Source organism: Chloroflexota bacterium (assembly GCA_016235055.1).
Classification (GTDB): Bacteria; Chloroflexota; Anaerolineae; order JACRMK01; family JACRMK01; genus JACRMK01.
In genome coordinates this window covers 1-49,472 of sequence record JACRMK010000044.1, presented here as the reverse complement: position 1 = coordinate 49,472, position 49,472 = coordinate 1, and the positions used below count along the sequence as shown (strand labels likewise).

General features: G+C 63.3%; 40 protein-coding genes. 14 read left to right on the top strand and 26 right to left on the bottom strand.

Annotated features, from left to right (window positions below; genetic code table 11):
* Positions 1–370: 370 nt before the first annotated feature.
* From HZB53_10375 to HZB53_10360, 4 genes are all read left to right on the top strand, one after another.
* The gene (locus tag HZB53_10375) at positions 371–1,927 is read left to right on the top strand and encodes a hypothetical protein (protein ID MBI5878049.1); all 1,557 of its coding nucleotides are present in this window, start codon (positions 371–373) and stop codon (positions 1,925–1,927) included.
* Positions 1,928–2,164: 237 nt separating this feature from the next.
* Positions 2,165–4,768, top strand: a complete 2,604-nt coding sequence (locus tag HZB53_10370) for a lamin tail domain-containing protein (protein MBI5878048.1) — start codon at positions 2,165–2,167, stop codon at positions 4,766–4,768.
* Between the two features lie 117 nt (positions 4,769–4,885).
* Positions 4,886–6,625, top strand: a complete 1,740-nt coding sequence (locus HZB53_10365; GenBank protein ID MBI5878047.1) for an N-6 DNA methylase — start codon at positions 4,886–4,888, stop codon at positions 6,623–6,625.
* Between the two features lie 31 nt (positions 6,626–6,656).
* On the top strand, positions 6,657–7,307 hold the full coding sequence (locus tag HZB53_10360; GenBank protein ID MBI5878046.1) for a restriction endonuclease subunit S: 651 nt from the start codon (positions 6,657–6,659) through the stop codon (positions 7,305–7,307).
* Positions 7,308–7,320: 13 nt separating this feature from the next.
* Here HZB53_10360 and HZB53_10355 read toward each other — a convergent pair whose 3' ends face one another.
* The 5 genes from HZB53_10355 to HZB53_10335 all read right to left on the bottom strand — a co-directional run bounded on the left by HZB53_10355 (position 7,321) and on the right by HZB53_10335 (position 12,508).
* Complete coding sequence (locus HZB53_10355; GenBank protein MBI5878045.1) at positions 7,321–8,256, bottom strand: hypothetical protein; 936 nt, start codon at positions 8,254–8,256, stop codon at positions 7,321–7,323.
* 244 nt (positions 8,257–8,500) lie between these two features.
* The gene (locus HZB53_10350; protein ID MBI5878044.1) at positions 8,501–8,710 is read right to left on the bottom strand and encodes a hypothetical protein; all 210 of its coding nucleotides are present in this window, start codon (positions 8,708–8,710) and stop codon (positions 8,501–8,503) included.
* An 83-nt stretch (positions 8,711–8,793) separates the two neighbouring features.
* On the bottom strand, positions 8,794–10,419 hold the full coding sequence (locus tag HZB53_10345) for a long-chain fatty acid--CoA ligase (GenBank protein MBI5878043.1): 1,626 nt from the start codon (positions 10,417–10,419) through the stop codon (positions 8,794–8,796).
* 98 nt (positions 10,420–10,517) lie between these two features.
* Positions 10,518–11,363, bottom strand: coding sequence for a mechanosensitive ion channel (locus HZB53_10340; protein ID MBI5878042.1), 846 nt, complete (start codon positions 11,361–11,363; stop codon positions 10,518–10,520).
* Positions 11,360–12,508, bottom strand: a complete 1,149-nt coding sequence (locus HZB53_10335) for an amidohydrolase/deacetylase family metallohydrolase (protein MBI5878041.1) — start codon at positions 12,506–12,508, stop codon at positions 11,360–11,362. The genes HZB53_10340 and HZB53_10335 overlap by 4 nt, the downstream gene beginning before the upstream one ends.
* A gap of 203 nt (positions 12,509–12,711) precedes the next feature.
* Between HZB53_10335 and HZB53_10330 the strand changes: the two genes are divergently transcribed.
* The 4 genes from HZB53_10330 to HZB53_10315 all read left to right on the top strand — a co-directional run bounded on the left by HZB53_10330 (position 12,712) and on the right by HZB53_10315 (position 18,437).
* Positions 12,712–14,106 (top strand): M20/M25/M40 family metallo-hydrolase, encoded by a 1,395-nt coding sequence (locus HZB53_10330; GenBank protein ID MBI5878040.1) that lies wholly within the window; start codon positions 12,712–12,714, stop codon positions 14,104–14,106.
* Between the two features lie 274 nt (positions 14,107–14,380).
* Positions 14,381–15,592 carry an HDOD domain-containing protein gene (locus HZB53_10325; protein MBI5878039.1) on the top strand — a complete coding sequence of 404 codons (1,212 nt, stop codon included), beginning with the start codon at positions 14,381–14,383 and terminating at the stop codon, positions 15,590–15,592.
* Between the two features lie 166 nt (positions 15,593–15,758).
* Positions 15,759–17,819: a hypothetical protein gene (locus HZB53_10320; protein ID MBI5878038.1), complete on the top strand. Its 2,061-nt coding sequence runs from the start codon at positions 15,759–15,761 to the stop codon at positions 17,817–17,819.
* Positions 17,820–17,876: 57 nt separating this feature from the next.
* A complete protein-coding gene (locus tag HZB53_10315) occupies positions 17,877–18,437 on the top strand; it encodes a VOC family protein (GenBank protein ID MBI5878037.1) in 561 nt (186 codons plus the stop codon).
* A gap of 65 nt (positions 18,438–18,502) precedes the next feature.
* Here the strand turns inward: HZB53_10315 and HZB53_10310 are convergent, their stop codons facing one another.
* The 10 genes from HZB53_10310 to HZB53_10265 form a co-directional block, all read right to left on the bottom strand.
* Positions 18,503–19,852, bottom strand: coding sequence for an alpha-L-arabinofuranosidase (locus HZB53_10310; protein MBI5878036.1), 1,350 nt, complete (start codon positions 19,850–19,852; stop codon positions 18,503–18,505).
* Positions 19,853–19,876: 24 nt separating this feature from the next.
* Positions 19,877–20,626, bottom strand: coding sequence for a hypothetical protein (locus HZB53_10305; protein ID MBI5878035.1), 750 nt, complete (start codon positions 20,624–20,626; stop codon positions 19,877–19,879).
* Positions 20,627–20,677: 51 nt separating this feature from the next.
* A complete protein-coding gene (locus HZB53_10300) occupies positions 20,678–21,301 on the bottom strand; it encodes a hypothetical protein (GenBank protein ID MBI5878034.1) in 624 nt (207 codons plus the stop codon).
* Positions 21,302–21,343: 42 nt separating this feature from the next.
* Positions 21,344–23,032, bottom strand: a complete 1,689-nt coding sequence (locus HZB53_10295) for an AMP-binding protein (GenBank protein MBI5878033.1) — start codon at positions 23,030–23,032, stop codon at positions 21,344–21,346.
* A 22-nt stretch (positions 23,033–23,054) separates the two neighbouring features.
* Entirely contained in the window at positions 23,055–23,468 is a 414-nt protein-coding gene (locus tag HZB53_10290) for an ATP-binding protein (GenBank protein ID MBI5878032.1), read from the bottom strand.
* 329 nt (positions 23,469–23,797) lie between these two features.
* The gene (locus HZB53_10285) at positions 23,798–26,632 is read right to left on the bottom strand and encodes an SEC-C domain-containing protein (GenBank protein MBI5878031.1); all 2,835 of its coding nucleotides are present in this window, start codon (positions 26,630–26,632) and stop codon (positions 23,798–23,800) included.
* A 493-nt stretch (positions 26,633–27,125) separates the two neighbouring features.
* Complete coding sequence (locus tag HZB53_10280; protein MBI5878030.1) at positions 27,126–28,643, bottom strand: YifB family Mg chelatase-like AAA ATPase; 1,518 nt, start codon at positions 28,641–28,643, stop codon at positions 27,126–27,128.
* Between the two features lie 5 nt (positions 28,644–28,648).
* On the bottom strand, positions 28,649–29,116 hold the full coding sequence (locus tag HZB53_10275) for a hypothetical protein (GenBank protein MBI5878029.1): 468 nt from the start codon (positions 29,114–29,116) through the stop codon (positions 28,649–28,651).
* Between the two features lie 74 nt (positions 29,117–29,190).
* Positions 29,191–29,700: a hypothetical protein gene (locus HZB53_10270; GenBank protein MBI5878028.1), complete on the bottom strand. Its 510-nt coding sequence runs from the start codon at positions 29,698–29,700 to the stop codon at positions 29,191–29,193.
* Between the two features lie 130 nt (positions 29,701–29,830).
* Complete coding sequence (locus HZB53_10265; GenBank protein ID MBI5878027.1) at positions 29,831–30,607, bottom strand: RDD family protein; 777 nt, start codon at positions 30,605–30,607, stop codon at positions 29,831–29,833.
* Positions 30,608–30,651: 44 nt separating this feature from the next.
* Between HZB53_10265 and HZB53_10260 the strand changes: the two genes are divergently transcribed.
* Entirely contained in the window at positions 30,652–31,647 is a 996-nt protein-coding gene (locus HZB53_10260) for a stage II sporulation protein M (GenBank protein ID MBI5878026.1), read from the top strand.
* 63 nt (positions 31,648–31,710) lie between these two features.
* Here the strand turns inward: HZB53_10260 and HZB53_10255 are convergent, their stop codons facing one another.
* From HZB53_10255 to HZB53_10205, 11 genes are all read right to left on the bottom strand, one after another.
* Positions 31,711–33,102 carry a DUF58 domain-containing protein gene (locus tag HZB53_10255; GenBank protein MBI5878025.1) on the bottom strand — a complete coding sequence of 464 codons (1,392 nt, stop codon included), beginning with the start codon at positions 33,100–33,102 and terminating at the stop codon, positions 31,711–31,713.
* 10 nt (positions 33,103–33,112) lie between these two features.
* A complete protein-coding gene (locus HZB53_10250; protein ID MBI5878024.1) occupies positions 33,113–34,369 on the bottom strand; it encodes a hypothetical protein in 1,257 nt (418 codons plus the stop codon).
* A gap of 176 nt (positions 34,370–34,545) precedes the next feature.
* Complete coding sequence (locus HZB53_10245) at positions 34,546–35,670, bottom strand: MoxR family ATPase (GenBank protein ID MBI5878023.1); 1,125 nt, start codon at positions 35,668–35,670, stop codon at positions 34,546–34,548.
* Positions 35,671–35,863: 193 nt separating this feature from the next.
* Positions 35,864–37,024: a DUF4350 domain-containing protein gene (locus tag HZB53_10240; GenBank protein ID MBI5878022.1), complete on the bottom strand. Its 1,161-nt coding sequence runs from the start codon at positions 37,022–37,024 to the stop codon at positions 35,864–35,866.
* 2 nt (positions 37,025–37,026) lie between these two features.
* Positions 37,027–38,010: a DUF4129 domain-containing protein gene (locus HZB53_10235; GenBank protein MBI5878021.1), complete on the bottom strand. Its 984-nt coding sequence runs from the start codon at positions 38,008–38,010 to the stop codon at positions 37,027–37,029.
* Complete coding sequence (locus HZB53_10230) at positions 37,980–38,792, bottom strand: hypothetical protein (protein MBI5878020.1); 813 nt, start codon at positions 38,790–38,792, stop codon at positions 37,980–37,982. The genes HZB53_10235 and HZB53_10230 overlap by 31 nt, the downstream gene beginning before the upstream one ends.
* Complete coding sequence (locus tag HZB53_10225; GenBank protein MBI5878019.1) at positions 38,789–39,640, bottom strand: hypothetical protein; 852 nt, start codon at positions 39,638–39,640, stop codon at positions 38,789–38,791. Before HZB53_10225 ends, HZB53_10230 begins: the two co-directional genes overlap by 4 nt.
* Positions 39,641–39,656: 16 nt before the next feature.
* Positions 39,657–40,604 carry an aldo/keto reductase gene (locus HZB53_10220; protein ID MBI5878018.1) on the bottom strand — a complete coding sequence of 316 codons (948 nt, stop codon included), beginning with the start codon at positions 40,602–40,604 and terminating at the stop codon, positions 39,657–39,659.
* Between the two features lie 36 nt (positions 40,605–40,640).
* On the bottom strand, positions 40,641–40,982 hold the full coding sequence (locus tag HZB53_10215; GenBank protein MBI5878017.1) for a hypothetical protein: 342 nt from the start codon (positions 40,980–40,982) through the stop codon (positions 40,641–40,643).
* A 160-nt stretch (positions 40,983–41,142) separates the two neighbouring features.
* On the bottom strand, positions 41,143–42,117 hold the full coding sequence (locus HZB53_10210; GenBank protein MBI5878016.1) for a glycosyltransferase family 9 protein: 975 nt from the start codon (positions 42,115–42,117) through the stop codon (positions 41,143–41,145).
* A complete protein-coding gene (locus HZB53_10205) occupies positions 42,114–43,619 on the bottom strand; it encodes an MFS transporter (GenBank protein ID MBI5878015.1) in 1,506 nt (501 codons plus the stop codon). The genes HZB53_10210 and HZB53_10205 overlap by 4 nt, the downstream gene beginning before the upstream one ends.
* A gap of 609 nt (positions 43,620–44,228) precedes the next feature.
* Here HZB53_10205 and HZB53_10200 point away from each other — a divergent pair.
* The 5 genes from HZB53_10200 to HZB53_10180 form a co-directional block, all read left to right on the top strand.
* Positions 44,229–44,663, top strand: coding sequence for a response regulator (locus tag HZB53_10200; GenBank protein ID MBI5878014.1), 435 nt, complete (start codon positions 44,229–44,231; stop codon positions 44,661–44,663).
* A 28-nt stretch (positions 44,664–44,691) separates the two neighbouring features.
* Positions 44,692–45,207 carry a chemotaxis protein CheX gene (locus HZB53_10195; GenBank protein ID MBI5878013.1) on the top strand — a complete coding sequence of 172 codons (516 nt, stop codon included), beginning with the start codon at positions 44,692–44,694 and terminating at the stop codon, positions 45,205–45,207.
* A 13-nt stretch (positions 45,208–45,220) separates the two neighbouring features.
* Entirely contained in the window at positions 45,221–47,911 is a 2,691-nt protein-coding gene (locus HZB53_10190) for a chemotaxis protein CheA (protein MBI5878012.1), read from the top strand.
* 113 nt (positions 47,912–48,024) lie between these two features.
* Complete coding sequence (locus HZB53_10185; protein MBI5878011.1) at positions 48,025–48,537, top strand: chemotaxis protein CheW; 513 nt, start codon at positions 48,025–48,027, stop codon at positions 48,535–48,537.
* 58 nt (positions 48,538–48,595) lie between these two features.
* The coding region (locus HZB53_10180; protein ID MBI5878010.1) for an MCP four helix bundle domain-containing protein at positions 48,596–49,472 on the top strand (877 nt) is incomplete at its 3' end.

The following is a 49,472-nucleotide window of genomic DNA, read 5'->3' as shown; positions in this document are numbered from 1 at the left end:
CTGCGCCCGCTGAGCACTTCAAGCACGACACGGCTCTTGAACTCTGCGGCAAACTTGCGTTTCGGTTGTCCTTGCATGTGAGCACCTCGTTGATAGGTATTTTACCCTCAGCGCGGTGTCCAACTTCAGGGGCGCATTACAACAGGCTCACCCACCGGGCGTCGCAGGTGAGGGGATTGACTCCTTCCCCTGTTCGCCGCAGTTGCGAACGGGGGAAGGTAGGGATGGGGGCGGCGCACGCTTGGACTTTGGAGAAGCCCTGGCCGTATACCGCGCGAGGCATATCGTCTCCGTGTTTGTGCTATAATATGGCCACCTGTAGATCCTCAACGTCGAGGCATGTCAGCAGGCGCGAAAGAGCCGGTGATGTATGGCTAAACGAAAAACCAGCACGGTTCGTTCCACTCGCGCGGGCAGCGATCCACGCCCGCCGCCAGCGGTTGCGCCTCCAACGGTCACGGTCGCACCGGTCACTCCGGGCGTGGCCGGTGTTCCTGCCGACATGCCCTCGCCCGCACGCCCGCCCGATATCACAGAGTCGCACCCGATGTCTGATTCCGCGCCTGTTGATCCATTCGCCAGTCAAAGCCCGGCACCTTTCGAGGACAACCAGCAGGGCGATTATCGCAATGCCGCGAAAACGCCGCCCGTGATTGTGCCGCCGCAGCCGCCTGCCGGTGCGCCGTCGGCCATCGTCGTTGATGCCGGCCATCCCGCGCCGCCCGCGCCGATCGTGCCGCAGGGCACGCTGATCATTCCGCCTGCGAGCACGCCGCGCGCCGGTACCCCGGTCACGCCGCTTTCGTCCAGCCAGCCCGCGCCATTTCAAGGAGGAAATGTGACTACCGCATCCGGAACACCGCCCACCCGCGGCACGCTGATCGTGCAGCCAACCACACCCGGCCCGGTGGCCATGCCGACCGCCTCGCCTGCCTCGTCCAGTCCCGCCTCGGCGCCGTCGGCCGGATCGGGATCGGCGGCGCAGCCGGTTCCGACACCGCCCGCGCGCCCGGCGTCGAACCTGCCGGCAACGACGCCAACCACGGCGGTTGGCAATTCGATGTCGCCGCAAGCAACCCTGCTGGCGGATGTCCTGCGCGCGGCGGCGCAGATCGTCGCCGACCGTGATGCCGCCGATGCGGCGGCCGAGAAAGCACGCGACAAGTTCGTCATCGACGAGTCGAAGATCAAGGCGCTGCGCGACCAGTTGTATGACGACATGGAGGGCCTGTTCAAAGCGGCGACGCAGGTCAGCAGTCCGGCAATTTCGGCGTACGCGCTCGACACGCTCAAAAAGGCGCGCATGCTGATCGTCGCCGGCGCGTCGCCCGACGACCTGGCGCAAGCCGAACTGCTGATCGAGCGCGTGCGCACGAAGCTGAACCGCAGCGACACGTTGCTGCCGCCCGGCGAGCTGTGGCACATCGTCGGCATCCTCGCATGGAACCTCATCGTTTTTCTGTGCAGCCTTCCATTGGCCGTTACGTTCCTGTACACGGGCGACAAGCTGCAGATCGTCAACCTGACGTTCGGGCGCGAGTCGATTCCGTTCCTCGCCTCATTTGGGTGGGGCGCCATCGGCGGCGTGATCGGCGTTCTCTATAACATGACGTGGTTTGTGCAGCAGCGCGACTACGACCCGGCATACAACCTGGACTACATCGTGCGGCCGATCAAGGGCTTCATCGTCGGCGGCATCCTGATGCTGGCATTCGCGTTCGTGGGCGGCAATCTTGGCCTGGCCAGCCTGAGCAGTGGGCAAAGCAATCCGCTGTCTTTCGGCGCCGTCTATTTGATTTCGGCCTTGGGCGGCTTCAAGCAGGAAGTGATCTTCGACTGGTTCGACGCCGTATTGAAGGCGGCGCTCCGCACCGCCAGCGCCAAGGCCGAGTCCGACGCGAATGTTCAGAGTGCGACGCCAAAGTAGGCTCGCGCATAGGATGACGTGAATGTGGGGCGGCCTGTGTGCCGCCCTTTTTTGTCGTGCGATGGGGAGACCCGAAGGGTTTCGCCACCCCGCCTCCCATGACGGGTGACTTGCCCGAAACCCTTCGGGTCTTGACGCGCAGATCGGCGCTGCGAAAATCAGACGGTACATCCACTGTCTACCGTTCACTGTTGACTGAGCTCTGACGACTGACATCTGGCTACTGGCTACTGCACAATGCTCCGCTTCGCCCGAACGACCCTCGTCTGTGTGACCGCGCTGGTGCTGGCCGCCTGGCTGGCGCAGGTTCTGGCGCTGGCGTCGCCGCCGCGCGCATCTGCAAGCGCAACGCTGGTCATCAGCCAACTCTACGGCGGGGGCGGCAACTCCGGCGCGGCGTATCTGAACGACTTCATCGAGCTGTTCAATCGTGGCGCGACGACGGTCAGCGTCGGCGGCTGGTCGGTGCAGTACGCCTCGCCGTCCGGCTCAAGCTGGCAGGCAACGGCGCTGCCGGCGTTCGCCATCCCGCCGGGTGGCTATCTGCTTGTGCGCGAGGCGTCGGGCGGCGCAACCGGCGTTGCGCTGCCTGCGCCCGACGTGACCGGCACGATCAACCTCGGCGCGACGTCTGGGAAGGTCGTGCTCGCCAGCATAACGGCGACGCTCGCGGTGAGCGATCCGCTCGGTGTGCCGGGCGTCGTTGACTTCGTGGGCTACGGGTCCGCAACGGCCTGGTCGGGGAGCGGCCCCGCGCCCGCGCCATCGGCGGCGGGGTCGCTGGTGCGGCTGGCGGCCGGCTGTACTAACAGCGGCGACAATGCGAGCGACTTCTTCGTCACGTCGCCGCCCGTGCCGCGCAATAGCGCGTCGGCGTGGGTCGATTGCGGCGCCGTACCGCCGGCCCCGCTGACGAGTCCGGTGCTAATCGTCGCCGCGTATCCGGGCGGGTATATGCCGGACGCCGCCACGCAGGGCGACGAGGCGATCGAGTTGATGAACGTGAGCGGGCTGACGGTGGAGATCGGCGGCTGGTCGCTGGGCAATTCAACTGCGATGGCGCGCTTCCCGCCGGGCGCAACGCTGGCGGCCGGTCAGCGCGCCTGGGTGGCGCGGCGTGCCGCCGACTTCCGCGCCGTCTTCGGCTTCGCGGCGCAGTTCGAGACGCTCGACAGCGACCCGGCGGTACCTGATCTGCTCGGCGGCCCGCTGTCGTTCGGCGACGCGGGTGATGCGGTTCTGCTGCGCGACGCCGATGGCGCCGTACGTGATGCGCTGGTGTACGGCGCGGGGCCGACGGTCATCACCGGCTGGATCGGTTCGGCGGTCATGCCGTATGCGGTGGCGGGCGCGAGCGTGCCGAACCCGGTCATGGCGCGAAAGCTCGACGAACTGACCGGCCACCCGCTGAGCGACACGCACCGCGAGCGCGACTGGTCGGCCAGCGCAACCTGCGCTGTCACGCTATACGGTCCAGTGCGCGACTGCGATCTGGCGGGCAAGCGGCCGGTGCTGCCTGGCTGGCGCACCGGTATCCTCGTGCCGGGCAATGCGCCGCTCGACGACTGGGTGACGTTCAAGCTGACCGAGAGCGCGCAGTTGTCGGTGCTCGTCGGCCCCGACCACCTGTACGAGCAGTACGCCGCCGCGCTGGCGGCCGCGCAGCACGAGATCCTGATCGAAGGTTACACCTTGCAAAGCCCATCGCTCGTTGGGGCGCTGGCGGCGCGCGCGTCGGCCGGTGTCTCAGTGACGATCGTGCTGGAGAGCGATCCGTGCTGCGATCCGACCGAGCGACAGAAGAACCTTTGGGCGGCAGCGCAGTTGAGCGTGACGGCCGGCGTGCGCGTCTGGTTCATCGGCGGCGCGCACGGCCGCTACGCCAACCAGCACGCCAAGTTCACGCTGATCGACCCCGGCTACCCGGAGCGGCGTGTGCTGATCGGCACCGAGAACCTCAACTGCTCGTCGATGCCGCCCGACCCGAAAGGCGACGGCACGGCGGGCAACCGTGGCTACTACTTCAGCACCGACGCGCCATCGGTCGTCGCCTATTTCGAGCGACTCTTTCGCATCGACCTCAACCCGCCGCTGCCCGATCTGGCGCAGTATGGCACGCCGCCGTACGTCTGGGACGGTCTGACCGCGCCCGGCGCGTGCGGCAACGGCACGGACTACACGACGATCACCACGCAGCCGCTATCGCTGTCGGGTATATTCCCGTTCGAGGTCGTGCAATGCCCCGACAACTGCCTGCGTTACGAGGATTCGTTGATCGGCATGGTGCGGCGGGCGGGAACGGGCGACGTGCTGCTGGTCGAGCAGGCGTACGAGCGCACGCACTGGGGCAGCCTGAGCGGCGATCCGAACCCGCGTCTTGAGGCGTATATCGAGGCGGCGCGGCGCGGCGCGACGGTGCGCATCCTGCTCGATGCGCTGTACGACACGCCGTCGAGCAGCACAAGCAACTCGGCGACGGTCGCGTACATTGGCACGTTCAGCCCTGCACTGAACATCGCGGCGCGGCTGGTGGACGTGAGCGGCGGCAGCGGGCCGGCCGGCGACGGCATCCACGCAAAGATCGTGCTGCTGAACGCGCCCGCGCGAGGCACCGCCTGGTCACACGTCGGCTCAATCAACGGCAGCGCGGGCGCGTCGAAGCTGAACCGGGAGACGGCGCTGCAGGTGCAGTCCGCGCCGGTCTTCTGCTATCTCTACGAGGTCTTCCGCGCCGACTGGCTATTCAGCGGCGGCGGCGATCTGGACGTGGCGGGTTTGCGCGGGAACTGCTTGCCGCGCGGACTAACGCCAAGGCTTTACTTGCCGGTAGTGGGGAGGTGAGAGGAGAAGCGCCCATAACGAGCGGCTAAGAGAAATGTGAGACGCATCGTCTTATTAAATTTGACAATGTGTCAATATTCTGTATAATAACTTTACCTCGTTTGATGTGGAGCTCGTATGCCAAAAAAGAACAACGGCACATACCGAAAACTTGGCGATCAGCCAACTCCATACGCATCGGAAAATCTCGATACTCGCGTGTGGCGCAATAGTAATTCGCGGGAAGTAAACCGAATGTGGATTCTTAATGAGATATTCGAGCGGTACGCCTATCCAAAAACTTGGCTCGATGCGAGAATTTTCTTCTCCGAAAAAACGCAGAATCAGGAAAGTGAGGCGGCATCATTCTTTGGATTCTGTCTCCTCACCCTGGACTCGAATCCTTTTATGTACGTTAGTGTCGGCGAGAGAGGGGAAGTTGAGCTTGCAGATCATGCGCTTCGCAACATGATGCTGCAAAACCGAACCGCGGGTCTCGGTATTGCCACAGATGGAAGTGCAAATGGCACACGCTTTCTTCGTCGTCGGTTTGACAGCGATAAGTGTGACTACATTCCTCAACTCGAATCATATTCCAAACTTTCAGTAAACTCGAGGCGGGGCCGTCGACTTGGGCTCCTTTCAGAGCGAGTCGAAAATATCCTTTTTGAGGCTCATAGTCACATTCGCGACATCGATGGATTACATCCTGACGAAAGCCTCGATGAACTCTGCAAAGTACTCATTGCAAAACTCTATGATGAGAATCCAGGGGGCGAGCGAAGCCCCTTTCGAATTGACAGGATGCTATATGGTTCTACAGAGGAATTTGCTGCGACAATTCGTGGTATTTACGATGAAGCAAACGCCCATGAGTCAGAAGTACACGGAACGATTGTTCCGAAGCCTCGCCGTACTCATGGGGTATTTAGTTTGCCAATTCGTCTCTCAAGTCCGGCAACAGCGAAGGTTGCAGAAGTATTACAGGACTACAATCTTACAAAATCCGACTTGGATATTAAGGGAAGGGCATTCCAAAAAGTCCTGAATGCTGCTACCCGATCGGGTATGGGGCAGTACTTTACCCCCGATGAGGTCGTGAGATTCATCGTCAGAATTCTGAGCCCCAGTAGCAACGAGCTCGTTCTGGATCCATTTTGCGGCTCTGGGCGTTTCTTGTCTTCGTGCCTCAAGTATGTGCAACGAAGAGTGGGATCGACAAATAAAAAGATTGTTCGCGAGTTCTCCGATGAGAAACTCCACGGTATTGAAAAGAGCGACCGTATGGTACGCATCGCAATGGCCGGCATGCAACTCCAGGGCGATGGGCATACAGGTATTCGGTGCGCCGACTCCCTATTGGATTTTTCGAACTACTCCGATCTTCAACCTGAATCGTTTGATGTAATTATGACAAACCCACCCTTTGGCTCTGTACTTGGTCCAGAAGCTGTTGCGCGCCTTGGCAGTTTTGCTCTAGCTATGGATCGAAAGAGACTGCCCCTTGAAGTACTTGGCCTAGAGAGGTGCGTCGAATTCCTCAGGCCAGGTGGGCGCATAGGTATAGTTTTGCCTGATGGTTTACTGGCAAACCCGGGTTCAAAATACGTTAGGGAGTGGCTGGCAACCAAAGTACGAATCCGGTCGATCGTCAGCCTTCCTATAGAGACGTTTGCGCCGTTTGGCGCTAATGTTAAGACTAGTATCTTGTTTGCGCGCAAATGGAGGCATGGTGAGCAACGAGAATTCGACTATGGAGTCAACTTGGTGCATGTTGATAACGTTGGTTATGACGCTTCTGGTAGGCCAATAACTGGCACAGAGCTCGAAGCAACGGCGATTGAAGTGAGTCGGTTTCTCAATGAAGAAGGCTGGTAATTATATGTGGAGCGATAGGGTCCAATTTAGCATGCTTGCATCCAAAGATCGCTGGAAGGTGGATTTCTTTCGGGTTAGTGAATTGTCGCCAATCACGCCAACTTTTGACTCGATTCGCTTGGGCAACATTGTGGTTGAAGGGCGCGATTCGATTAATCCCCAGTCGCACCCGAACGACGCCTTTCACTACATTGGTTTGGAGAACATTCAGACACTTACAGGTGATGTTATTGGCGAGACACGAGTGTTAGGAAAGCAAGTGCGTTCAAGGTCTAAGGTTTTCAGAGCGAACAACATTCTTTACGGAAGATTACGGCCGTATCTAAACAAGGTTTATTTGGCACAAGAGCCAATAGCAGAAGGGATCTGTTCTGGAGAATTTTACGTTCTGAAGCCCGATTACGGAAAGGTAATGCCGAACTATTTGCGAGCGATTCTGGCTTCGAATTACATTCAAAGCCATGTTGGAAAATGGCAGACGGGGTCGGCCTTGCCACGTCTGCAACTCGATGATCTGCTTGGTATAGAAATACCTCTACCACCACTTTCGTTTCAGCAACAACTCGATGATCTAATTGTTGGCGAAGACAAAAGGCGGCGTACTTTGCAAGCAGAGCTTGAAAAGTTGCCAATGGAAATGGCTCATCAACTGACCTCGGCCCTTGAAAGCGGGCATATGTGAGAAATTGGATTGACTAGGCTATATTACGGAGAGCTTCGCGATATTCGGGGTACTGGGTGCGAATCGCTTCGATTATCTCGGGCTTGGTCAGGAAGGCCGTGTCGATGCCGAGCATGATCGCGAGCTTCTTCCACTCGGCAGAGACATACTGGTTATGTTCCTCTTGGGCGAAATTCCGATGTATGAACGTTATATACTCATGTGCGTCTCCGTCTGAGGCCCTCAGTTTACGAAAGGCCGAACGCGCCTCGTCCGATTCAGTCTTGAGCATTCTCACGAGGCCACCGAAGTTTGAGGCATACGACACTTTTTCGGATGGCCGAGTCGCCTTAGGGCCGCTAACCCGCTCTCGCTTACCGTTGGCATTAAGAGGCTCTCCGTGATGCTTGCAGGTTCTTGGCTGACATCTGTCGGGGCAATTTCGGCGATCAACGAAAGTGCCTCCCCGTGCGACGTGTAAAGTGTCACGAAGAGTTGCAACCGAAAGCGCCGAACCAATAAAATGATCCGCTATTTTCGGGTATACACGGTAATCGTCAACTTTTTCCCAAGACCAAATCAGGACTAGCAGCAAATCGCTGTTCCCAATATTATCCTTTATCTCATCGAAGTGGCCCTTGGATTCGTCTGCCATTTGATTCATTGATTTTGCTTCGATGCGAAACACTTCACCAGTACGTGATTCGGAGGTCCACTCTTTTCCTTCCTCAACACATGCAAAATCGTTGTAGTCATTTCCAACTATCCAAGCAAGCTCAAACCTTGACCCATTGGAGCTTAGTACTCTATTAACGTTATATCCCCACAGCGCTTCAAGAAGCGTACCCATGCCGCTTCCGAGTCTTCCACCGCGTGTGCGAAGAACATCAAATGAAAACCCATTTATAGCTTCGATCGCTTGGCTTGATGCCGAGAGAATTTCCTCCGTGGCCCTATTCTGTAGGCTCAATCGCTACTCCTATCCGTGCAAGAAGATACATTGAAGATGGTGGCTTGAATTTAGCACTCAGCCAAGGCTTATTAGATTCGCCTGTTCTGTGAAAGATGGTTTTCGCCAGCCCCCTCGGCATTTGTGCAACCGAGGGGGCCGAACTCACCTCTCAACTCTACTCCGGCAGTTTGAAGTCCTTGAACTGGTCGCCCATTACCTTCTTGTCGAAATTGCCGTGCTTGCCTTCGCAACAGCTCCTCGCCTATGCCTCCACCACCGGAACGAGCCGAAAAACGCGACCGTATGACGCTGCGGCCTGCGCATCACCGCGCTGCAACGCTTCCCGAACATCGTCGAGCTTGTAGGCGTCCTCAAGTCGCAAATAGGGCGACCATTCGTCGTCGGTTACGATCAATTCAACATTTACTTCAGCGATATAGTCCCCGACACGCACCAGTCGTGTTCTATCCATTTTCGGTGGCGAAAAGCACAAATGCTGCGTGCCAGCCCCCTCGGCATTTGTGCCGCCGAAGGGGCTGAACACGTTTCTCGTCGCTACTCCGGCAGCTTGAAGTCCTTGAACTGGTCGCGCAGCACCTTCTTGTCGAACTTGCCGACGCTCGTCTTCGGCACCGCGTCGATGAAGACGATGTCGTCCGGCAGCCAGAGCTTGTTGAACTTAGTGCCGATCAGGTCGTAGATCTCCTGCTTGGTGATCTGTCCCTTGAAGTCCGGCTTGGCGACGACCAGCGCCAGTGGGCGCTCCTGCCACTTGGCGTGCGGCAGGGCGATGACCGCGGCTTCCAGCACCTTCGGGTGTCCCATGATCGCGTTCTCGAGGTCGATGCTGCTGATCCACTCGCCGCCGCTCTTGACCAGGTCTTTCGTGCGGTCGGTGATGCTGATGAAGCCCTCGTCGTCGATCGTCACCACGTCGCCGGTGCGGAACCAGCCGTTGTGGAAGCGATCCGAGCTGCCTTCCATCTTGTAGTATTCCTTGACGACCCACGGGCCGCGCACTTCGAGCTCGCCCATCGTCTTGCCGTCCCACGGCACCGCGTTGCCTTCCTCATCCACACCGCGCAGTTCAATACCGGTGACTGCGGTGCCCTGCTTCGATCGGTACTCGAAGCGCTTATCTTCCGGCAAGTCCTGCATGTACGACTTGAGCTGCGAGATGGTGCCAACCGGCGTCAGTTCCGTCATGCCCCAGGCGTGCAGGATCGGCACATGGTACTTCTTCTCGTACGCCTCGATCATCGCGCGCGGCGCGGCGGCGCCGCCGACCGGCATCGCGCGCAGGCTGGAGATGTCGTACTTGCCGGGATTCTTATCCAGTTCGGCCAGGATGCCGAGCCAGATCGTTGGCACGCCGGCCGTCACGGTCACTTTCTCGCTCTGGATCAGGCCGAGCAGGTCGGGGCCGGTCAGATGCGGGCCGGGGAAGACCTGCTTCGCGCCGACCATGGTGGCCGTGTATGCCAGGCCCCACGCGTTGGCATGGAACATCGGCACCACCGGCATCACCACATCGCGCTCGGCCAGGCCGAGGCCGTCGGACATCGCCTCCATGAACGAGTGCAGGACGAGCGCGCGATGCGAGTACAGCGCGCCCTTGGGGTTGCCGGTTGTGCCTGAGGTGTAGCAGAGTGCGCCCGCTTCGTTCTCGTCCAGCTTTGGCCACGCGTGGTTGTCCGATTCGGCTTTCAGCAGGTCCTCGTAGGCCAGCGCGGGGGAGAGCGTCGTCTGCGCACCGCTCGTGATGATGAAGTGCTTGACCGTCGTCAGCTTGTCCTTGATCTTCTCCAGCAGCGTCACGCAGTTGATCGGCGCGGCCGTGCCGTCCACGATGATGACCTTGTCCTCGGCGTGGTTGATGATGTACGCCAGTTGGTCGAGCGGCAGGCGCAAGTTCAGCGTGTGCAGCACCGCGCCCATGCTCGGCACGGCGAGGTACGCTTCGAGGTGCCGCGTATTGTTCCAGGCCAGCGTGCCGACGCGGTCGCCGCGCCCCACGCCCAGCCGTTTGAGCGCGTTCGCCAGTTGATTGACACGCCGGCCCCATTCGCCGTATGTCAGGCGTTCCGTGTTCGGGCCGACCTTCGTGACGATCTCCTTGCGGGCAAACAGCGTGGTGGCGCGGTCTATGAAGTGCTGTGTGGTCAGCGGGTAGTCCATCATCAAGCCCTTAAGCATAGTCCTGTCCTCCTGAGGGGAAAATGGCGGCCGGTCGGCCGGAGTGGATGGTGACTGTATTATAGGACGGCGCGCGCGGCGTCTCAAATGCCCCCGTCGCGCGTGGCGCGTCCGAACATAGGCAGGCCGATCTGCTCGGCGGCGAAGCGCTCGACGATGCGCTGGCGCACGGCGCGGTTGACGGCGTCCTGCTCGCCCGTCTTGGTCTTGCCCATGATGCGCAGGCGCATGGTGTCCACGTCGAGCGCTTCGAGGCCGTTCAGCACGAGCGGTTCCAGCATGTGCTGCTGCAGTTCCGGGTCGGCATTCGTCTCCGCGACCACCTGCGCCAGCGCGTGCATCACGCGCCCGGTGTCCTGGTCGTAGCCGACGCGCACATCGATGATCGCGCGCGACCAGCCGACCGTGCTGTTCGAGACGACGCGGATCTCGCCGTTCGGCACCAGGTGGCGCGTGCCGTCGGCGTCGCGCAGGTAGGTGGCGCGCAGGGTGATCCGCTCGACCGCGCCGGACACACCGCCCACCCGCACGCCGTCGCCGACGTTGAACTGGTCTTCGAGCAGAATGAACAGCCCGCCGAGCAGATCTTTGACGAGCGTCTGCGCCCCGAAGCCAATTGCCAGTCCGAGCAGGCCGGCGCCGGCAATCAGCGGCGCGATGTCGATCGCCAGCTCGGAGAGGATCATGAGCGCGGCAACGGCGAACACGGCGACTGCGGCGAGCGAGTGGAACACGCCGGCCATGGTTACGACGCGCTCGCGCTGGTCGCGCTCCAGCCGGGTGGCGCGCGACTCGATTGTGCGCGAGGCGCGGTCGACGGAGCGGTCAATCAGTTGCAGCAGCAGCCATGCGCCCGCGACGATCAGCACGATGCGCAGGCCGTGCGTGGCCAGCCAGTCGCCGGCGGCGGTCAGGGTCGCTTCGTTCATGTGTGCGTGTGCCCGGCGGCGTGATACTCGCGGCCGGCGCGGATCGTGCGCTGCACGGCCAGCCGCTGCGACGCGGTGCGCGCCTCGCCGCGCGAGTCGCGGAACTGGAACGCGCCTTCCTCAAGCGTGAACAGCGTCGCGTCGCCCCACGCGCCCGGCCGCAGCGTGCCGATGTCGTTCTGCCGAATCACGCGGGCCGGGGTGGACGTGATGCGCGCGATCACCTCGTCGAGCGGCAGACCGAGGTGAAGGAACTTGGATGCCGTGGTCGCCAGGTCGTGCACCGGGCCGTCGATGTTGTGGCGGTGCAGGTCGCTGGAGATCGTCTTCGGCTGGAAGCCCTGCGCCAGCGCGCGTTCGACCACGCGCCAGTCGAAGCTGCCGCGCCCGTGCCCGACGTCGAAGACCACGCCGCGCTCGGCGGCCTTCAGCACCGACTCGCGCACGTGCCCGCCGGCGTCCAGGATGCCGCAGATCGGCTTGCCGTGGAAGCAGTGCGTCACGATGTCGCGATCCTTCATCACCGCCAGTACCTCGTCGATCGACTCGGCCCAGGCGCTCTGCGCGTGCACCATAATCGGCAGCCCGGCGGCGTCGGCGGCCTCGCGCGCCAGATGCAGCGGCTTGAGCCCGCTGGCCTCGCTGCAGGCCAGCCAGCGCTCCAGACGCACTTTGACGCCAAGAATTGCGTCGCGATTCGCCTCGATCGTGGCGAGCGCCTTTTCGATGTCGGCCCAGCGTAAGTCGTGCAGTTCGCCGATCTCCTGCGAGATCATGCCCATCGAGGAGATGTTAAGCTGGGCGAAGATGCGCGTGGCGCTGACGTCGATGACGTACTTGCGGAAACCGGGGAAGGTATCGGCGCCCGCCGAGCCGGCGTCGACGACGGTCGTCACGCCCTTGGCGACGCAGTTCGGATCGACCGGCACGCCGTAGTGCGAGACGCCGTCGAAGATGTGCACGTGCAGGTCAACCCAGCCGGGCGAGAGAACCTGCCCCGCGCCGTCGATGTCCTCCGCGCCGCGCTCGCCGATGGCGTCGGCGACGGCTGCCACGCGGCCGCCCGCAAAGGCGACGTCTTTGCGCGCGTGCAGCCTCTGCGCCGGATCGACCAGAGTGGCATTGCGAATCACGAGATCGTACATGGCCGCCTCCTGTTGTGGGCGCATTTTACCCGATGCCGGGGGAGATTGGAAACGGGGATCAGGGATCAGGGGGCGGGGATCAGGGAACAGTATGAGATGATCCCCGGAACCCATCGTCATGTTCAGGGGATCGTGCATTGACGCATCATCCGGTGGAAATGGTACTATAATCGAGCGCGAACACTTCCTGACTGGAGGCTCCGATGCCCGTTTCAAGCTTGTCGCGTGTGTTCGCGCACGTGGACGCACAGCGCGACGCGTTCCTCGCTCGCCTGATCGACTACCTGCGCCGCCCGAGCATCAGTGCGCACGGCCTCGGCATCGCCGAGGTCGCCGACTATATCGCCGCGATCCTGCGCGGGATCGGCCTCGACACGCAGATCATCCCGACGGCCGGCTGGCCGGTCGTGTTTGCGGAGCGCCGGATTGTGCCGGGCGCGCCGACCGTCTTGCTCTACGGCCACTATGACGTGCAGCCGCCCGACCCGCTCGACCAGTGGGTCTCGCCGCCGTTCGAGCCCACGGTGCGCGATGGCCGTTTGTACGCGCGCGGCGCGGGCGACAACAAGGGGCAGCACTTCGCGCAGGTACTCGCACTGGAATCGCTGCTGGCGGTGGACGGCGCGCTGCCGTGCAATGTCAAGGTCGTGCTGGAAGGCGAAGAGGAGATCGGCAGCCCGCGCATGGCCGACTTCGTGCGCGCGCATCGCGAGATGCTCGCCGCCGATCTGGTCATTACAAGCGACGGCCCGGTGCACGAGAGCGGCCGCGCGCAGATCGTCTGCGGGGTGCGCGGCATCATCTCATTTGAGTTGCGCTCCCGGGGCGCCAACCGCGACCTGCACTCCGGCAACTTCGGCGGCGTCGCGCCGAACCCGCTCTGGACGCTGGTGCACCTGCTGGCGACGATGAAGAACGAGCGCGGCGAGGTCACGATCGACGGCTTCTACGACGCGGTCTTGCCGCAGACCGCGCTGGAGCGCGAGGCGCTGGCGCGCATGCCATTGGACGAGGCGGGCCTCAAGCAGTCATTGGGCTTGGCCGCGTTCGATGCGCCGACGGAGCGCGGGTACTTCGAGCGCCTGTCAGCCTGGCCGACGTTCACTATCAACGGCCTGCATGGCGGCTACGGCGGCCCCGGCTCGAAGACGGTCCTGCCGCACGAGGCGTTTGCCAAGTGCGACATCCGGCTCGTCGAGGCGATGACGGCGGAGGACACGTTCGCGAAGGTGGAGGCGCACGTGCGCAAGCACGCGCCGGGCGTCGCGGTCGTGCGGCAAGGCTCGATGGAGCCATCGAAGGTGGCGCTCGATGCGCCGTTCATCGCGCCGGTGCGTCAGGCGATCACCGCAGCGCAGGGCGAGGAGCCGTTGCTGGTGCCCGCACTGGGCGGCAGCCTGCCGGACTATGTGTGGACCAAGATTCTCGGCGTCCCGGCGATCACGGTGCCGTACGCCAACGCCGACGAGTCGAACCACGCGCCCAACGAGAACATCGAGGTCGAGCGCTTCTTCAAGGGCATCAAGACCGGCGCGGCGATGCTGGCGTATCTGGGGGCAGCCACGCAGTTGATTGGTCCAGGGCGCGACGCGCGCTAACGAATGACCCCCGCAGGGCCCGGTCGCCTGCGGGGCTTTGACTCGGCTGAGTTCTTGCGCCGCGTTATCGTTAAGACGGAGTTCCGACTCGCCGGAGTCCGCACGCCGGTCCCTACACTCTGAACCATGGTCTGCGGGGGTGTGCGAAACCCTGACGGACACCCGCGCGAAACCTTCTGCCTGCGACCTTCCGCTGTTCAGGGAGTATAATTCATCGGGGGCCTCCCATCGCATGCGCACCACGCTCGAATAGGCTCGTCATCACGGATTCGAAATGCTTGAGCTATTCATTGGACGCCAGCCGATTTTCAATCGCCGCCTCGAGGTGGTTGCGTACGAGTTGCTGTATCGCTCCGCCGAAGCCGCCAGGGCCGGGGTCGTCGATGGCGACCAGGCGACGGCGCGCGTACTGCTGAATGCGTTTGCCGAACTGGGTCTCGACACGCTCGTCGGCGGCAAGAAAGCATATGTCAATATCACGCGCAACTTCTTCAATGGAACCTACCCCATCCCGATGCCGCCGGCCTTTGTGACACTCGAGGTCATGGAAGACACGGCGAGGGACCTGGTGCTTTACGAGAATCTGATTGCGCTGGCGGGGCAGGGCTATCAGATTGCGCTCGACGACGTGATTGACATCGAGCAGGCCGCGCCGCTGCTCTCGATCGCTGATGTGGTGAAGATCGATATCATGGGCGTCGAGCGCCGGCAGTTGCCTGCGTTGGTCGAGGACGTGCGCGCACGTCGCAGCCGGTGCAAGTTGCTCGCCGAGAAAGTCGAGACGCACGAGGAGCTTGAGTTCTGCACCGCGCTTGGCTTCGACTACTTCCAGGGCTACTTTCTCTGCAAGCCGGTCATCCTCAAGGGCCGGCGCGTCGATGCGGCGCGCGTGGTCATCCTGCAAACGCTGGTACGCATCCTCGATCCGCGCGCGGACTTCCGCACGCTCGCCCAGATCGTATCGCAGGATGTGTCGCTGAGCTACAAGCTGCTTAAACTAGTCAACTCGGCGTTCTACGGCTTCGTGCAGCGCATCACCTCCATCGAAGGGGCGATCGGCTTGCTCGGCATGAACCAGTTGCGCGGCTGGCTCACGCTGCTGCTGATGAGCTCGATCGAGAACAAACCCCACGAGTTGACCAATCTCGCCATGTCGCGCGCGAAACTCTGCGAGTTGATTGCGCTCACGTTGCACCAGCCGCGCACCGAGCCGTTCTTCCTCGTCGGCCTCTTTTCGGTGCTCGACGCGCTGCTGGACATTAACATGGCGGAGGCGCTCGACCAACTGCCGCTGTCCGATGAGGTGGTCGCCGGCCTGTTGCGCCATGAAGGCAACCTTGGCGAGGTGCTGCAACTCACGCTGGCGTATGAGCGCGGCGACTGGGACCGGCTGGTGCAGGCGAAGATCGAGCCGGACGTGCTCCGCCAGAGTTACGTGCAGGCGATCCGCTGGACGAGCGAGATCGGCCGCCGGCCGGTCAGCTAGCTGTCCGCGCTGATTCGTGCAGTCCGTGTCCGGCGTTCCGCCGGGCGTACTCGGATCGACCTGTGCTTACTCCTGTTTTTCAATAGTGCGGTATCATAGCGCCTATTCCTGTTCGTCGCACGCAACGAATTGACTATGTAGTGGACCTCTGGGGAGGGGGCCATCTATGCGCCGCACCATTCGCCGGCTTACCCTTCTTTCGGCTTTGCTTTTCGTGGTGGCCGCATTGCATTATCAGCCCGTCCGTGCCGCGGGCGTGGTAACCAATTGCACCGGAACCGGCCTCGCCAATGCCATGAACAATGGCAGCGGGCTGATTACATTCAGTTGCGGTCCAGCACCCGTTGTCATCACCGTCACGCAGGCGGGCGGGTACAACGCCATCCCCGGCACCTTCTACACAATTGACGGCGGCAACCTGGTGACCCTGACCGGGGCGCATGCCAACCGCCTGTTTAACGTGCAAACCAATGCCGCACTGACGCTGACGAACATCACGCTCATCGACGGCTATGCGGCAGCCGGGGGGAACCTGCCGACTCAGGGTGGCGCCGTTCTCAATCAGGGCAACCTGCTGATGCTGGACCACGTGACCATCCGCAATAGTCAGAGCACCTTCGCGGCGGGAGCGATCGAGAGCATCACCGGCACGACGATCGTGCTGAACAGCCTGATCGAGAACAACCAGTCGGATTACGGGGGCGGCATCGACAGCATCGGCGCACTCACGCTGATCAACACGACCGTGCGCTACAATCGCGCGACGAGCCATAGCGGCGGCGGGCTGGACGTGGGCGGAACCGTTGTCATCAGCAACAGTCAGATATATAGCAACAGTGCGAGCGTCGGCAATGGTGGGGGCCTGGCCGCGAGCAGCACCGCGACGGTGACCATCAGCAACAGCCTATTCATATCCAACGTTGCGAGTGCTGCTGATGGCGGCGGTATCTACAGCCAGGGCGCGCTGACGCTGACCAGCGTCACACTTAGCGGCAACGCGGCAAATATCGGCGGCGGCCTGGAGAATCACGGGGGAACGGCGACGCTGAATAATTCCACATTCAGCGGCAACGCGGCAAATATTGGCGGCGGCATTTACAACTATGGCCTGGGCACGCCCATCGCCGTGAATAACTCCACATTCAGCGGGAACTCAGCGACCGAGGGCGGCGCCATTTACATCAATGAGTATGGCATCTTGACGCTAAGCAACTCCACCCTCAGCGCCAACTCGGCGATCAATGGGGGCGGCATTTTTTTCTACAGAAGCGCGGCGACGCTGAATGGATCCACGCTGGGCGGCAATACCGCCACAAGCGGCGGCGGCATCTACGTGTTCGCGGGGGGGCCGACGCTGAATTACTCCACGCTCAGCGCCAACTCGGCGAGCGGTAACGGCGGCGGTATCTACCTCGCCTCCATCGAGGCGGGGGCGGTGCTGAGTTATTCCATCGTTAGCGGCAACTCGGCGAGCGGCGACGGGGGCGGCATTTATGACTTCGACGGTAGCGCCCAGCTGCATGAGTCCACGGTCAGTGGCAACTCCGCCACCAGGGGTGGCGGCATCTTCATCACCGAGATGTTCGGGGCTCTGACCGCGAATAACTCCACCCTCAGCGGCAACTCGGCGCTGCAGCAAGGGGGTGGAATCTACATATCAAACTCGTCCGCCGTGTATTTGCCGACGACCCTGATCAACACCACGCTGAGCGGCAATTCGGCGCTGCAACAAGGAGGCGGCGTATACAATCAATCTAACGTACAGTTGTGGAACGCGACCTTGAGCAACAATTCCGCCGCAAGCGGCGGCGCGCTCTTCACCGTAAGCGGCTACACGACGTCGCTGACCAACACCATCGTGACCTACAGCCCCACCGGCGGCAATTGCAATGGCGCTATTAACACGTCAATCTACAGCATCTCCAGCGACCTTACCTGCGCGCTGGCGGGCACAGTGAAGGGCCTGAACCCCAACGGGCTGGACCCGTTGCTCACAGCGCTGGGCAACTATAGCGGTTCAACGCTGGCTCACATGCCCAAGGTCGGCAGCCCGGCGATCGACGGCGTGGTGGGTAGTAATGCGCCTGCGATCGATCAGCGCGGCAAGCCGCGTCCGGTTGATGGCGATGGCGATACGATAGTCGGTTATGACATCGGCGCCGTCGAGCGGCAAGCGGCGGATTCCAGCCTGGCGCCACGGCTGTACCTGCCGGCGATACTGCGGTAGAGTCATAATCGTGTCGCGCTTAATATCTACTTGCTTGAGAGGAAGGGGCATATCCCGATGAGCATCATCCAAACGCAGGGTGTGCACCACATCACCATGGTCGGCTCGAACCGCCAGGCGATCATCGGCTTCTACGAGGGCGTGCTCGGCATGCCGCTCGTTTTCACGCAGCCGAATCTAGACGTAGCGGAGGAGGAGCACCTCTACTTCGATCCTGGCGACGGGCGGCTGCTGACCTTCTTTGTGCGGCCGGCGCGCGTCAACGATCCGACGCCGAACCCGGAAGGGATCGGCAACCTGCATCACCTGGCATTCATCGTCTCGCGCGTCACGTATACGCAGGTCGTCGCGCGGCTGGCCGAGCGGGGCATCAAGAATACGGGGCCGGTTGATCGCGGCTTCATGGACTCGATCTACTTCCGCGACCCGAACGGGCAGTTGCTGGAACTGGCCTGCTACAAGTTCGACCCGCCGGAAGGCCACACACACGCCGACGTGTTGCACGAGGCGCACAAGCTGCGTGTCGCGGCGGGCGCGTACGCCATCGCCGACGAGCACCTGGCCGAGGCGATCACGCAGCTAACGCGCCGCCGCTTTGGCTCATTGAGCCGCGAGTAGCCTCGAATCGAGGCGGGGCCGCTGCTGCCGCGAGTTTCCGAGCCAAGCGGTCGCGGCTGCCGCCACTATCGCCGGATCGTGGGAAGATAGAGCCGCCGGTCGAGTGTGCCGGTGCGGATGGTCAGCAGCGTGACAGAGGTTGGCGCGAAGAGGTAAGTGAACGTCGGACCCGCGCCGGTCGCAAACGGCGTTGGCGGCGCGTCGGAGAGATCGCTGGCCGGGTTGCTGACCCCGTTGTACGCAACGGCCAGAGCGCCCGGTCCCGCGCCCGTTACGGCGCTGGCCGTGCCGCCGAGCAAAGAACGTACGCCGCTGATGGTGATGGTCGCCGTCAGCGGCGTGCTTGTTTTGTTGATCACCAGCAGCGTGACGGTAGTCGAGTTGACGCGCCCCGCGTACACACTCAGGTCCGTCGCAGCGTTAGCGCTCGATGCGACCGGCAGCAGCGTGTCGCCGAAGCGCGACCACAGCGCGAACGCATAGTATGCCGGCGTGCGCGTGGTGCCGCCGTCCATGCGCAGCAGGCCGTAATCGGTGCCGTTGCTTTCCGTGCCGTTCGCGAGGTCCCACTGCAGGCCGAAGTCGTAGTCGCTCTGCGCCATCTGTCCGATCGAGTCGGCGGTGTAGAGCGCATTGCCGGCGCGCAGCATCATCTGCTCCGTATCGTACGGCGCCGCAGAGACGATGTTGTACTCGGTCGCGGCGAGCGGCGCGGCGCGGCCGCCTGCGTACAGACTGAAGGCCGGCTGGAGCGCAGCGCGGATACCGCTCCAGTGTGTCTGCGGCTTGCCCAGCACCTGCGCCCAGCCCGAGGCGTTGTTGGCGGGCGGCGTGTCGTAGGCGTACGGGTGGACGACGTAGAAGTCCATGACGCTGCCCGCCGCTGCGATAACTTTGGCGCCCCAGTTGTTGTACGTTGCCGGATCGGTCGTGCCCGCCACGCCGAGTTGCACCGTCGGGTCGACGGCGCGCATCGCCGCGCGGAACTCCAGGTAGCCCTCGTGCCGCGCCGCCCCCGCGCCGATACCGTTGATGTACTCGCCGCCGTCGCACGTCCATGAGGTTTCCCATCCCCACGTCTGGCAGCCATTTGCGCCGGTGCCGGGTTTGCCGCCATACACCTCGTTGCCGAACTCCCAGTAGCGGATGCTGAGTGGCTCCGGATAACCGTGTGCAGCGCGCAGGGCAGCCCAGTGCCCGGCGGTGTACCAGTCGGTGCCGTGCAGATCGACCGTAATGGGCGTTGTGTCTGTGATGCGCGCATTGAAGAACGCCACCGCCGCTGCCGCCTCTTGCGACGTGCTGTTGACGTTGACGATCCAGAGCGCCTCGGCGTGCATAGCGCGCACGGCGCCGATGAAATCGCTTGGGCGCGCCGCCCAGCCCAGACCGGGACAAGGCAGCGCGCCGGCCACCGTGATGCCCTGCTCGCAACTCAGTCAGCCGTAGTCGTCGCTCCAACTGCCGCCCGGAATGCGAAGCATGTTGATGCCGGCGGCGGCCGTGCGCGTCTGGAAGACCGGATCGGCCAGCGTGCCGGGACCGAGCCACGCCGGCAGGTTGGAACCGATCAGATGCGGGTTGAGCGGCGCGCCTGCCGCCGCCCCGTCAATCTCGATCGTCGCCGTAGCGACGGACGGCACGCCGAGCAGGCGGATATCATCGAGGGAAAACACGGGCTGGGCGCTACCCGTGCGGTCCTGAATGTCGACACGCTGTATGAATGAGGGATTGCCGAGTGTGGCGAGGGTGACGGTGAACGGCATCCAGACGCCGGCCGGCGCGCTGAAGTCCAGGCCCGGACTGGCCGCGCCGCCGTCGCTTGATTGGATGTACGCCGTAAGCGCGCTGCCGCCCGGCGCGCCATAGGCCCAGAAGCGAATCGCCGAGTATCCGCCGGTCGCGATCGGCGTGGGCGCGCGCAGCGAGAAGCCGCCCCACGCCGCCGTGATCGTCACAGCGATGGAATGCCCCGTGCCACCCAGTGCGGGCGATGCGTTGGCGAGGTTGTCTGTGGTAGACCACGACCAGTCCTGCCAGCCGGATGCCAGTACGTCGTCGTACACGACCAGGTCGGGCACGGCGGGCGCGCCGAGTGCGTGCCCGCCAGCGGTCAGCCCGGCGGCGAAGACCAGCGAGACCACCATCGACAGCAGAACGAGTACCCGTCGATGCCGTTGGCTACTCATGCCACCCGACCGATCGGCGGCATGGACCGCTGTCGCTTGTTGCCCGGACTCTCAACGTGCGAAGAACTCCCACAGCGATGCGATCAGGAACAAGGGCACTGCCACCAAATAGACTCTGAGCACATCAAGGATTGCCTCGCGGGGTATGCCCAACCATTTGGGCCCTTGATAGGGCGGCTTTGGGCGGAGATACGCAAGCCCCATATTGACGCCTGCGCCGCCAGTCAGTGAAGACGGTATCAGCTGCAACACCAGCGTGATAAGGTAATACGCCGCCTCGCGAAGATCGGTGAATCGGCTTACGTGGTGGCCATCGATCGAGACAATTCCCCCAATCCAGCCGCGATATGCGACAACCGGATAAGCCACAACCACCGCTAACCCGCCGATGGTATTGGCGATGGCCGCAAATAGATTGCCCGCAGAATCAAGCAAAGCGGCCAGTAAGCGCTCGTCTTGGCGAAGCGCGACCGTAATCGAACTGGACTGTGCGTTCGAGACAATATTGTCGCGGTAGGTCACGGCGAACGTATTGCCTGTGTGCACCATCACGATGCCGAGGACCACGGACAAGAAATAGGTCAGGGCAATCGTTAAAATGGGAAACCGTGCCCGGCGAAGCGCGCGGATCACATGCCAGACCACGCCGCCATTGTCGCTGCCATCGCCACGCATACATTACTCCATCCCGAGGGCACAGAGCCGTCCGCGATTCTGTTAACGCAATTCCGGGAAGTCCTCTGCGCGGAACTCGCGCTCGCCACGCGTGCCGGCCGCATTGCGCTCAATCTCGACACCGCGCAGCTGCACGCGGCGAATCTTGCCGGAGATGGTCTTGGGCAGGTCGTAAAACTCGATGCGGCGGATGCGCTTGTACGGCGCGAGCCGCGAGCGCGTAAATTGCAGGATCGCCAGCGCGGTCTCGCGCGTGGGCGGCACGCCCGGCTTGAGCATCACATACGCCTTGGGCACCGACAGGCGCAGCGGATCCGGGCTTGGCACGACCGCAGCTTCGGCAACGGCGTCGTGCTCGATCAGCACGCTTTCCAGTTCGAACGGGCTGATGCGATAATCGGAGCTCTTGAATACGTCGTCGGAGCGGCCGATATACCAGAAGTAGCCGTCCGCGTCGCGCGACGCGGTGTCGGATGTGCGATAGAAGTCGCCGCCGAGCACCGCCGCGCTGCGCTCGACGCTGTCGGCGTACGCAGCCATCAGGCCGAGCGGCGGCGGGTTCAGGCGTAGCGAGATCTCGCCGTCGTCGCCCTCGCGGCCCTCCGCGTCGAGCAGCGCCACGCGATAGCCGGGCAGCGGCCGTCCCATCGAGCCGAGCTTGACGGGCTGGCCGGGCGTGTTGCCAATCTGGGCAGTCGTCTCGGTCTGGCCGTAGCCATCGCGGATGGTGATGCCCCACGCGGCGCGCACCTTCTCGATCACTTCCGGATTGAGCGGCTCGCCCGCGCTGATCAGTTCGCGTAATCTGACCGGGTAGGTCGTCAGGTCTTCCAGAATGAGCATGCGCCAGACGGTCGGCGGCGCGCACAGCGTCGTCACGCCGTACTGCACGAGCGCGTTCAGCACCTTCTTCGCATCGAAGCGCGCATAGTTATGCACGAAGATGCACGCGCCGGCGATCCACGGTGCGAAGATGCTGCTCCATGCGTGCTTCGCCCAGCCGGGCGAGCTGATGTTGAAGTGCACATCGCCTGGGCGCAGGCCGATCCAGTACATCGTCGAGAGGTGGCCGACCGGGTACGTCTCGTGCGTGTGGAGCACGATCTTCGGCTTCGCCGTCGTGCCGGAGGTGAAGTAGAGCAGGAACGGGTCGCTGGCGCGCGTCGGGCCGTCGGGCGTGAACTCGGCGGGCGCGCGGTCGGCGTCGGCATACGACGCCCAGCCGGGCGCAACGCCGCCGACGAGCACGCGCGAGACGAGCGAGCTAAACGGAGCAAGTTTGTCCACGCCGCTCGGGTCGGCGATGGCATGGCTGATTCCGCCGCGCGTGATGCGGTCCTGCAGGTCGGCCGGCGTCAGCAGAGTCGTCGCCGGGCTGATGACTGCGCCGAGCTTGATCGCCGCGAGCGTCACTTCCCACATCGGCACGACGTTGCCGAGCATGATCAGCACGCGGTCGCCGCGCTTGACGCCTTGCGCGCGCAGGAAGCTAGCGACCTGGTTGGAGCGCATGCTCATCTCGGCGAAACTGCGCTTGACCTCCTCGCCGCTCTCGCTCACGACCCACAGGGCCGGCGCGGCGTTGTTGTGTGCCTGGGCGTCGAAGAAGTCGAGCGCCCAGTTGAACTGCTCCATGCGCGGCCAGCGGAACTCCCGGTAGGCGGTCGCATAGTCTTCGCGATGCGCGATCAGGAAGTCGCGGGCCTGCACGTAGTTATCGGCGTTCCCCATGGCTCCTCCTCGGATGCGGTGGTCAGGTGCGGGCGCTGAGCTGCATACGCTGGGCGGCCGTCTGCAGCAGCGCGCGGCCCGGCTCATCCAACTCACAGGATTGCCGCACCTCGGCCGGGCCCATATCAGCGTTGCACGTCAGGCGCGTGCCGGCGAAGCGGCGCTGCTGGATGCCACGCGCCGTCTCGACGCGCGCGCGGATGGCTGCCGACGGCTCGCCGAGCCGCACGGCCGACAGCTTCTCGTACTCGACGCGCGGCACGTTCACGTGGATGTCGATGCGGTCGAGCACGGGCCCGCTGATGCGGTTCTGGTAGCGCGTGATGGTGGATGGCGCGCAGGCGTAGCGCCCAGACGGGTCGCCGTACCAGCCGCATGGGCACGGATGTACACAATGTAACTTTCGCACTGCGCCATAAGTGGGCGGAAGATATATCCCAAATTACGGCTGTTACGTTGGCCAGATAAATACTTTGTGACCGAACATTTTGCAAGAGTCTAGCAGCAACCGCCCCGCTGGGCAACCTGCGCTAGTCGAATCCTCTCGGAATAGAGCAACTGTCAGGCTGCGATGCATTTCCTGACTGCGTTCGGTCATAGCCGCAGAACTGGAGACAAATACAGTTGTTGAGGCGTTACGTTAGTGCTAACACATATACGCGCTAGATCGGAACTTCCTCTGCAATTCATTAGCCAAGGTCCAAGAGATTCAACACTTGCGCGGACACAAACTTCATCTCTCGACCCACTCTAGTGCGAAGATCATTACGTCCTATTCATGCCGTGGCACCGCTTATATTTTTTCCCCGAACCACAGGGACACGGATCGTTTCTCCCGATTTTACTCGAACTTGGCATCTGGGTTGCTGAGGACGGGGCGCTAGTCGCTAAGGGCAACTCGGCTCTGAATTGTACCTCACCTCGCGCTATCTTTTCAATCAGCTGCCGTTGGTTCTCCAGCTCGCGACGTTCCAGCGCAGGCAGTGCTTGTTTATAGGGCTCTAGTTGTCCGATTTCCTTTCTTGCGCGATCGATATCTCCACAATAAGCAAGGATTACTGCATACTGTGATCGCACGCGAACTGTGTAGCCCAAGAGCTGAAAATGCTGCATGGTTGGCAACAGTGTTCGTTCTATGAAGTCTTTAGCTTGCAGTGGATCTGTCCAGACTTCTAGAAGTTCATCTACAACATCCTGTCCAACTCGTACCACCGATGTCGGAGCCCCCGCCAAGTCATAGAACTTCATTGAATGAATGCGCGACAACACGGATCGCTGCCCCAGCGCGGTTTTTATTTTCGCGTGAAGGTCCAGAGTATCAGCGAGACGCTTCAAATCGTCTTGCAGAGTGCGGGTTTCGACTAGTTTGCTTTTGATCTCGGGCACGTTCTTGGCAATCACATCCTCAGGAGTGAGTCCAAGTACATCGTAATACTCAAGGATGAGTCTGAACCCCTCAGCGTCAGCTTCTTCGTACACACGAGCCTTATACAAGGCACGCGCAAAGTTATAACGAAGCGCGCGAAGAAAGCTCGGTTCATGCTGAATGATGGCGCTAGCCTGAGCAAATCGTTGCCGTATTTCCGCAACATGTCCTTTTTCACCGCTCAGAGCCATTTGTTTCATCAAGACATTTGTTTGCTCTCTTGTTCCTGCGTCAAATAACTGCAACAAAGCTCCCAACCGTACAAGTCTTGCTTCAACCGATTGGAGGTTGCCTATCTGTAAATCCCAAAAGGTTAGGGTGTCCAGTGCCCAGAAGCGATCACGGGGACTTGTCGTACTCGAGCTAGCGATCTCTTCGAGCATCTTGGTTACTTGAACATCATAGCCAAGTTCAAAAATATGCTCGTAGCTTGCGATATCTACCAACTCTTCTACATCGCCCAGGTCATACAACAGCCCTAGGAAGGCGCCGAATCGAATTACATCGAATGCGCCGCCCTGGGTTGGTGTGAGGATCGCTTTCAACTCCAAGCGAGCTTGGCGAACGGTCGCGGAGTCCAAAGTCATTCGATGCGCTGACGCCACGGGTCGGAAGGCATCATGCATTATCAACTTCCGGTTGCGTAACAACTGAATAATGCCCAAACCCGTTAGCTCGCGAAGCATATGCAGCGCGCGGGGTCGTTCAATACCAACAAGCAACCTACACGCTTCATCTGATACGAGGGGTACGGAAGCAACACCAAATAGCGCGGCGGCATCCTTGGTGCCTTTCCCGACAGTATCAAACACCCGGCCAAGAATCTTTTCTTGCGCGGTTTCCGCGATATTGGTCTGTGCATCTATATCATTGCAGAAAAGGTCAGCCTGGCGCTGATACGACCGTTTTGCAATCTCAGCACTATTCTGAATAAACAAGGGTAGGCCGCCAGTGATTCTCAACACCCGAGCAGTGGTGGCAGGGTCAATCAAGCAGCCAGCCTCCGCGAATACCTGTGCTATCGTGTCAAGGGACCACCCTCGCAGCCTTTCAGTCTGAATGTTAAGCAACGCCTCCAATTCCACTTGACCGGGCCAAGGTTGCGCCAACATGATGTATCGAACGTTGGGTGTAGCTTGCACGATACTTTGAATTCCGCTTGGCGGAACTTTATGCACGTTATCAAGAACGAGGGTGACCTGCAGATTGTTATTCTCCAAAGCTATATCGAGCGCACGTAGTGCATCTATTCCAGTCCTACCTGGAAGCAGAACAGAGCGTAGTCCTTCCTCAACTTTGCCCAGAAATCGCGCTGCCAATTCCTGGGTCAACGCTGAGGCTAGCGCTCCCCCAGGCGTATCCGTGATGTCGAAGTACGCAACCGCCTTGCCGGTTTGCGCACCGAATTGCGAGGCCCAGGCTGTTTTCCCGGCACCTGAAAGCCCCATAATCAGTCTTGCGCGTTTGTCATTCTCAAAGGACGGGTCTGCGTCCGTTGGTCGATAGACAGTTGGTGGAGAAGGAAAACCTTGGAGTTGTACTACGACTTGTTCAAACAGCTTCTGGAAGTCATTCGAATAGAATTGGTGCAGTTCGTGTGGAGAAGAAGCCGTACATGCAATTAGAATCTTGCCGGCAAGTTTGAGTACCAGCGTTTCCGGAGACAGTAACGTAAAAGGTATAGTAGTCGCTTGGTCGGTACACCAGTGGAACGCCTCAACGAGGTCCGTCCAGGCGGGCGGAAGGTTGTGGGCGAACCGTGTGGTATTCCCTGGCCAAACAATATCGACGTCAGCGGGCCAATTAACACCAGCCAACAAGCTTTTAAGCTTAGGTCCCGGTACTGCATTTGTTACAACACAAAACTTCGGAGGATTATTCCTTCGTCCACTTGCATGTTCAGCCCGAAGCGAGGCAAAACGGGTCAACGTGGCTTCGATGTCATTCGGCATTAAAGGCGCTGATCGTGTCTTGACCTGAATGTAGAGTTGGTGATCTGCGAATAGAATCTCGATATCCTCATCACGCTCCACTAACAAAGCAACAGCACCAGAGGCTTGAGCAGTCATCAAACAGGCTGCGGCATACAAATGCTGATATAGGAATCCGCCATGCTCGCTTTCAATACGCTTGAGTTGCCTCGAGTCTAATACCGTGGGGATATTTACAGTCATATTTTTCCCTCAAATCTGAATTGATTTGTGTCGTGCGTAAGGTAAATATCCTGACGTGATTCCACCCACCGGACCTAACTGTTGAGCTGCGCATGATGTTAGCAAATGCCAGTGATTGACGTGGCGCTCTGCCGTCCCATTCGCTATTGCTAGTACATTGGTTGAATTGGAGCACCTACAGATAAGGTGAGAAGAACTTCCCTTATAGCGCAACATGTGGCAGAATCCCAACAAATACTACACTTACGCAACGACGGTCGCAACTTTCCGCAGGCATGTCGCCAAGATTGACTCTCGACGGAGTTGAGCTCTATGCAATAGATGCAAGAAAATACCCCTTGACATAAAGATATTCCTTTTCATATCGTAGATACATGAAGCAATTTCTCAACGCCGCAGAAGTCGCCATGCTCTTTCAAGTCGACCGTGCAACGATTACGCGCTGGATCAAGCGCGGACAGTCGCGCGTTGGCTTCAGAATAACGCGAGTAGTCTACGCCTTCCGCTGCCGGTACTGGATCGCCTCGGCGATGTGCGCGGTCTGGATGCGCTCGACGCCGGCCAGATCGGCGATGGTACGCGCAACCTTCAGCAGGCGGTGGTAGGTGCGCGCGCTCAACTGCATGCGCTGGGCAGCGGTGTGCAGCAGCGCGCGCCCGGCCTCGTCCAGTTCGCAGTACTGGCGTACCTCGGCCGGGCCCATGTCGGCGTTGCAGGTCAGGCGCGTGCCGGCGAAGCGCCGCTGCTGACTGCGCCGCGCGGCTTCGACCCGCGCGCGGATTGCCGCCGACGGTTCGCCGAGCCGCACGGATGACAGCTTGTCGTACTCGACGCGCGGCACGTCCACATGAATGTCGATGCGGTCGAGCACCGGGCCGCTGATCCGGTTCTGGTAGCGCGTGATGGTCGACGGCGCGCAGGTGCAGCGGCCGGACGGATCGCCGTACCAGCCGCACGGGCACGGGTTCATGGCCGCGATCAACTGGAAGTTCGCGGGAAACGTCAGCGTGCCGGTCGCGCGCGCGATGGTGACGATGCGGTCTTCCAGCGGTTGGCGCAGCACTTCCAGCCCGCGCGAGCCAAACTCCGGCAGTTCATCGAGGAACAGCACGCCGTGGTGCGCCAGCGAGATCTCGCCGGGGCGCGGCCAGTGCCCGCCGCCGACCAGACCGGCGTTGCTGATGGTGTGGTGCGGCGCGCGGAACGGCCGCTGGTGGATCAGCGGCGTGTCGGCCGGCAGGATGTCGGCGACCGAGTAGATGCGCGTCACGTCGAGCGCCTCGTCGATCGTCATCGGCGGCAGGATGGCGGGCAGGGCGCGCGCCATCAGCGTCTTGCCGGAGCCGGGACTGCCGACCATGATCAGGTTGTGCCCACCGGCGGCCGCGATTTCAAGCGCGCGCTTGACGTGCTCCTGTCCCTTGACCTCCTGAAAGTCCACGACTTCGTAGAGTAAGTGCTGTTGGACCGGAATCTCGGTGTGCTCGAAGACCGCGATGCGCGGCCCCTCGTTGAAGTGCTTGACAATGTCAAGGAGCGCTTTGACCGGATAGACTTCGATGCCTGGAATCAACGCGGCCTCGGGCGCGTCGCGTTCCGGCACGAACACCGACTTGAAGCCGCGCTCTTTCGCCAGCGACGCCATCGGCAGGATGCCGTTGGTGTGCCGCACTGTCCCGTCAAGCGACAACTCGCCGACGAACAGAAATCCGTCGAGCGGCAGCGGCAGTTGCTCGCCGGCCGCCAGTAGGCCGATCGCGATTGGCAGGTCGTAGGCCGGGCCTTCCTTGCGCAGGTCGGCGGGCGCGAGGCTGACCGTGATGCGCGAGGCGGGGAAGTGCAGGCCGGAGTTCTTGATCGCCGCGCGCACGCGCTCGCGGCTCTCGCTGATCGCGGCGTCGGGCAGGCCGACGATTGCGAACGAGCCGAGACCGCGCGAGATGTCGACCTCGACGGTGACGACCTCGCCATCCAGTCCAATCAGCGCGCAGGAGGTGATTTGGGAGAGCATCGCACCTACCCGTCGTAGTATTGTTCTTCCAGCGATTTGACGGACACGCGCCCCAGCGCAAGAACAATCACTCCTACGGCGAATGCCGAGCAGGCTACCATTTGATCTATTCGAGCAACCCAGAAGAGTAGCAGCCCGCCAAACATGAGTATGCTGCCACTAGCGATCAACACTCTCCGTCGCCTCCTTTGGGCAAGAAATCGATCGTAGCTTTCTTCGGCCTTTTGAGCGCGTGCGATTGTCGTCAATTCTTCATTCAAATACGCCATGATGTGGCGTTTGCTCAGTTCTGCCTCAAGCGCTTTCCACTGTTCGACGCTGGCTCCGAATTGTGCCCATACATATTGGGTTCCTGTCACTTCGCGCTGCTCCGGTTTCGATAGTTCGCCGACGTGATTGTGGACGAAAGCAGTGTCTGCTTGCAATGTCTCGGCACGGAAGCGCAATTCACCGCGAATTGGATAGTCTGCCATGTGGTGCCTCCTGGCGTGCGATCTGTGAGTGCATTGAATTGGCCGACGACTACTTTCCTGCGGACGAAGGTATTCTAGTATAAGTCTGGTTGCTGGGGTTTCTGCTTTCCTCGTCTTGCCCGCACAACCGCATAGATCTGTCCGGCCGCGCCGACGAGCGCCGCCAGCACGCCAAGCACAATACACGCGCCCATATCTAGCCCCGTATAGACGGCGAGCACCAGCCCGGCCAAAACGATCAGGATGGCTACGCCAGTCGCCACCTGTGTCAGTCGCGGCGTCTGCGGGCGTTCATGGACGCCTTCCTCGGCTTGCCCCTCTTCCTCCAGCGACTCCATGTAGAATACCGGCGCTTCGTACAGCGTCACGAGGATGTTGCGCCGGTCCATCTCAAGCTGGATCTCGGCCCACTGCGCCGGCGTCGCGGCAAAGTCGACGTAGTAGAACTTCAGGAACTCGAAGCCCGGCATGCCTTTGAGTTCCCCGGCCGATAGCTTGCCGACGCGCGGCTCGATATACGCGCGGTCGCGCTCGTAGTTGTCGGCGCGCATGCGCAGTTTGCCCTGAATCGGATAGTCGTCCATCTCAATGTTATCCACGAAGGGACACGAAGGAACACCAAGCAAGATAACTAACCCACTTCGTGCTCTTTCGTGTTTCTTCGTGGATCGGTCTGCTCCTCATTTGCGGCGCATACCGCCGGGATGTTAGAATCTAGCCGGGCTTGGTGTGGGCGCGGCGGTAGGCGCTCACGACCTGCAGCAGGAAGTTGTCGCTGGACGTGTTCAGCGCGTATTCTTCGGTCTGCGGCGCGTTCATGCGGGCGCGCACGGCGCGCGCGATCACACCGCCCAGCTTCGTGGCGTCGCGAATCTCGCTACGCCGCCGCAGGTACGAGATAACCGTCTCGATGTCGGCCGGCCGCAGGTTTTCCAGCCCAGGCAGTTCCACCGCCGGCGCAGTGGAGACTGGCACTGTGGCGAGATCAGCCAGTTTCACGTCGTCACGCAGCTTCACGACGATCGTGCCCGCCGCATAGTCGCCCAGCCGCCGGGCGCGCTCGTTCAGGAACATGGCGACCAGCCCGACGCCGTAGCCCACCGGAAAGAAGTCGATGATCCGCACCAGGTTGCGGAGGATGCTGTCGATCACGGAGAGCGGGTAGCCGTTCTCTTTAACGACCTGCAGGTTGAACAGCCGCTTGCCCGGCGTCTGGCCGTGCATGACGATTTCGAACAGCAGGAAGTAGCCGAACTGGATGAAGAATATCGCTGCGATAAGCCCGGCGGCCAGCCACGGCTGCAGGTCGCGCGGGATGGAATGCGTGTAGCCGAGGTAATCGGCCAGCGAGACCGCGACGATCGCGATGACGTACAGCGTGCCCTGGATGAGCGAATCGATGAGGGTGGCGAGGAAGCGCGAGCCGATGCCGGCCACGTCGTACCCGAATGCGATGTTTTCCGGCGTTTCGATGACATAGGAGTTCGACATGACGCACCTCGACGGGGCGGCGCGAGCCGCCGGTCTACGAGTCCATGAGTCCTGATGAATTGATCGCCGCGCGCCGCCCGGCCTGGGAGCGGCTGGCGCACCTGCTGAAAAGCGCCGGCCGCGGCCGGATCGCGTCGCTGAGCGAGGCCGAGCTGGTCGAACTCGGCCAACTGTACCGTGCCGCCACGTCCGACCTGGCGATCGCCCAGCGCGACTTCCCGCGCCACGACCTGGCCGTATACCTGAACCAACTGGTCGGGCGCGCGCACCCGGTCGTCTATAGCGGTGGGCCGGTCATCTGGCGCCAGCTTTGGGAGTTCTACCGGCGCGGCTTTCCACGATTATACCGCGAATTGGCGCCGTTCATGCTGGCGGCGGCCGTGCTCTTCTTCGGCACGGGCATCGTGTACTACTTCGTCGTGCTCGTCTATCCGGATGCCGCGTCGTACGCGCTTTCGCCGACGCTGGTCGGCTATATCAAGTCGGGGCACCTCTGGTTCAAGGAGAACGACACGGCGGGCGGGACGATGGCGTCACTGCTCATGACGAACAACATCCGCGTGTCGTTCATGGCGTTCGCCGGCGGCATGCTGCTCGGGTTGTTCACGGTGTATGTTTTGATCTTCAACGGCCTGATGCTGGGGGGCGTGCTGGCGCTGATGCAGGTATACGGCCATGCCGCGCCGCTGTGGGAGTTCGTCATCGGCCACGGCGTGCTCGAACTGAGCGAACTGACCATGGCCGGCGCGAGCGGCCTGATGCTCGGCTACGCCGTGCTGCGGCCCGGCCTCGTGTCGCGGCGCAATGCGCTGGCGGTGGCGGCGCAGCGCTCGGTGCGGCTGATGCTCGGCAGCGTGCCGCTGTTGATCGTGGCCGGGCTGATCGAGGGGCTGCTCTCGCCGACCGACGCGCCCGCCGAGTTCAAGGTCGCTGTCGGCATCGGCAGCGGCATCGTGCTGTACGCGTACCTCTTCAGCGCCGGCCGAGGACATACCAACTTCTCAACACAAAGACACGAAGGCACAAAGGGAATCTCATAAGATTCTTTGTGCCTTGGTGTCTTTGTGTTGGATCTTCCTTTTGAGAACTGCAACTGCGTCGTCTTAAATCCCGCCGCGCGCTTTCAGTTCCAGGTACTTGTTCACCACGGCGACCGTGAGCTTGTTGGCAGGCACGTCGAGCGTCATCACGCCGCCGCGCCGCAGCGACTCCATCGTCAGCGCGCGCTCGTCCAGTAACTGCTCTGCCACCGCGCGCTCGTACATGCGCGCCGAGTCCGTCGGCGTTGCGCGCGCCAGATCGACGACCGCCGGGTCGCTGATGGCGACCAGCAACGGCAGATGACGCGGGTAGAGCGGCACGACGTTCGACACGAGCGTGCGGGCCGCCAGGCCGCTGGCGAGATCGCTGAAAATGACGATCAGCGAGCGCTTCTTGTGCTTCGCGCCCAGATAAGCGAACGCCCGCGCATAGTCTGACTCGACCGCCTGCGACTCCAGTGCGTAGAGCAGCGACAGCATGCGGTAGAACTGCCCCTTACCGGAACGCGGCGCCAGGTAGCGCGTCACCTCGTCGGCGAACGCCAGCATGCCGACCTTGTCGCCGCGCAGCCCCGCCACGTACGACAGCATCAGCACCGCGTTGACCACGTAGTCGACTTTGGCGAGATCGCCGACCGGCGAGCGCATCAGTCGCCCGGCGTCGACCATGGCGATGATGTTCTGGCTGCGCTCCGTTTCGAACTCGCGCGTGATCGGCTTGCCGCGCCGCGCCATCGCCTTCCAGTCGATGCGGCGGAACTCGTCGTCGAGTTGGTAGTCGCGCAGCCGCTCGAATTCGGTGCCGCTGCCCAGCAGGCGCGTGTGCCGCAGTCCCATCTCCTGCAACTGCCCGCGCCGCACCAGGATCTCGTACTTGCGGATGTCGAGCAGGTTGGGGTAGACCTTCACGCCGGCCGCCGCCGGAAAGCGCGCCTGCCGCACGATCAGCCCGAGCACGCCGTGCCAGCGTATATTCAGGTCGCCGAAGCGGTAGTCGCCCCGGCGCGGCGGCCGTACGTGGTAGCGGAACTCGCGCGTCGCGCGCGGGTCCAGCCGGGCCGGCACGACGTCGATCTCCCGGCTCAGTGCGAGGCGGACACCGCGCCGCGAGATGGCCAGCCGCTTCCGCGCGCGCTCCTCGCCGAGGTACACCGCGTCGCTGCGGAACTGCACGGGCGGCTCGTCGCGCAGCAGGACGCGCACCGCCCGCCGCCCGTGGTGTGTGACGCGTACGACGACCAGGTTGCTCGCGCCGAGCGAGAGTCGCTGGTCGTGGATGCGCTCCAGCGCGAAATCGCGCGGCGCCGGCGTCAGCCACCGGTCGGCCAGCACCATCGCCAGCACGACGAGCAGGTACGCCACGGCCAGGTCGAGCAGCAGCGGCTCGAACGTCGCGCCAGCCAGCAGGACGGCATCGAGCAGGAGCAGGAACAGCGCGCGGCGCGTGAACAGCATAGGCGAACGCCTACTTGCCGTCGGAGACGGCCAACTTCGTGACCGTGTTCTGCCCCACGACGTACAACTCGTTGTTGTAGGATGTCATGTCCTGCAGCGCGAAGTTGTAGAGCGAGTTCGGAATGCTGTCGATGTAGCGCCCATCGCTGTCAAAGACCAGGATTTTGCTGATGTCGCGCACGTACACGCGGCTTTTGGCGTCTACGGTCAGCGAGTCGCCCAGCGAGGTGAACTGCCCCGGCTTGTCGCCTTTGCCGCCAAAGCGGTTGAGGTACTTGCCATCCGGGCCGAACTTGTAGATGGCCGGCTGCGACGGGAACGTGTCCACGATGAACAGGTTACCCAGCCCGTCGGCGGCCATGTGCAGGCTCGACAGGAAGACCGAGTCGCCCTTCGGCGTGCTGACGATCTTCGACGTGCGGCTGAGCACCTTGCCGTCCTTGTCGTAGCGCACCAGGTCGTCGCCGAAGCCGAGCCCGTTGAGCGTCAGCACCTGTCCGTTGGCCAGCACGGCGACGTCAGCGATCTCTTCGGGGATCGCCGCGCTCTTGCTGATCGAGTCGCCGGTGAACTTCTTCAGCAGCTTGCCGGTGGAGCCCTCGTACTTCAGCAGCATCTGGCTCCAGATGGCGTACACGTTGCCGTCCAGGTCGGCGGCCAGCCTGGTCGGGCCAAACTTGAACGTGCCTTTCTCTTCAATGGTCCAGAAATTGAGGAACTTGCCATCCTTGTCGAAGCGCTGTATGCGCAGCGTGTTGTAGTCCGAAACGTAGATGTTGCCCGCGCCGTCAACGGCAATGTGCCGCGCATCGTGGAAGAAGCCGGGCGCGGTGCCCTCCGCGCCGAACGACGAGACGCGCCGCGCGAAGCCGCCGCTGGCCGCGCTCTGGATCACGCCGGGCATCTGCGGGATCGCCGTGCGCAGCGCGGGGGGCAGATACTCGTCAAGTAACGACGATTTGAGCTGGCCGCTGGCGACCAGCACACCGCCGATGATGACCAGCATGATCAACGGGAGCAGGCACCCTACGCAACCCGATCCGCCCGAGCGCGTGATCGTCACGACGGGCGCTTGCGTGACCACCGGCGTTTGCACGATCACGACCTGCGGCCGGACGATCTCAACCGGCTTGTCCGGCTTGTTGCGCAGTTCCTCCGGCACGATCACGGCGTTGCCGCAGTAACTGCATGTGACCTGGGCGTCGTTGCCCGAAATTTCCAGCTTCGCCCCGCACGATGGGCATGTTAACGTCTTGATGTTGGACATGGCTCCCTCCCCGCTCCCATAAATTCACTATCCGGTCGGCCACAGGATCTCAACACAAAGCCACCAAGACACAATGGACACCCCCGCTTTACATTGTGCCTTTGTGTCTTGGTGTTAGGTTTGTTCTTCATAAAGTCCAGTAACGCGCGACGTGCCCGTGGATTCTGAGATCCGCGCTAGCGCGGCACCTCGATTTTGCCGGTGATACGGCGCATTACGCCGTCGGCGTTCAGCCCCTCGATCTCCGCTTCCGGCTTCAGGATGATGCGGTGCCGGAAGATCGGCAGCACCAGCGCCTTCACGTCGTCCGGCACAACGTAGTCGCGCCCTTGCAGCGCGGCCCACGCCTTCGCCGCCAGCAGCATGGCGATCGACGCACGCGGGCTGCCGCCGAGCGCCAGATCGCCCGCCTTGCGCGTCGCGTCGGAGATGCTGGTGATGTAGCGCATGATGCCATCTTCGACGGTGACCGCCTGGATCTGCGCGCGCAGTGCCAACAACTCGGCCGGCCCGATGATCGCCGTCAGCCCGGCCAGCGACAGGTGGTGCGCGTCGAAGCCGTGATGATAGCGGCGCAACACCTCGGCCTCCGCCTCCGGCGGCAGGTAGGTGACGAGAATCTTGAACAGGAAGCGATCCAGTTGCGCTTCGGGCAGCGGATAGGTGCCCTCATACTCGACCGGGTTCTGCGTGGCGAGCACCATGAACGGTTCGGGCAGCTCGTAGCGCTCGCCCTCGATGGTAACCTGTCGCTCCTCCATCGCCTCGAGCAGGGCCGACTGCGTCTTGGCCGGCGCGCGGTTAATCTCGTCAGCCAGCAGGATGTTCGTGAAGATCGGCCCCTTCTTCAGGTAAAACTTGCCGCTGTTCACGTCGTACACCTGCGTGCCGACGATGTCGGACGGCATCAGGTCGGGCGTGAACTGCACGCGCCGGAAGTCGGCGCGGATCAGTTGCGCCATCGTCTTGGCCGCAAGCGTCTTGGCGACGCCCGGCACGCCTTCCAACAGGACGTGGCCGCGCGCCAGCAGGGCGATAGTGATTTGCTCGAAGACCACGTCCTGCCCGACGAGCACCTTGCCCGCCTCGGCGCGCAGTGCCTCAAAGACGGATTTGACTGTGTTCGATTGGGACACCCTTGCTCCTTCTGGATGGATTGAAACGCTTATGCGGGTGACGCGCCCTTCGACCCCTTCGACAGGCTCAGGGACCGGCTGCCCAGGAACTTCAACGCATGCGAGGGGCCGGCTTGTCCACGGCGCCACTGCGTGGCGCGGCACAGGATGCAAGTAAGCCGGCATCCACTCCCGCGCGAGTCCGACTGGCCGGACAAGGATACGTCCGCTGGATTCCGGCTAAAAACATGCCGGAATGACAGGCTGGACAGGTGTCGCACCAGTTTCTGTCCGCACGCACGTCGTCGCGGCGACCTGGATTTCCCAGGGCGCGCCGAAAGGGCGGTTCACCATGCTCGTCGCCCGGCAGGATGGCGCTCTACGCACCATCCGACTTGTTGCGCAGTTTGACCGCCTCGTCCGCCAGCCGCACGAGCACTCGCTCGGATGTGTTCGGCTGCGCCAGCCCGTGCAGCGTCCTGAGCAGCGCGCCGCGGTCGACGTCACGGTAGCGCGCCAGCTCGGCGACGAACTCCGCGTCGGGCAGCGAGGCATTGATGCGGTACGGCCGCCCGAGGCTGCGCTTCAACTGCTGGCGGTAATGGTTCATCACCATCTGCCGCTTGCCGGCCCGCCGGAACAGCGCCGCCATCGACGTCGCGTACTCGGCGGGGCTGCGCCGCGCAAGCTCGATCGGCAGCGGCTCGACCCGGCCGAAGTGCTGGCCGTTAATGATCAGATACGCGAAGATGACCACGGCGCTGAACAGCAACGCCCAGCCCCATGGGGTATTGTATATCAGGTTTTGCAGGCTGCTCTGCCCGCTGCTGAACCCAAGGTGATATTCGTCGAAGGCGATCAGCGGCCGTGCGCCGGCCGCGGGCAGCAGCGCGCGCGCCAGTGCGGCGTTCGCGGCCGTGCGCAGGCCGTCGTTGCTGAACGGGAACGCCGACGACGCCACATAGACGCGCCCGCGCCCCTGCGCCCATCCGACGATCACCGGCACGTTGCCCGCGCTGGCGTAGGTCACGTAGTCGGCGCGGTCGGGCTGCACTCCCCACGATGTCTTCAGCAGCAAGCCGCCATCGTCCAGCGCGCCGGCCAGCGGCTGCGCCAGCGGCACGCGCTCGGCCGTGGCCAGCGGCTGCGTCGTGATGCGCAGGGCGCGCAGCAGCCGGTCGCTGCCGGCCAGCCGTGCCGGCGTCGTCACGATCAGCGTGTTGCCGCGCTCCACCCAGCGCAGGACCGCCTGCGCCTCGTACTCCTCGTACGCGACGCGCGCCGGGAAGATGAACAACACCCGCGCTTCGTCCGGCACTTTGAACGTCTCGTTTTCGATGCGCGCCGTCCGGTAGCCGATGGCGTCGAGCCACGACTGCAGCGCGAGCGTGCCGCTGGGCTGGGCCGAGTGCGTCGAGTACGGGATGAACGTCGACTGCTGCGATTCCAGCTCGGCGCGGCGCATGGCGCTGAACAGCGTGAAGCCGATCAGCAGCGCGAAGAGCGCGCCAACGACCAGCAGATCGCGGGAGAGGCGCATGCTCATGGTCTCCGCAGCGCGTCCACGTCCTGCCGGTAGCGCTCGAACTCCGCTGCGCTGATCGGCGCGAAGCCGTACCAGATGCGGTCGAACGTCTCGACCACGGGCGCGAGCGCGTCGCGCAGGGCCGGCGCGCCCGACAGCACCCGCAGGTACTCGCGGTTCGTCAGCGCGCGGTCGTACTTCAACCGGCCGTGCTCGTCCAGCCAGAGCAGCGTCGAGAGGTAGAGTTGCCGCACGGCGGTGCGGTAGTCGCCGGCTGCGGCGAGCCGCTGGGCGTTGGAGAGCGCCTGTCCGGCGGTCAGTCCGGCCTCGGGATCGGACGGGTCGGGCGGCAACTGCGCGTCGCCCGCGCTCTGCCGCCGCAGGCTGATCAGGAAGTAGGCGGCGACCGCCAGCACAATCAGCACGCCGACCACCACGGCGATCTCGCGCGCCTCGAAGATGCCGCGCGCGATGGCGTCGAGCAGGCGGAAGAGTAGCTCGAGGATCTGCTGCACGAACGGGTTGTCGGGCGGCGCGTCGGTCTTGAACGGCGGTCGGCTGTAAATATCCTTGAGTCTGGCGGCGTCGTCGGCCGACACGGCCGGGCCGGGCAGCGCGTTCACGGCATCGCGCAGCGCCTGCACGCGGGTGCGCGCATCGCGCACGCGGCCGGCGTTGCGCGCGTCGCGCACTTCGTCGGTCAGCGCCGTGTTGTCCACCGCAACCCGCGTGCCGTCGTCCATCTGCACGATGCGTGCGCCGGCCAGCTTCGCGGCCGCTTCGGTCAGCAGCGCCTGCTGCGGTTCCGCGCGGTTCTCGGCGAAGGCGCGATCCATCAGCGCGGCGGCGTCGGCAACTATGCGGCGGTACGCCTCCAGCGTCAGCAGTTCGTCGGCGCGCGCGGGCGCGGCGGCGGCCAGCCAGAGGCCGAGCAGCGCGGCCGCCAGCGCCAGCATGCGACGGGCGCGCGTCAGGCGGGCGCGATCTCGTTCGCCATCCACAACAGGTCGTACCCCTCTTTGCGCATGCGCAGATCGTAATAGAGAATCGTGGTCGAGCCGATCATGACCGGTGCGAAGAACATCGCGACAATCCCGCTCGCCACGCCGGCGAGCAGCGTCAGCCATTCCGCGCCCGACGCGGCCAGCGCCAGCGCGACGGCGAGGTAGCTCGGGCCGACCGTGATCAGGTAAGACAGCAGGCCAAGCGCCAGCGCAATGCCGAACGTGCGCCAGAACTGCCCGTCCACGAGCCGCCAACTGCGGCGCAGCGCCTCGACGCCGTCCAGTTCCTCCAGCATGATGCCTTGGTATACGAACATCCAGCGCGGGAGTATCGCAATGGCGGGCACAAAGCACAGGAAGACGGAGCAGCCGGCGACGACGCCGGCCGCCACGGCATACACGATCGAGCCGACCAGCAGGCTGGCGCCGTGACGGACGATCTGCGCGTACGCCTGCCGCACGGTTACGACGCGGCCGTTGAACAGTTCCGACATCGCAAAGGTCAGCGCGCTGGTCTGGAGGATGTTGGCGATGGCTGAGAGCAGGCCGATGATAAGCGAGAGAACGCTGGTCGCCATCAGCAGGGGCAACTGCACATTGACCGACTGGTTCGCAGACAACGGCGCGAGCGCCGACAGCAGCGTGGACATGACGAGCAGCGGCACGTTCACGATCGCGACGATGCCGAACAGCGTCACGAAGCGCCGGCGGTAGAGGTTGATCGCCGTGTCGATGATGTCGCCGGCCGCCATCGGGCGCAGGTGCAGCGGAGGGTTCATGGGTTGGCCGCCTCGGGCCGGATCTGCCCGGCGCGCAGGTAAAGGTCGTAGCCTTCCTGGCGCATGCGCAGATCGTAGTACATGACCGTCGTGACCGTGTGCGCGAATGGCGCGCTCAGGCAGGACGCCATCGCGCCAATGATGATCAGCAGGATGCCGCCGATCAGCGGCGGGAACAAGCCCAGCAGGCTCAGGGCCAGTGCGAACGGCCCCAACCACGCCGCCGCCGACAGGATGCCTGCGCCGAGCATGGTCAGCCAGACGCGCGGCAGCGCGCCGCGCGCCAGATGGTAGCTACGCTGCAGCGCCTCCACGCCGTCGAGGTTCTCCAGCACGATCACCGGCCAGACAAAGCCGAACAACGCATGCACGATTGAGGCGAGCGGCAGGCTGATCAGAAAACCGATACACGGCACGATGCCGACCGCGCCCACGGCCGCGTCGGCCACGAGCAGCAGCATGGCGGCGATCAGGATGTGCAGCCCGTGCGCCAGCGCGGCCCGGTAGGCGGCGCCGGTGCGCGGCTTCTCGCCGGCCAGCGCGCGCGCTGTGGCGAATGCGGCCGCGCCGGCCTGTATCCAGGTGACCAGCATGGCAAAAACCACGACGGCGAACACGGCGCCGACGCCGGATGCGGCGGCCAGCGCGCCGCGCATGCTGGTGCTGGCGCTGGTGCTCAACGCGGCGATGCCGCCGACGCTAAAGACGGCGCAGAGCGGAATCAGGAACATCGGGATCGTCACCAGCGCGCCGATGCTGAACATCGTGCTGACGTTGCGACGAAATACGAGCACCGATAGGTCGAGCACATCACCCACGGTCAGGGGGCGCAATAGCAGCGGATCCAACACAGCCTCCGGCGTGCTACGCCTCGTGCGCCATCTTCGTGAGCGCCTCGCGCTCCTCGGCGCTCAATTGGCGACCGAGCGCGACGGCTGACAGCCCCTGCTCGAGTTGTTCGATGGTGCGCGCGCCGATGATTGGCGCGGTCACCGCCGGGTGCGACGCGACCCAGGCGATCGCCAGTTGCTCTTTCGGCGTGCCGCGTTTCTCGGCGTGCGCGCTCAGCCCGTCCAGGATACGCCACGACTTGTCCTTCATATAGACATCCTGGTAGAACTTCGCCACGTCGAAGCGCGTGCCCTTCGGAATCTCCGCGCCGCGCGCGTACTTGCCGCTCAGGAAGCCGCCGGCCAGCGGCGAGTAGGGGATCACACCAACGCCCTGGTCTTCGCAAGCGGGTAGCAGCTCGTGTTCGATCTCGCGGCGGATCAGCGAGTAGGCCGGCTGCACGCAGTCGAAACGCGCCAGGCCGAGCCGGTCGCTGCTCCAGTGCGCCTTCATCAACTGCCAGCCGGCGAAGTTGGAGCAGCCGAGGTAGCGCACCTTGCCCTGTTTTACCAGGTCGTCGAGCGCGCGCAGCGTCTCCTCGATCGGCGTTTCCACGTCCCAGCGATGCACCTGGTACAGGTCGATGTGGTCGGTCTGCAGCCGGCGCAGCGAGTCCTCGACCGCCTGCATGATGTGGTAGCGCGACAGGCCGCGGTCGTTGACGCCTTTGCCGATCTGGCCGTACACCTTGCTGGCCAGCACGATCGACTGGCGCACGCCTTTGAGGGCGCGACCGGTGATCTCCTCGGACGCGCCGTTGCCGTAGACATTGGCCGTGTCGAAGAAGTTCACGCCCTCGTCGAGCGCGCGCTGGATGATCGGGATGGAGGCCGGCTCGTCGATCTCGCGGCCGAACGTCATGCAGCCGAGGCAGAGGCGCGACACCTTGAGACCGGTGCGGCCGAGTCGGGTGTATTCCATGGTACGAACCTCCGGGCGAGTGGTATATGGAACGGGTCAGCGTGTCGGCGCGGGCGTCAGCGCCGGGAAGCGCACCGGCAGCCGGTGACAGTACCCGCACGAAGGAAACTCGACGTGTGTCATGCGCGGCGCGCGCGGGTCGCTCTGGTGGCAGCGCACGCACTCGGTGTACGGTACGCTCGACTGGTGTTCAGCGTTTTCGGGAAGGATCGGGGCGGACATCGAGTAGGCGGTGTAGCCCCAGGCGACGAGGATGAACGCCACGATGATCACCAACCCGATGGCATACATCCAGTGAACAAATGCGGGCGTCTGCGAGCGCGTCACGCTCGTCAGTATATCACAACTGCGGAAGGGCGACACCCAGGGCGTTTCCAAAGTCCAAGCCCGCGCTGCCCCCATCCCTACCTTCCCCCGTTCGCAACGGCAGCGAACAGGGGAAGGAGTCCATTCCCTCGCCTGCGACGCCGCTCTTGCGTCGCGGGAGAGGGTTAGGGAGAGGGCAAATCCAACTTTGAAAAGGCCCTGGAGCGACATCTCACAGGTCTACAAGACCCATGAGGTGTACGGTCGTCCGCAACGCATCGCGCACTTCCGTGTACGGCAGATCGTCCATGCGGCCGGTCGGGCTGCGCAGGACGGTGACGCGCGGGCCGCGTGGGGACCAGATCGCTGGATCGGTCGGTCCGAAGAGCGCCAGCGTCGGCGCGCCGACCGCGGCGGCGAGGTGGGTGATGCCGCTGTCGTTGCCGACGTATGCGGCGCAGCGCGCCAGCAGCGCCGCCAGCAGCGGCAGGTCCGGGAAGTGCAGCCTTTCGACGCCGGGCAGCGCCGGGATCGCCAGCGACTCCTCGGCGGGCCCCGAGAGTATTAGCACCCGCAGGCCGCCCGCCGCCGCATCGGCTGCCAGTTGTACGTAGCGTTCGAGTGGCCAGCACTTGGCCGCCCCGCCGCTGCCGACATGGATTGCCACCACGCGCTGACCGTCGAAACCGCTTGCCTGCCATGCGTCCGTGCCGCGCGCGATCATACCCGCGGTCAGTTCCAAATGTGGTGTGCGGTCGGGCTGCACAATTCCGATCGGCGCCAGCGACTCGACAAAGTAATCGGCCGCGTGGCCGTAGGTCGGCTTGGGCGCGGCGTTCAGCCAGCGGGCTGCGCCGAGCGCGCGCGCCGCGGCGGACACCATCTGCGCTGACGACTCCGGCAGCCACGCCACCACCAGGTCGAGCTCGCCGAGCCAATCTGCGAGAGGGGCGAGATCGCCGCCGGGGGTGAATAGCGGGGTCAGCCGGGGACTGTCGAACGCGATGGCCTCGTCGGCCAGCGTGCCGTGCGCGAACGGCAGCATGTCGGCGCGCGCCGCCAGCACGATCCGATGTGCAGCAAACCTGCGTCGCAACGCGGAAAGGGCCGGCAGCGTGAGGATGAAGTCCCCAATCGCGCCGGCCCGCATGATGAGCAGTGTTGGCCCTGGCCGGGCGTCCGCGTGCGCGCCCGTATCTCCGCTCATTCGCTCAGCCCGATGGGTGTGCCCGGCGCAGGCTCGGCTGCCGGTGTTGCTGCCGGCTGCGGCGACAGCAGCCAGACGACCGCCAGACACAGCACCGTGACGCCGAAGGCAAGCGCGAATACTGCCGAGATACCGTCGGCCAGCGCGCCCTGCAACGCGTGCAAGACCTGCGGCGGGATGTTGGCGCCGCGCTGGAGCAGATCGCGCGGGTCGATCGCCGCGTCGAGTCCGGCCGCGCGCAGCCCGTCGGCCAGCCGGGTACTCATCACGGTGCCGAACAGGCTGACGCCGATCGTGCCGCCGATGCTGCGCGTGAACTGCAGGGTGGAGGTGGCGCTGCCCATCTGCTGGCGCGAGACGCTGCCCTGAATCATGATGATGTACGCCGTGACGCCCGCGCCCATGCCGGTGCCGAGCAGCCCGGCGCCAGTCATCAACTGCCACTGGGTCGTATCGACGCCGATGCGGCTCAGTACGAAGGCGCCCGCCGACATGATGATCATCGAGCCGATGGCGACCTTGCGGTAACCGTAGCGTAACATCAGCCGGCCGCCGACGATGGAGGAGAGCGTCCAGCCCAGCATGGCCGGAGTCAGCGCCGCGCCGGCGGCGGTCGGATCGAGGCCGATTACGCCCTGCGCGAACAGCGGCAGGAAAAGCAGCGAGCCGAACATCGCCATGCCGGAGAGGAAGCCGTGCAGCGAGCCAACCGTGAACAGGCGTCCGCTGAACAGCGACGGCGCGATGATCGGTTCCGGCACACGCAGTTCGTTCCAGACGAACAGCCCAAGCAGTACCATTGACGCGACGCCCAGCCCGATCACGAGCGGAGAACCCCAGCCGCTATTCGGTCCCTCGAACAGCATCAACAGCAGCGAGACGACACCGCCGACCAGCAGCGCGATGCCGGAATAGTCGATGCTGTGCTTCACATGCTGCCGGCGCTCTTCTTTGAGGTTGAACCAGATCAGGGCGGCGGCGGCCAGTCCGAACGGGATATTGAGGTAGAAAATCCACCGCCAGGTTTCGCCGCCCAGCCCGACGATGAAGCCGCCGATGACCGGCCCGACCACGCTCGACACACCCCACACGCCGCTGAACAGTCCCTGTGTCTTGGCGCGCTGCTCCATCGAGAAGATGCTGCCGACGATCGTGAATGCCAGCGGCAGTAAGCCGCCCGCGCCCAGGCCCTGGATGGCGCGGTAGAGCACCAGTTGCTCCATCGAGTGCGCCGTACCGCTGAGCATCGAGCCGCCCAGAAACAGCACCACCGCGGCGATGTAGACCGGACGGATGCCGTACATATCGGCCAGCTTGCCGAAAACCGGCGTGGTGCTGGTCGAGGTCAGGCTGTAGGCCGACGAGACCCAGGCATAGATGGCCAGCCCGCCCAGTTGCCCGATGATGGTCGGCATGGCCGTGTTGACGATCGTGCCCTCGATCGATGCCAGAAACAGCCCCAGCATGACACCGGAGGTCACGATGGCTTGGTTGCGATTCATGAACGCGCCCTTTCAAGGCTGCCTGGGCCGTTAGCCAGGCAAACTATGGGGGCCATTATAACACACGGCCAGGGACGCACACTCGCGCATGGAAATGGGCGTGTCGTTGTAGGGACGGGTCTTTGACCCGTCCAGTTGGCCAGGTCAAAGACCTGGCCCTACGCCTGGAGTTGCCTATTTCCATGGGAGCCGGCATCCAGAGGTGTTGACCCTGGGCCCCGGTGAAAGCCCGGGTGACAACCTGTGGCGCTAAAGGCTTGAACGCCGCGAAGTTTCTGAGCAGTGGTCAGCCGATTGTAGTGGGGCGTTCAATTGAACGCCCGTACCGCAAGCCCCGCGCATAAATTCCGCCGGCGTAATGCGGATCGCAAGACTGGCATCCCATTCGCGAGCGCATCGCTTAACGCGAGTTATACGGCTTCTGAATCTGCTCTGTATGCAGCCTTTACTGCACGGCGCCGATATTACTGGTAGAGTGCTGGAGGTGTCAAACGGCGGAATCGGCTGCCGCGCCTGTCGTTGCACGGGCTAAAGTTCGGATGGAATTAACCGATATTTGTTATGCATGTTGCCGCTTTGATTCGGCAGCCCGCCGGAGGAACGACCCGTATGAAATTGAAAGCGCTTGTGGTGGACGATTCGCGGGTGATGCGCACCATGGTCATGCGCATGCTCGGCGAAGCGAAGCTGGCGGAGTTCGAGTTCATCGAGGCGGAAGACGGCGTCGACGCGCTGCACAAGTTCAGCCCCGAGTCGGTCGACATCGCGTTCGTGGACTGGAACATGCCCAACATGAGCGGTATCGACTTTGTGCGCAAGGTGCGCGCCAACCGCAATGCGCGCCACGTGCCGATTGTCATGGTCACCAGCGAGCGCACGATGGGGAAGATGGAAGACGCGCTGGACCGGGCCGGCGCCAGCGCCTACATCTGCAAGCCGTTCACCGCGGCCGAACTGCAGGCCAAGCTCAGCAAGATCATCACCAGCATGCCCGAGAAAAAAGGAAAGTCGGGCGGCTTCTTTGGCAAGATGCTGGGCGACTAATCAACGACGCATACGAACGGAGACTGCAATGGCGATACTGGTCAAACCGGCCCCCGGCACACTGTCATCCGAACTCGTGACAGAAGTCAAAGCGGCGACGTGCGAAACGTTCGCCGGCATCTGGGGCGCAGCGCCCGAATTTGAAGGCGACGTGGAAAAGGGCGGCTCGTGCGACGGCGTGGTGGGTATTATCTCCCTGGTGGGCGACGTGGCCTGGTCGCTCATGGTCGGCATCCCGCGCCTGTCGGCGCCCGCCATCACCATGAGCTTCACCGGCTTTGAAGTGCCGTACGACAGCCCCGATATGGGCGACGTGGTCGGCGAAATCGCCAACGTGCTGGCCGGCGTGGTTAGCGGGCGTCTCGATGCCATCGGCATCGCCGCCAACCTGTCGCTGCCGACCGTCGTGCGCGGCTCCAACGTGGAGATGCTGATTCCCGAAGGTCAGCCCTCGGCCAAATTGAACTTCAATTCGCCGTATGGCGAGTTCTGGATCAAAGTAGCGGTTGCGCGGCAGCACGCCGCGTATCGATCTCACGCGTGATGGCGGCACTGTAATGGACAACTTCGCAGACACGCTGTCCCAATTGAGCGATCGCATTCGGCATTTGCGCGCCGGCGAGCGCGAGGCGATCATCGCCATCGGCGCCGAGCTCGAGCAGTGCTTCGACCGGCTGCCCTCCGATGACCTGGATGCCAACGAGCTGTTCAACCTCGTGCTGGAAGGCATGCGGGCGATCTTCGAGCAGGCCCAGACGCCGGCGCCCGCGCTGACGAACCGGGTGGCGGATGCCGTCAAACTCATCGGCGCGTTCGTGCAGGCCAACGGCTCCGGCGACACGCGGTCGCTGCTGGAGGCCAACGCAGCGTTGCGCTCGACGCTGGCCGGCGACGTGCTTGAGGAGCCGTCGCCGGACGCCACATTGACTGAGCCGACCGCGGCCCCGGAATCGGAAGCTCCGGCTGCGCCCGCGGATCCCGGCTCGCTGGATGATGTGGCGGCCTGGATGGTGCAGATGAGTTGCGACGATCCGTCCGATCGACGGCGCGCGCGCGACATGCTGAATGCGCTATCGCAACGGTATGAGGCTACGCTGCGGCCGGTCGCCGATCTGCTGGGCAAGGCGGCGCAGCAGTTCGCCGACGCGGAGTCCGGCCCTCCGACCGAGCGTTTGGCTCGCGCCGGGCAGATGGTGGAAGCGGCGGCGTTCCATCTGGAAATTCACAACGCCGTCGCGCAAAGTGATGCGGCGCCGGACCCGCGGCCGGTGACACCCGGCACAGAAAACGCGCGCGAGGCGATTCCGCTCCCGGCCGACGATCAGCCCGCGCCGCCTGTGGCTGCGCGCCCCGTGGCGTCCGCGGTGACTGCCCCGTCGCCCGCCGCGCCGCCCGCAGCGCCCGATGGCGAACTGGTCGAATTGCCCGCCGACGCCGATACCACGTTGTTTGGCGACTTCATCGCGGAAAGCACCGACTACATCAAGAATGCCGAAGCGGCGCTGCTGGCGCTCGAAGTCGACCCGGACGACATGGACTCGGTGAATACCGTATTCCGGGCGTTTCATACGATCAAAGGCACGTCGCTCTTCCTCGGCCTGCAAATCATCGGCGACCTGGCGCATCGCGCCGAATCGCTGCTGGCGCGCATGCGCGATCACGAAATTCGTTGCACCGGCGGCTACGCCAACCTGGCGCTCCGCTCGATCGACCTGCTCGAAGCGTGGATGCAGTCGCTGCACAATGCGCTCGGCGGCAACGCCATACGCAAGCCGGCCACGCACGACCAGTTGATGCAGGTGCTGTCCAATCCCGAGGCGGCGGGCCTCTCCGGCGAGAACGAGCCGGCCGGCGGCGGCCCCATGCGCGTGGGCGACATCCTGGTGGCGCAGCACATGGCGACGCGCACGAATGTCGACGACGTGGCGGCGCACCAGGCAGACAAGCCGATTGGCCAGGCACTGGTCAAGGCGGGCGTCGCACAGGTGACCGATGTTGGCAAGGCGCTGCGCGTCCAGCGCGAGATGGCGACCAGCGGCGGCGCCGATAACGATTCGTCGGTGCGCATCCGCACTAACCGTCTGGATAAGCTGATCGACATGGTGGGCGAGCTGGTGATCGCGCACTCGCTGGTCTCGCAGGACGCCGATGTGCTGCACGGCCGCCAGTACGGCCTGGCGCGCAAGGTGGCGCAGGAAGGCAAGATCGTGCGCGAACTGCAGGACCTGAGCATGTCGATGCGCATGGTGCCGATGAAGGCCACCTTCCAGAAGATGGCGCGTCTGATTCGCGACCTGGCGCAGAAGAGCGGCAAGCAGGTCAACTTCGTGGGCGAAGGCGAAGACACCGAGATCGACCGCAACATGGTCGACGTCATCAACGATCCGCTGGTGCACATGATTCGCAATGCCGTGGACCATGGCATCGAGACGCCCGAGGGGCGCGCGCAGGCCGGCAAGCCGCCGATCGGCGTCGTGCGCCTGAGCGCCGCGCATACCAGCGGCAGCGTCGTCGTGCAGATTCAGGATGACGGGCGCGGGCTGAACCGCGAGAAGATCATCGCCAAAGCGATCGCCCGGGGCATGATCGAATCGGAGAAGAACATGTCGGATAGCGACGTGTTCAACCTGGTCTTCGAGCCCGGCTTCTCGACCGCCGACCAGGTCACCGACATCTCCGGGCGCGGCGTGGGAATGGATGTGGTGCGGCGAGCGATCGAGGCGCTGCGCGGCCGTATCACGATTCAGTCGGAGCCGGGGCGCGGCTCGACCTTCACGCTCAAGATGCCGCTGACGCTGGCGATCACCGACGGCATGCTGGTCAAGGTCGGCACCGAGCGCTACATCCTGCCCACGTTCAGCATCCTGATGAGCTTCCGGCCGGAGCAGAACGTCCTGTCAACCGTCGGCGGCAGGGGCGAAATGGTGATGTTGCGCGGCGAGATGCTGGCGATCGTCCGCTTGCACAAGCTGTTCAATGTCTGCCGCGCGATCGAAGACCCCACGCGCGGACTGCTGGTGGTCGTCGGCGATGGCGACAAGCGCTGTGCTCTGCTGGTGGACGAGTTGCTCGGCCAGCAGCAGGTCGTGGCGAAGTCGCTGGGCGACGGGATCGGCAAGATTCCCGGCGTGTCGGGCGGCGCGATCCTGGGCGATGGGCGGATCGGCCTGATCCTTGACCCGGCCGGTGTGCTGGCGCTGGCGCGCCAGAACGGGCACGCGGAATCGCTGGTCCGGATGGCGGCCTGAGCCGCCGGGCGCACGAGCAACAGAATCGGAAACTGCGCGCGCCGCGGGGCGATCAACCCGGCGCGGCGCGCGGCACTACAGCGGGATAGGGCCAGGAGGCACCGATGACACTCATGACACGGCCGGCAGTTCGGGAGACGGAGCCGGCGGCGGCCGGTGACCGGGGCGGCAAGTTTCTCACGTTCTTTCTGGGGGGCGAGGAATACGGGCTGGAGATCCTGAAGGTGCACGAGATCATCGGGGCGATGACGATCACGCCGGTGCCGCGCACGCCGGAGTACATCCGTGGGGTGATCAACCTGCGCGGAAAGATTATCCCGATTGTGGACGTGCGGCTGAAGTTCGGGATGCCGGCGGTGGCCCAGACGGACGAGACGTGCATCATCGTGGTGCAGGCGCAGCAGACACAGATGGGGATTGTGGTGGACAAGGTGTCGGAGGTGCTGGACATCGCGGCAGGGAACATCGAGGATGCGCCGACGTTCGGGTCGGGGGTGAACACAGACTTCATTCTGGGGATCGGCAAGTCGCAGGGGCGGGTCAAGCTCCTGCTGGACATCGACAAGGTGCTGTCGGCGCGCGAGATCATCGAATTGCGCGCGGCCGGGGCGGAAGCGGCCGCCTGATCGGCGCACTACCGTTATCCCATTAACTTTGCACAGCACATCGCCATTGGAGGCAGAAATGAAACTCGGAATACGGTTGCAACTGTTTGCCGGCTTCGGCGTGGTGTTGCTGATCCTGGTCATCGTGGGCGTCATTGGATACGTCAAACTGAATGAGGCCGACGTCGCGATTGATAGCATTGGCAAGGGCGAGGTGCCGGCCATTCAGTCAGTCTACGAAGTGGAAGCTGCGGCGCTGACGATCCGGCGCGATGTGCGCCAGGCGATCATCGTGACGAGTGAGGCGGACCGCAAAAAGGCGACGGATGACTTGAACCTGCAGGTCAAGAGCATCACCGTGCAGATGAGCATACTGGACAAGCTGCAGGTGACGACGGACGGCAAGGCGCAGTTGGCGGCGCTCAAGGCGGCGTACACCCCGTGGGTGGCAGAGCAACAGCAGATCGCGACGCTGGCGAGCGCCGGCAAGGATGCGGAGGCGACGACGATCCTGCTGAGCGCCAGCGGCACGAAAATGCGCGAGGCGATCGATGCGGCGTTGAAGGACCTCATCGATGGCAAGATGCAGCGCGTGGATGCCACCGTCAAAACCGCTCAGGATAGCAGCACGCAGGCCATTATGCTCATGATCGGCGCGGTCGTCGTGGGCGTCATCGCCGGGCTGGGTATCGCGTTCGTCGTATCGCAGAAGCTGGCGGGTTCGGCGAACCAGTTGGCGGCGGCGGCGGCGGGGCTGGCAGCGGGGAATGTGAACCAGCAGTTGACGGTGAAGTCGAACGATGAGATGGGTGAGTTGGCGCGGTCGTTCGAGGCGATGATCGGGACGCTGCGGGCGCTGGTCGCGGAGACGATGCGGCTGGTGGAGGCGGCGAAGGCGGGGCGGCTGAGCGAGCGCGGCGATGAGGCGAAGTTTCAGGGCGCCTATGCCGATCTGG

What these genes read in the sequence shown, in the direction of transcription:
- HZB53_10375 (MBI5878049.1), top strand. Translation starts at nt 371, where the DNA reads ATGGCTAAACGAAAAACCAGCACGGTTCGTTCCACTCGCGCGGGCAGC.
- HZB53_10370 (MBI5878048.1), top strand. Translation starts at nt 2,165, where the DNA reads ATGCTCCGCTTCGCCCGAACGACCCTCGTCTGTGTGACCGCGCTGGTG.
- HZB53_10365 (MBI5878047.1), top strand. Translation starts at nt 4,886, where the DNA reads ATGCCAAAAAAGAACAACGGCACATACCGAAAACTTGGCGATCAGCCA.
- HZB53_10360 (MBI5878046.1), top strand. Translation starts at nt 6,657, where the DNA reads ATGCTTGCATCCAAAGATCGCTGGAAGGTGGATTTCTTTCGGGTTAGT.
- HZB53_10350 (MBI5878044.1), bottom strand. Translation starts at nt 8,710, where the DNA reads ATGGATAGAACACGACTGGTGCGTGTCGGGGACTATATCGCTGAAGTA.
- HZB53_10345 (MBI5878043.1), bottom strand. Translation starts at nt 10,419, where the DNA reads ATGATGGACTACCCGCTGACCACACAGCACTTCATAGACCGCGCCACC.
- HZB53_10340 (MBI5878042.1), bottom strand. Translation starts at nt 11,363, where the DNA reads ATGAACGAAGCGACCCTGACCGCCGCCGGCGACTGGCTGGCCACGCAC.
- HZB53_10335 (MBI5878041.1), bottom strand. Translation starts at nt 12,508, where the DNA reads ATGTACGATCTCGTGATTCGCAATGCCACTCTGGTCGATCCGGCGCAG.
- HZB53_10330 (MBI5878040.1), top strand. Translation starts at nt 12,712, where the DNA reads ATGCCCGTTTCAAGCTTGTCGCGTGTGTTCGCGCACGTGGACGCACAG.
- HZB53_10325 (MBI5878039.1), top strand. Translation starts at nt 14,381, where the DNA reads ATGCTTGAGCTATTCATTGGACGCCAGCCGATTTTCAATCGCCGCCTC.
- HZB53_10320 (MBI5878038.1), top strand. Translation starts at nt 15,759, where the DNA reads ATGCGCCGCACCATTCGCCGGCTTACCCTTCTTTCGGCTTTGCTTTTC.
- HZB53_10315 (MBI5878037.1), top strand. Translation starts at nt 17,877, where the DNA reads ATGAGCATCATCCAAACGCAGGGTGTGCACCACATCACCATGGTCGGC.
- HZB53_10305 (MBI5878035.1), bottom strand. Translation starts at nt 20,626, where the DNA reads ATGAGTAGCCAACGGCATCGACGGGTACTCGTTCTGCTGTCGATGGTG.
- HZB53_10300 (MBI5878034.1), bottom strand. Translation starts at nt 21,301, where the DNA reads ATGCGTGGCGATGGCAGCGACAATGGCGGCGTGGTCTGGCATGTGATC.
- HZB53_10295 (MBI5878033.1), bottom strand. Translation starts at nt 23,032, where the DNA reads ATGGGGAACGCCGATAACTACGTGCAGGCCCGCGACTTCCTGATCGCG.
- HZB53_10285 (MBI5878031.1), bottom strand. Translation starts at nt 26,632, where the DNA reads ATGACTGTAAATATCCCCACGGTATTAGACTCGAGGCAACTCAAGCGT.
- HZB53_10280 (MBI5878030.1), bottom strand. Translation starts at nt 28,643, where the DNA reads ATGCTCTCCCAAATCACCTCCTGCGCGCTGATTGGACTGGATGGCGAG.
- HZB53_10275 (MBI5878029.1), bottom strand. Translation starts at nt 29,116, where the DNA reads ATGGCAGACTATCCAATTCGCGGTGAATTGCGCTTCCGTGCCGAGACA.
- HZB53_10270 (MBI5878028.1), bottom strand. Translation starts at nt 29,700, where the DNA reads ATGGACGACTATCCGATTCAGGGCAAACTGCGCATGCGCGCCGACAAC.
- HZB53_10265 (MBI5878027.1), bottom strand. Translation starts at nt 30,607, where the DNA reads ATGTCGAACTCCTATGTCATCGAAACGCCGGAAAACATCGCATTCGGG.
- HZB53_10260 (MBI5878026.1), top strand. Translation starts at nt 30,652, where the DNA reads ATGAGTCCTGATGAATTGATCGCCGCGCGCCGCCCGGCCTGGGAGCGG.
- HZB53_10255 (MBI5878025.1), bottom strand. Translation starts at nt 33,102, where the DNA reads ATGCTGTTCACGCGCCGCGCGCTGTTCCTGCTCCTGCTCGATGCCGTC.
- HZB53_10250 (MBI5878024.1), bottom strand. Translation starts at nt 34,369, where the DNA reads ATGTCCAACATCAAGACGTTAACATGCCCATCGTGCGGGGCGAAGCTG.
- HZB53_10245 (MBI5878023.1), bottom strand. Translation starts at nt 35,670, where the DNA reads ATGCCGGCTTACTTGCATCCTGTGCCGCGCCACGCAGTGGCGCCGTGG.
- HZB53_10240 (MBI5878022.1), bottom strand. Translation starts at nt 37,024, where the DNA reads ATGCGCCTCTCCCGCGATCTGCTGGTCGTTGGCGCGCTCTTCGCGCTG.
- HZB53_10230 (MBI5878020.1), bottom strand. Translation starts at nt 38,792, where the DNA reads ATGAACCCTCCGCTGCACCTGCGCCCGATGGCGGCCGGCGACATCATC.
- HZB53_10220 (MBI5878018.1), bottom strand. Translation starts at nt 40,604, where the DNA reads ATGGAATACACCCGACTCGGCCGCACCGGTCTCAAGGTGTCGCGCCTC.
- HZB53_10210 (MBI5878016.1), bottom strand. Translation starts at nt 42,117, where the DNA reads ATGAGCGGAGATACGGGCGCGCACGCGGACGCCCGGCCAGGGCCAACA.
- HZB53_10205 (MBI5878015.1), bottom strand. Translation starts at nt 43,619, where the DNA reads ATGAATCGCAACCAAGCCATCGTGACCTCCGGTGTCATGCTGGGGCTG.
- HZB53_10200 (MBI5878014.1), top strand. Translation starts at nt 44,229, where the DNA reads ATGAAATTGAAAGCGCTTGTGGTGGACGATTCGCGGGTGATGCGCACC.
- HZB53_10195 (MBI5878013.1), top strand. Translation starts at nt 44,692, where the DNA reads ATGGCGATACTGGTCAAACCGGCCCCCGGCACACTGTCATCCGAACTC.
- HZB53_10190 (MBI5878012.1), top strand. Translation starts at nt 45,221, where the DNA reads ATGGACAACTTCGCAGACACGCTGTCCCAATTGAGCGATCGCATTCGG.
- HZB53_10185 (MBI5878011.1), top strand. Translation starts at nt 48,025, where the DNA reads ATGACACGGCCGGCAGTTCGGGAGACGGAGCCGGCGGCGGCCGGTGAC.